The sequence below is a fragment of the Bifidobacterium sp. WCA-178-WT-4B genome (assembly GCF_009696495.1).
GTDB lineage: Bacteria > Actinomycetota > Actinomycetes > Actinomycetales > Bifidobacteriaceae > Bifidobacterium > Bifidobacterium infantis.
Genome location: NZ_VULV01000015.1, coordinates 1 through 57,488 on the forward strand (window position 1 = coordinate 1; position 57,488 = coordinate 57,488).

53 protein-coding genes, 4 tRNA genes and 2 pseudogenes (1 of these 59 running past the window's edge) are annotated in these 57,488 nt (G+C 60.0%); 49 read left to right on the forward strand and 10 right to left on the reverse strand.

Going from position 1 to position 57,488, the window contains the following annotated elements; all coding sequences use genetic code 11:
- The 6 genes from FYJ31_RS12930 to FYJ31_RS10110 form a co-directional block, all read left to right on the forward strand.
- Positions 1-185, forward strand: a 185-nt coding sequence (locus FYJ31_RS12930) for a hypothetical protein (protein WP_229774061.1), incomplete at its 5' end; no start/stop codon positions are given.
- A gap of 41 nt (positions 186-226) precedes the next feature.
- Positions 227-886 (forward strand): hypothetical protein, encoded by a 660-nt coding sequence (locus FYJ31_RS10090; RefSeq protein ID WP_065438661.1) that lies wholly within the window; start codon positions 227-229, stop codon positions 884-886.
- Between the two features lie 54 nt (positions 887-940).
- Positions 941-1,777, forward strand: coding sequence for an ATP-binding cassette domain-containing protein (locus FYJ31_RS10095; protein WP_154536602.1), 837 nt, complete (start codon positions 941-943; stop codon positions 1,775-1,777).
- 4 nt (positions 1,778-1,781) lie between these two features.
- On the forward strand, positions 1,782-2,726 hold the full coding sequence (locus FYJ31_RS10100) for an ATP-binding cassette domain-containing protein (RefSeq protein WP_229774060.1): 945 nt from the start codon (positions 1,782-1,784) through the stop codon (positions 2,724-2,726).
- Positions 2,727-2,900: 174 nt separating this feature from the next.
- Positions 2,901-3,170 (forward strand): 30S ribosomal protein S15, encoded by a 270-nt coding sequence (rpsO, locus tag FYJ31_RS10105; RefSeq protein WP_007053775.1) that lies wholly within the window; start codon positions 2,901-2,903, stop codon positions 3,168-3,170.
- A 274-nt stretch (positions 3,171-3,444) separates the two neighbouring features.
- The gene (locus tag FYJ31_RS10110) at positions 3,445-6,189 is read left to right on the forward strand and encodes a polyribonucleotide nucleotidyltransferase (protein ID WP_154536604.1); all 2,745 of its coding nucleotides are present in this window, start codon (positions 3,445-3,447) and stop codon (positions 6,187-6,189) included.
- A 628-nt stretch (positions 6,190-6,817) separates the two neighbouring features.
- Here FYJ31_RS10110 and FYJ31_RS10115 read toward each other — a convergent pair.
- Complete coding sequence (locus tag FYJ31_RS10115) at positions 6,818-8,212, reverse strand: NCS2 family permease (RefSeq protein WP_012578500.1); 1,395 nt, start codon at positions 8,210-8,212, stop codon at positions 6,818-6,820.
- A gap of 254 nt (positions 8,213-8,466) precedes the next feature.
- On the opposite strand from FYJ31_RS10115, the gene FYJ31_RS10120 reads away from it, so the two are divergent.
- The 6 genes from FYJ31_RS10120 to FYJ31_RS10145 all read left to right on the forward strand — a co-directional run bounded on the left by FYJ31_RS10120 (position 8,467) and on the right by FYJ31_RS10145 (position 15,922).
- Positions 8,467-9,222, forward strand: a complete 756-nt coding sequence (locus FYJ31_RS10120; RefSeq protein ID WP_195839494.1) for a hypothetical protein — start codon at positions 8,467-8,469, stop codon at positions 9,220-9,222.
- Positions 9,223-9,490: 268 nt separating this feature from the next.
- Positions 9,491-10,012 carry a 50S ribosomal protein L10 gene (gene rplJ, locus FYJ31_RS10125; protein ID WP_007053001.1) on the forward strand — a complete coding sequence of 174 codons (522 nt, stop codon included), beginning with the start codon at positions 9,491-9,493 and terminating at the stop codon, positions 10,010-10,012.
- Positions 10,013-10,120: 108 nt separating this feature from the next.
- Positions 10,121-10,501 (forward strand): 50S ribosomal protein L7/L12, encoded by a 381-nt coding sequence (gene rplL, locus FYJ31_RS10130; RefSeq protein WP_012578498.1) that lies wholly within the window; start codon positions 10,121-10,123, stop codon positions 10,499-10,501.
- Between the two features lie 251 nt (positions 10,502-10,752).
- Entirely contained in the window at positions 10,753-12,087 is a 1,335-nt protein-coding gene (locus FYJ31_RS10135) for an FHA domain-containing protein (RefSeq protein ID WP_326831205.1), read from the forward strand.
- A gap of 8 nt (positions 12,088-12,095) precedes the next feature.
- Complete coding sequence (locus FYJ31_RS10140) at positions 12,096-15,719, forward strand: helicase (RefSeq protein ID WP_154536607.1); 3,624 nt, start codon at positions 12,096-12,098, stop codon at positions 15,717-15,719.
- Between the two features lie 2 nt (positions 15,720-15,721).
- Positions 15,722-15,922: a hypothetical protein gene (locus tag FYJ31_RS10145; protein ID WP_012578495.1), complete on the forward strand. Its 201-nt coding sequence runs from the start codon at positions 15,722-15,724 to the stop codon at positions 15,920-15,922.
- A 94-nt stretch (positions 15,923-16,016) separates the two neighbouring features.
- Here FYJ31_RS10145 and FYJ31_RS10150 read toward each other — a convergent pair whose 3' ends face one another.
- The 3 genes from FYJ31_RS10150 to FYJ31_RS10160 all read right to left on the reverse strand — a co-directional run bounded on the left by FYJ31_RS10150 (position 16,017) and on the right by FYJ31_RS10160 (position 17,949).
- A complete protein-coding gene (locus tag FYJ31_RS10150) occupies positions 16,017-16,586 on the reverse strand; it encodes an SAF domain-containing protein (protein ID WP_168796150.1) in 570 nt (189 codons plus the stop codon).
- Positions 16,587-16,822: 236 nt separating this feature from the next.
- Positions 16,823-17,008, reverse strand: coding sequence for an FmdB family zinc ribbon protein (locus tag FYJ31_RS10155; protein WP_013141327.1), 186 nt, complete (start codon positions 17,006-17,008; stop codon positions 16,823-16,825).
- Between the two features lie 200 nt (positions 17,009-17,208).
- Positions 17,209-17,949 (reverse strand): 5-formyltetrahydrofolate cyclo-ligase, encoded by a 741-nt coding sequence (locus FYJ31_RS10160; protein ID WP_195839495.1) that lies wholly within the window; start codon positions 17,947-17,949, stop codon positions 17,209-17,211.
- Between the two features lie 65 nt (positions 17,950-18,014).
- On the opposite strand from FYJ31_RS10160, the gene FYJ31_RS10165 reads away from it, so the two are divergent.
- The 3 genes from FYJ31_RS10165 to groES all read left to right on the forward strand — a co-directional run bounded on the left by FYJ31_RS10165 (position 18,015) and on the right by groES (position 20,663).
- Positions 18,015-18,680, forward strand: coding sequence for a GNAT family N-acetyltransferase (locus tag FYJ31_RS10165; RefSeq protein ID WP_154536609.1), 666 nt, complete (start codon positions 18,015-18,017; stop codon positions 18,678-18,680).
- An 80-nt stretch (positions 18,681-18,760) separates the two neighbouring features.
- Entirely contained in the window at positions 18,761-20,197 is a 1,437-nt protein-coding gene (locus FYJ31_RS10170) for a hypothetical protein (protein ID WP_154536610.1), read from the forward strand.
- A gap of 172 nt (positions 20,198-20,369) precedes the next feature.
- A complete protein-coding gene (groES, locus tag FYJ31_RS10175; RefSeq protein WP_007053011.1) occupies positions 20,370-20,663 on the forward strand; it encodes a co-chaperone GroES in 294 nt (97 codons plus the stop codon).
- A 718-nt stretch (positions 20,664-21,381) separates the two neighbouring features.
- Here groES and FYJ31_RS13345 read toward each other — a convergent pair.
- Positions 21,382-21,723, reverse strand: coding sequence for a PLP-dependent transferase (locus FYJ31_RS13345; protein ID WP_229774056.1), 342 nt, complete (start codon positions 21,721-21,723; stop codon positions 21,382-21,384).
- Between the two features lie 467 nt (positions 21,724-22,190).
- Here FYJ31_RS13345 and FYJ31_RS10185 point away from each other — a divergent pair.
- The 8 genes from FYJ31_RS10185 to FYJ31_RS10220 all read left to right on the forward strand — a co-directional run bounded on the left by FYJ31_RS10185 (position 22,191) and on the right by FYJ31_RS10220 (position 27,509).
- Positions 22,191-22,272, forward strand: a tRNA-Tyr gene (locus FYJ31_RS10185).
- 1 nt (position 22,273) lies between these two features.
- A tRNA-Thr gene (locus tag FYJ31_RS10190) sits at positions 22,274-22,345 on the forward strand.
- Between the two features lie 4 nt (positions 22,346-22,349).
- Positions 22,350-22,423: transfer RNA gene (locus FYJ31_RS10195), tRNA-Met, on the forward strand.
- Positions 22,424-22,484: 61 nt separating this feature from the next.
- Complete coding sequence (gene rpmG / locus FYJ31_RS10200; RefSeq protein WP_007053013.1) at positions 22,485-22,652, forward strand: 50S ribosomal protein L33; 168 nt, start codon at positions 22,485-22,487, stop codon at positions 22,650-22,652.
- 210 nt (positions 22,653-22,862) lie between these two features.
- Complete coding sequence (locus FYJ31_RS10205) at positions 22,863-24,086, forward strand: UDP-N-acetylmuramate dehydrogenase (protein ID WP_154536611.1); 1,224 nt, start codon at positions 22,863-22,865, stop codon at positions 24,084-24,086.
- Between the two features lie 150 nt (positions 24,087-24,236).
- Positions 24,237-25,763 carry an amino acid permease gene (locus tag FYJ31_RS10210; RefSeq protein ID WP_012578488.1) on the forward strand — a complete coding sequence of 509 codons (1,527 nt, stop codon included), beginning with the start codon at positions 24,237-24,239 and terminating at the stop codon, positions 25,761-25,763.
- Between the two features lie 60 nt (positions 25,764-25,823).
- Positions 25,824-26,144, forward strand: a complete 321-nt coding sequence (fdxA, locus tag FYJ31_RS10215) for a ferredoxin (protein WP_012578487.1) — start codon at positions 25,824-25,826, stop codon at positions 26,142-26,144.
- Positions 26,145-26,258: 114 nt separating this feature from the next.
- Entirely contained in the window at positions 26,259-27,509 is a 1,251-nt protein-coding gene (locus FYJ31_RS10220; protein WP_154536612.1) for an aminotransferase class I/II-fold pyridoxal phosphate-dependent enzyme, read from the forward strand.
- Positions 27,510-27,535: 26 nt separating this feature from the next.
- Here FYJ31_RS10220 and dinB read toward each other — a convergent pair whose 3' ends face one another.
- The gene (gene dinB / locus FYJ31_RS10225) at positions 27,536-28,810 is read right to left on the reverse strand and encodes a DNA polymerase IV (RefSeq protein WP_174772916.1); all 1,275 of its coding nucleotides are present in this window, start codon (positions 28,808-28,810) and stop codon (positions 27,536-27,538) included.
- 228 nt (positions 28,811-29,038) lie between these two features.
- Between dinB and FYJ31_RS13115 the strand changes: the two genes are divergently transcribed.
- The 8 genes and pseudogenes from FYJ31_RS13115 (at position 29,039) to rpsI (ending at position 35,641) form a co-directional block, all read left to right on the forward strand.
- Positions 29,039-29,167, forward strand: coding sequence for a hypothetical protein (locus FYJ31_RS13115; protein WP_265074931.1), 129 nt, complete (start codon positions 29,039-29,041; stop codon positions 29,165-29,167).
- A gap of 71 nt (positions 29,168-29,238) precedes the next feature.
- A tRNA-Ser gene (locus FYJ31_RS10235) sits at positions 29,239-29,325 on the forward strand.
- Between the two features lie 152 nt (positions 29,326-29,477).
- Positions 29,478-30,494, forward strand: coding sequence for a D-2-hydroxyacid dehydrogenase family protein (locus FYJ31_RS10240; protein WP_032743502.1), 1,017 nt, complete (start codon positions 29,478-29,480; stop codon positions 30,492-30,494).
- A gap of 61 nt (positions 30,495-30,555) precedes the next feature.
- Entirely contained in the window at positions 30,556-31,197 is a 642-nt protein-coding gene (locus FYJ31_RS10245) for an IMPACT family protein (RefSeq protein ID WP_154536613.1), read from the forward strand.
- Between the two features lie 7 nt (positions 31,198-31,204).
- A complete protein-coding gene (locus tag FYJ31_RS10250) occupies positions 31,205-31,948 on the forward strand; it encodes an AbrB family transcriptional regulator (RefSeq protein WP_154536614.1) in 744 nt (247 codons plus the stop codon).
- Between the two features lie 167 nt (positions 31,949-32,115).
- Positions 32,116-34,280 (forward strand): annotated as a pseudogene (gene malQ / locus FYJ31_RS10255) (4-alpha-glucanotransferase).
- A gap of 397 nt (positions 34,281-34,677) precedes the next feature.
- Positions 34,678-35,127 carry a 50S ribosomal protein L13 gene (rplM, locus tag FYJ31_RS10260; protein WP_029679968.1) on the forward strand — a complete coding sequence of 150 codons (450 nt, stop codon included), beginning with the start codon at positions 34,678-34,680 and terminating at the stop codon, positions 35,125-35,127.
- A 22-nt stretch (positions 35,128-35,149) separates the two neighbouring features.
- Positions 35,150-35,641, forward strand: a complete 492-nt coding sequence (rpsI, locus tag FYJ31_RS10265; RefSeq protein ID WP_003829868.1) for a 30S ribosomal protein S9 — start codon at positions 35,150-35,152, stop codon at positions 35,639-35,641.
- 90 nt (positions 35,642-35,731) lie between these two features.
- Here the strand turns inward: rpsI and glgX are convergent, their stop codons facing one another.
- Positions 35,732-38,272: a glycogen debranching protein GlgX gene (glgX, locus tag FYJ31_RS10270; protein ID WP_154536616.1), complete on the reverse strand. Its 2,541-nt coding sequence runs from the start codon at positions 38,270-38,272 to the stop codon at positions 35,732-35,734.
- A 297-nt stretch (positions 38,273-38,569) separates the two neighbouring features.
- Here glgX and FYJ31_RS10275 point away from each other — a divergent pair, with 297 nt between their 5' ends.
- The 6 genes from FYJ31_RS10275 to FYJ31_RS10300 all read left to right on the forward strand — a co-directional run bounded on the left by FYJ31_RS10275 (position 38,570) and on the right by FYJ31_RS10300 (position 45,531).
- Positions 38,570-39,574: a zinc-dependent alcohol dehydrogenase family protein gene (locus FYJ31_RS10275; RefSeq protein WP_154536617.1), complete on the forward strand. Its 1,005-nt coding sequence runs from the start codon at positions 38,570-38,572 to the stop codon at positions 39,572-39,574.
- Between the two features lie 248 nt (positions 39,575-39,822).
- On the forward strand, positions 39,823-41,208 hold the full coding sequence (locus FYJ31_RS10280) for an MFS transporter (RefSeq protein WP_154536618.1): 1,386 nt from the start codon (positions 39,823-39,825) through the stop codon (positions 41,206-41,208).
- Positions 41,209-41,340: 132 nt separating this feature from the next.
- Positions 41,341-41,745 carry a VOC family protein gene (locus FYJ31_RS10285; RefSeq protein ID WP_014485325.1) on the forward strand — a complete coding sequence of 135 codons (405 nt, stop codon included), beginning with the start codon at positions 41,341-41,343 and terminating at the stop codon, positions 41,743-41,745.
- A 325-nt stretch (positions 41,746-42,070) separates the two neighbouring features.
- Positions 42,071-43,321, forward strand: coding sequence for an MFS transporter (locus FYJ31_RS10290; RefSeq protein WP_012472151.1), 1,251 nt, complete (start codon positions 42,071-42,073; stop codon positions 43,319-43,321).
- Between the two features lie 84 nt (positions 43,322-43,405).
- Positions 43,406-44,446 carry an NAD(P)-dependent alcohol dehydrogenase gene (locus tag FYJ31_RS10295; protein WP_010081604.1) on the forward strand — a complete coding sequence of 347 codons (1,041 nt, stop codon included), beginning with the start codon at positions 43,406-43,408 and terminating at the stop codon, positions 44,444-44,446.
- A gap of 194 nt (positions 44,447-44,640) precedes the next feature.
- On the forward strand, positions 44,641-45,531 hold the full coding sequence (locus FYJ31_RS10300; protein ID WP_154536619.1) for a helix-turn-helix domain-containing protein: 891 nt from the start codon (positions 44,641-44,643) through the stop codon (positions 45,529-45,531).
- A 312-nt stretch (positions 45,532-45,843) separates the two neighbouring features.
- Here FYJ31_RS10300 and FYJ31_RS10305 read toward each other — a convergent pair whose 3' ends face one another.
- Complete coding sequence (locus tag FYJ31_RS10305; protein ID WP_154536620.1) at positions 45,844-46,986, reverse strand: ROK family transcriptional regulator; 1,143 nt, start codon at positions 46,984-46,986, stop codon at positions 45,844-45,846.
- A gap of 513 nt (positions 46,987-47,499) precedes the next feature.
- Between FYJ31_RS10305 and adhE the strand changes: the two genes are divergently transcribed.
- Positions 47,500-50,229, forward strand: coding sequence for a bifunctional acetaldehyde-CoA/alcohol dehydrogenase (adhE, locus tag FYJ31_RS10310; RefSeq protein WP_174774052.1), 2,730 nt, complete (start codon positions 47,500-47,502; stop codon positions 50,227-50,229).
- Between the two features lie 326 nt (positions 50,230-50,555).
- Here the strand turns inward: adhE and FYJ31_RS10315 are convergent.
- Together FYJ31_RS10315 and budA are read right to left on the reverse strand one after the other, a co-directional pair.
- A pseudogene (locus FYJ31_RS10315) lies at positions 50,556-51,243 on the reverse strand (hypothetical protein).
- Positions 51,244-51,349: 106 nt separating this feature from the next.
- Entirely contained in the window at positions 51,350-52,117 is a 768-nt protein-coding gene (gene budA / locus FYJ31_RS10320; RefSeq protein WP_012578475.1) for an acetolactate decarboxylase, read from the reverse strand.
- 413 nt (positions 52,118-52,530) lie between these two features.
- Between budA and rpsJ the strand changes: the two genes are divergently transcribed.
- The 11 genes in view from rpsJ to rpsQ are tightly spaced (at most 36 nt apart) and all read left to right on the forward strand, a layout consistent with a single transcriptional unit that may run on beyond the window.
- On the forward strand, positions 52,531-52,839 hold the full coding sequence (gene rpsJ / locus FYJ31_RS10325; protein WP_003827292.1) for a 30S ribosomal protein S10: 309 nt from the start codon (positions 52,531-52,533) through the stop codon (positions 52,837-52,839).
- 16 nt (positions 52,840-52,855) lie between these two features.
- Positions 52,856-53,497, forward strand: coding sequence for a 50S ribosomal protein L3 (gene rplC / locus FYJ31_RS10330; RefSeq protein ID WP_007053031.1), 642 nt, complete (start codon positions 52,856-52,858; stop codon positions 53,495-53,497).
- 6 nt (positions 53,498-53,503) lie between these two features.
- Complete coding sequence (rplD, locus tag FYJ31_RS10335) at positions 53,504-54,160, forward strand: 50S ribosomal protein L4 (protein WP_007053032.1); 657 nt, start codon at positions 53,504-53,506, stop codon at positions 54,158-54,160.
- A gap of 5 nt (positions 54,161-54,165) precedes the next feature.
- Positions 54,166-54,462, forward strand: a complete 297-nt coding sequence (gene rplW / locus FYJ31_RS10340) for a 50S ribosomal protein L23 (protein ID WP_007053033.1) — start codon at positions 54,166-54,168, stop codon at positions 54,460-54,462.
- Between the two features lie 36 nt (positions 54,463-54,498).
- The gene (rplB, locus tag FYJ31_RS10345) at positions 54,499-55,329 is read left to right on the forward strand and encodes a 50S ribosomal protein L2 (RefSeq protein WP_007053034.1); all 831 of its coding nucleotides are present in this window, start codon (positions 54,499-54,501) and stop codon (positions 55,327-55,329) included.
- Positions 55,330-55,344: 15 nt separating this feature from the next.
- Positions 55,345-55,623 (forward strand): 30S ribosomal protein S19, encoded by a 279-nt coding sequence (gene rpsS / locus FYJ31_RS10350; protein ID WP_003814508.1) that lies wholly within the window; start codon positions 55,345-55,347, stop codon positions 55,621-55,623.
- Between the two features lie 16 nt (positions 55,624-55,639).
- Complete coding sequence (gene rplV, locus FYJ31_RS10355) at positions 55,640-55,999, forward strand: 50S ribosomal protein L22 (protein ID WP_007053035.1); 360 nt, start codon at positions 55,640-55,642, stop codon at positions 55,997-55,999.
- Between the two features lie 2 nt (positions 56,000-56,001).
- The gene (rpsC, locus tag FYJ31_RS10360) at positions 56,002-56,805 is read left to right on the forward strand and encodes a 30S ribosomal protein S3 (RefSeq protein WP_007053036.1); all 804 of its coding nucleotides are present in this window, start codon (positions 56,002-56,004) and stop codon (positions 56,803-56,805) included.
- 6 nt (positions 56,806-56,811) lie between these two features.
- A complete protein-coding gene (gene rplP, locus FYJ31_RS10365) occupies positions 56,812-57,231 on the forward strand; it encodes a 50S ribosomal protein L16 (RefSeq protein WP_007053037.1) in 420 nt (139 codons plus the stop codon).
- Positions 57,231-57,482 (forward strand): 50S ribosomal protein L29, encoded by a 252-nt coding sequence (gene rpmC, locus FYJ31_RS10370; RefSeq protein WP_003829891.1) that lies wholly within the window; start codon positions 57,231-57,233, stop codon positions 57,480-57,482. Before rplP ends, rpmC begins: the two co-directional genes overlap by 1 nt.
- 2 nt (positions 57,483-57,484) lie before the next feature.
- Positions 57,485-57,488, forward strand: the 5' end (the start) of a protein-coding gene (rpsQ, locus tag FYJ31_RS10375; protein WP_007055338.1) for a 30S ribosomal protein S17. 257 nt of this gene lie beyond the right edge of the window; only the first 4 of its 261 coding nucleotides appear in the window; the start codon lies at positions 57,485-57,487; its stop codon lies beyond the right edge, outside the window.

The window sequence follows — 57,488 nt, forward strand, 5'->3', positions numbered from 1 at the left end:
GCAATGACCTTCCTGATGGTCATGCCCTCCGTGAAATACAGGTCAACGGCCCTGCGCCGATCCTCCATCGAAAACATGCGGACTCCAATCCGGACGCCCAAGCGTCCAACTTTCCGTCCGCATCCCCCTTGTATACTGAAGAACGTACCGATTATACATTTCTGAAGAACGTATCAGTACGATGATTACCCATACCTGACACTTGTTATCGTTAAGGGGAAGTGGCATGAAGGCGATTCTGTTTCGTGACTGCAAGGCATGTTTCCAGTCATTCAAGAACTGGGGTATGGTTCTTATCATTATGGTCACGGCAATATTCGTGGAGATGGTTGCCAGTGGCGCAGGCATTCTAGACCCATTTACTTGGGCTGTCTTTTTTGGACCGTTTTTCATCTATTCGTCATGCTCGGTGATGGTCTCCATCCTGTATCAGGATTTCCGAGATGGACTGTTTGAGCTCTATATACAGTCTGGTCGTTCCTATTGGAGCTACTGCTGGTGTAAATGCCTGTTTCCTGTTATCCTGACAGTGATTTCCGTGCTTTTGAATCTGGCTTTTATGCGTGTTTTGTCATCAGGCTTTCAGATAACCGCTGGAGCAGATGATGCAATTGGTGCTCTTATCGTATCAGTCTTAGGAACAATCGTCTGTTCTTTGGGCGCAATGCCGATGGTTTATGTCTCCCGGAACAGCGATCCGACAATGGCACAACTGGTTTTGGTGTTGATTGCGGTCCTGCTCCAATTGGCATATATGCTTGTGATCGTCAACGTGATGCCGCTGTGCCTGTTCTCGGTTGGTTATGTCGTATTGGTAGTGGTCGCCATCGGTATTTCAACCAGAGTATTCTCTCGATATTTTATCAACACCAATATCGAGCTGTGACATCCGGACATGACGGATACGAACACAACCGAATCGACGACAAGGAAAGACAATATGACCGCCGACCACATCAACCACGCCGACCGCACCGACAACGGCGACCGCACCGACAACGGCGAACATGCCATCATCGCCGTCGAACACGTCACCTTCGGCTACAAGAAGAGACAGACCGTGTTGGAGGACATCGACTTCACCGTGCCGCAAGGCCAGTCGCTGGCGATCCTCGGATACAACGGCGTCGGCAAGACCACGCTGTTCAGACTCATCGTCGGACTGCTGCGCCCCCGTGAAGGGCGATGCGTGATCGATAGGCGTCGGGTGCCGTCGATGCGCGACGTGTTCCAGATGACCGAGAACGGCAATCTCGTCGGCACGATGACCGTGCGTGACAACATCCACTTCCGGCAACTGCTGTTCCGGTCCGGCAAGGGAATCGCGGACGGCGGCCATACCGTCGACTCGAAACGGCTGGAGGATGAGCCGCTCGTCCGTGCCTTCGAATTGGAGGGGCATCTCGACAAGAAGGTGGCGGAACTCTCGACCGGTCTGCGCAAACGGGTCGGCATCGTCGCCGGCATGCTGTTCGACCCGCATGTCATCATGCTCGACGAGCCAAGCAACGCCATCGATCCGATCACCCGCTCGCTGCTCGTCGATTACGTCAACCAGCTTCGCGCCGACGAGCGCACTTTGCTCACCGTCACCCATGACCTCGAATACTGTTGGAATGTGGCCGACCGGATCATCATCCTTGACGACAAACACCTCGTCAAGGATATGATGCTCGCCGAATTCGACGACTATGAGGCGTTCACCAAGGCGTCCACGCTCGGGCGTGACCGCACGCACGTCGACTTCGGCCTTCCCGCGCGCGGACGGCAAGCATGAGATCATGGCGTCGCCACCGTGTCCCGTTTATCGAACAAGGCGCATCGCTGACCCGGCGAACGGGCGCCATGCCTATACGCCCGGCGAACTCGCGGCCCACTGTTCTGGCGCGGTGCTGATTCCGCAACCGACAAACGACGGCTGCGCAACCATTCCCATACGGCCTCGCAGCGGAACCGTCTCCATCCTGACCGGGTTCCTCCGCCGGAACATGCCCGCCATCGGTCTGAGCCTGCTGTTCTCGCTCGTCGTCCAGGGACTGACATTGATCGTGCCCGCAGGCACCGGCTATATGGTCGACCAGGGGTCGCTCGCCGCCCAAAGCGGTTTCCCGCCGTTGGTCGCGACGATGCTGCTTGCCTCACTGCTGAAACTGCTCGCCGGACTCATCGAACCCGTCTGTGGCACGGTGACCATCAACGACGGCGGATGCCGGATTTACGACGCGGACAGCCGATGGAAGGCCGGCAGGCTGGCGTATGTGCATCAGGAATCCACGGTGTTCAACGAAACCTTGCGCGACAATATCACGCTGCACCGTCCGTGGCTGACGGATGACGACATCGTCAGGGCGTGCGAGGTTGCCGGCATCAACGAGGGGATGATGGATCCGGTCGTCGGCTTGGACGCCATGGTCAGTGAACGCGGCATGAACCTGTCCGGCGGCCAACGGCAGAAGGTCGCCATCGCGCGTGCGGTCGTCGGAAGACCGGACTTCCTACTTATGGACGAACCCACCAGTGCTCTGGACAACGATACCGAGCGACATGTCATGACGGCGTTGCTCGACTCCGACAATGCGTGCATCGTCGTGGCGCACAGACTCGCATCGATTCGGGATTTCGACCGCATCCATGTCATGGATCATGGGCAGATCGTCGAATCCGGTACGCATGACGAACTGCTGCAGGCCGGCGGATTGTATTCGCGGCTGTACCGGCAGGAGTGAGTGTCCCTTTAAACCCTTACCCTTTACACCTTATCCCTTACACCCTCGGCTCATGAGGCCCCAGTCCGGCCCCTGCCGTATAGTTTTCATTTGGCGTAATTTCGCCCGCGGATAGAGAGCGTTTCGAGCGAACCTGCACGAAACACCGCGCAACGACACAATAAGGAGGACGCCGTGGCACTGACGGCTGACGAGAAGACCCAGATTATCAACGAGTACGCGACGCACGAAGGTGACACCGGTTCCCCCGAGGTCCAGGTGGCTCTGCTGTCCAAGCGTATCGCCGACCTGACCGAGCACCTCAAGGAGCACAAGCACGACCACCACTCCCGTCGTGGTATGCAGCTGATGATCGGTGACCGTCGTCGCCTGCTTGACTACCTCAAGCGCGTTGACATCAACCGTTACCGTTCCCTCATCGAGCGTCTGGGTCTGCGTCGATAATTGAAGACTTCCGCCCGAGCACCTAGGATGGTGCCCGGGCGTTTACATATCGCCAGCCAACGGCAACAACGGCAAGAGGGTTAGAGGATAGGCCAGCAGGTAAGGCCGACAGGAGAACCCGAATGAAGGGGTTGACACGAGGAACGACGGCCAAGGGGCCAGTCGAAACAAGGTATGTGACGTCCGCTGAAGAGGACAGTTGCGGTTCAAGCGAGTCGCCAAACCGCAGCACAGTATGTAGGAATAATTAGAAAATTAAAGAAGGAGGAACCCTATGGAGGGTCCCGAAATCAAGGCCGTTGAGGCCGTAATCGACAATGGATCGTTTGGCAAGCGCACGCTGCGCTTCGAGACCGGCCGCCTCGCCCAGCAGGCCGATGGCGCTGTGGCCGCCTACCTCGACGACGATTCCATGATTCTGTCCACCACCACCGCCGGTTCCAGCCCGAAGGAGAACTACGACTTCTTCCCGCTGACCGTCGATGTCGAAGAGAAGATGTACGCTGCCGGCAAGATTCCAGGCTCGTTCTTCCGCCGTGAAGGCCGCCCGAGCTCCGAGGCCATCCTCGCCTGCCGCATCATCGACCGCCCGCTGCGCCCGCTGTTCCCGCACACCCTGCGCAACGAAGTGCAGGTCGTCGAGACCGTGCTCGCCGTGAACCCTGATGACGCTTACGATGTCATCGCCCTGAACGCCGCTTCCGCCTCCACCATGATCTCCGGCCTGCCTTTCGAGGGCCCGGTGTCCGGTGTGCGTCTGGCGCTGATCGACGGCCAGTGGGTCGCCTTCCCGCGTTGGAGCGAGCGTGAGCGCGCCGTGTTCGAGATCGTGGTCGCCGGCCGTGTGGTCGAGAACGGTGATGTCGCCATCGCCATGATCGAGGCGGGTGCCGGCAAGAACGCCTGGCACCTCATCTATGACGAGGGTCAGACCAAGCCCGATGAGGAGGTCGTGGCCGGTGGTCTTGAAGCCGCCAAGCCGTTCATCAAGGTGATCTGCGAGGCTCAGGACGAGCTCAAGAAGATCGCCGCCAAGGAGACCAAGGAATTCCAGCTCTTCCCGGAGTACACCGACGAGCTGTATGCCCGCATCGACGAGATTGCCCATCAGGATCTGGACGAGGCCCTCTCCATCGCCGAGAAGCTGCCGCGCCAGGACCGCATCCACGAGATCAAGGAGCACGTGCGCGAGGTGCTCGCGGACGAGTTCACCGATATGGACGATGCCGAGAAGGACAAGGAACTCGGCAACGCCTTCAAGGAACTGCAGCGCCAGATCGTGCGTCGCCGCATCCTGACCGAGGACTACCGCATCGACGGCCGTGGCCTGCGCGACATCCGCACCCTGTCCGCCGAGGTGGACATTGTGCCTCGCGTGCACGGTTCCGCCCTGTTCCAGCGTGGCGAGACCCAGATTCTGGGCGTCACCACCCTGAACATGCTCAAGATGGAGCAGCAGATCGACGCGCTGTCCGGTCCGCAGTCCAAGCGCTACATGCACAACTACGAGATGCCGCCGTACTCCACTGGTGAGACCGGCCGCGTCGGCTCCCCGAAGCGCCGCGAAATCGGCCACGGCGCCCTCGCTGAGAAGGCTCTTGTGCCGGTGCTGCCGAGCCGTGAAGAGTTCCCCTACGCCATCCGCCAGGTCTCCGAGGCCATCGGCTCCAACGGTTCCACTTCCATGGGTTCCGTCTGCGCCTCCACGCTGAGCCTTTTGGCTGCTGGCGTGCCGCTGAAGGCTCCGGTTGCCGGCATCGCCATGGGCCTTGTGTCCGGCGATGTTGATGGCCAGCACATCTTCAAGACCCTCACCGATATCCTGGGCGCCGAGGATGCCTTCGGCGACATGGACTTCAAGGTGGCGGGTACCTCTGAGTTCATCACTGCCCTGCAGCTCGACACCAAGCTCGACGGCATCCCCGCCGATATCCTGGCCGCCGCTCTGCAGCAGGCCAAGGAAGCTCGCGCCACGATTCTCGAGGTCATCAACGAGTGCATCGACGGCCCGGCTGAGATGAGCGAGTTCGCTCCGCGCATCATCACCACCACCGTCCCGGTCGAGAAGATCGGCGAGGTCATCGGCCCGAAGGGCAAGATGATCAACCAGATTCAGGAAGACACCGGTGCTGAGATCGCTATCGAGGATGACGGTACCGTCTTCATCTCCTCCGAGGGTGGCGAGGCCGCTAAGAAGGCCAAGTCCATCATCGATTCCATCGCCAACCCGCACGTGCCCGAGGCCGGCGAAACCTACAACGGCAAGGTCGTCAAGACCACGTCGTTCGGCGCTTTCGTGAACCTCACCCCCGGCACCGACGGCCTGCTGCACATCTCCCAGATCCGCAACCTGGCCAACGGCGAGCGTATTGACGCCGTCGAAGACGTGCTCAAGGAAGGCGACACCGTTGAGGTGATCGTTCAGGGTGTCGATGATCGCGGCAAGATCTCCCTGGCCATCCCTGGTTTCGAGGATCAGGAGAACAACGCCCGACCGAGCCGTGGCGATCGCGATGACCGCCGTGGCGGCCGTGGCCGTGGTGACCGTGACGATCGCCGTGGCGGCCGTGGCCGTCGCTCCGATCGCGATGACCGTGACTTCGACGATCGTGACGACCGTCCGCGTCGCCGTCGCTCCGATGACTTCGAGGATGATTACGACGACCGTCCGCGTCGCCGTCGCTCCGATGACCGTGACTTCGATCGCGATGATCGCGATGATGATCGTCCGCGTCGCCGTCGTTCTGCCGACCGTGACTTCGACGATCGCGATGACCGTGATGCTCGCGACTCCCGTGATGATGATCGTCCGCGTCGCCGTCGTTCTGCCGATCGCGATGACCGTGCCGATCGTGATGACCGCCGTGGCGGTTTCCGTGGCGGCCGTGGCCGTGGCTCGGACCGCAACCCGCGCTATGCCACCGACGACAACTACGACGACTACCGCGCTGACCGCGAAGAGCGCACTGAGCGCCCGCGTCGCCGCGTCCGTCGCGACTTTGATCCGTTCGAGGACTAAAGCCCTTTCACGGATCGGTCGCGGCATAGCCGCTCCCCCCCCCTCACCTACGGGAAGCCCGCAGGGCTTCCCGCTTAACGGTTCGGCATTCGAGGACTGATTGTTCTCTAGCTTCTCTCGGGTGAGAAGAGCTTAATCGCAAACCAAAAGGCTTCTATACCGTTTCATTCGGTATAGAAGCCTTTTGGTTTTTCGGCTTCTTCGCGCTACATATTTCGATGTTGAATAGGGCACTCGTGCTGCTGCCATGTACATTCAGTTGTCAGTTGACAACTATTCTCATGCATCAAGAATGGCGGAAAACAGCCATTAAGATGATTGGAGCCACGCTAAAAAGCGTTGACAACTGACAACAGTTTGTACACGGCACCGCATGGCACCTATCCTGTTGCTCACGACCGGATCTATTCTCTCGTCTGTTGTTATGCCCAACAGCAAAATCCGCTTGCCGTGCCGCGCCATGTCCGAGTCATGGCCAGCCGTTGATTGAATGGCGGATGATCATCGAAGGTACTCATGGGCGTTGATCACTGTGGCAACAACAAAGGCCGGGCCCTTGTGAGAGCCCGGCCTTTATGCCGTATGGCGGCGGATTAATCCTTAAAGGCTAATCCGTTGTCAATCAGCGTTACAGAATCGCCATGCACACGAAGTCCAGAATGAACAGCGCGGCCACAATCCAGATGATCGGGTGAACCTCCTTGGCCTTGCCCTTGCAGGTCTTCACGATGCAGTACATGATGAAGCCGCCGGCGATGCCGTAGGAGATGGAGTAGGAGAAGGCCATGAACACGGCGGCGAAGAACGCCGGAATGGCCTCGGCGATGTCGTCCCACCTGACTTCCTTCAGGGAGGCGGCCATCATGCATCCGACGATCACCAGCACGCCGGCGGTCGCGGCGGACGGCACGGCAGAGACGACCGGGGCCAGGAACGCGGACAGGGCGAAGCAGATCGCCACAACCACGGAGGTCAGGCCGGTGCGGCCGCCTGCGGCGATGCCAGCGGAAGACTCGACGTAGGTGGTGGTGTTCGAGGTGCCGCAGATAGCGCCAATGGAGGTGGCGATGGAGTCGGCGAACAGGGCCTTGTCCATCTTGGAGGAGAAGCCGTGGCCGTTCTCCAGAGCCTTCTCATCCTCGGCGGAGAAGATGCCGGTGCGGCGGCCGGTGCCGATGAAAGTGCCCAGGGTGTCGAACGTATCGGACATGGAGAAGGCGAAGATGGTCACGATGACCAGAGGCAGCTTAGAGACGTCGGAGAACAGCGCCGGGAAGCCCTCAGCGGAGAAGATCGCGCCGAAGGTCTGCGGCAGCTGGGAGAAGGTTTCGCTGATGGACTGCGAGTTGGACCAGGTGGTCACGCCGAACGGGATGCCAATCACGGTGGTGATGGCGATGGCCAGCAGCATGCCGCCCTTAACCTTCATCACGGTGAACACAATGGCCAGTACGAGGCCGATCAGGAAGACCCACAGCACCTTGTCGTTGAAGTCGGCCAGACCCGGGGTCGCCGCCACGGCGCCTCCCTTGGCCGCGGCTTTCGGGTCGCCGGGGGTGAACTTGATCAGTCCGACGTTCAGCATGCCCACGTAGGCCACGAACAGGCCGATGCCGCCGCCGATGGCGCGCTGCAGAGGCTCGGGGATGGCCAGGATGATCATCTTGCGGATTCTGGTGACGGTGATGAGGATATTGATCAGGCCGCACAGGAACACCATGCACATGGTCTGCTGCCAGGTGAAGCCGAGGCCGAAGCATACGGTGTAGGTGAAGAACGCGTTGAGACCCATGCCGGCGGCCTGGGCGTACGGCACGTTGGCGAACAGGCCCATGACCAGGGTGCCGATGATGGCGGCGATGATGGTGGCCAGGAACACGCCGCCCCACGGCATGCCCGTCTGCGACAGGATTTGCGGGTTGACGACGATGACGTAGGCCATCGCGAAGAACGTGGTCAGGCCGGCCAGAATCTCAGTCGAGACGGTCGTGCCGTTTTCCTTCAAATGGAAGAATTTCTCCATCTACTCTCTACTTCCTTGGGTTTATGCGGGGCTGCGCACCGCGCGCATAATGCTGCGGCTGGCCCCGGCGAGAATTGCGACTCGCCCTGATCGGCCTGCCCAACGCGCGTCAGGTGTTGCGCACCCAATCAGAACCGTGGCCGATTATAGCTTGTGAAGGTAACGTGAACGGGTCCGGGAGTAGACTGACTGCCAGAATAATTCGAAACAACTCAGGGGACACGCAGGGCACACCCGTGGAAGGAAGGCGCGCGATGAAACCGGCCGTCGAAGTCAGCATCACCTCTTGGAAGAAGAACGTCGTCAAACCTGGCCAGGAGTACGGCCGCGTACTGCTGATGCCCGGCACCGGCTACAACTGCGACCGCCCGCTGCTCTACTGGTCGGCCCAGGCTCTGGTCGAGGCCGGCTGGCGAATCGACCGCATGAACGTACGCAACGCTTCCGACGACCTGTCCACGGTGATTCCGGTCCTCAATCAGGCGATTGACGGCTGGGTGGCCGCCGCGCGCGAGTCCGGCGCGGGTAAAGCCGGTGATTCCGACACCCCGTCCGGCCCTCGCCTGTTGCTGATCGGCAAGTCGTTGACGACGATGACCTACCCACATGTGGCCTCACACTACGGTCTGCCGTTCGTGCTGCTGACCCCGGTGCTGCATCACGCCGACTTCGATCCATCCGCCCGGGTGATTCCGGTGCCGGCTGTCGGCGATGATATCGTCGCCGAATCCGAGGCCCCGAGCGTGGCCGAAGCAAGGGCGATCATCCGCGCAGAACTGGCCGGCCAGTCGCACGCCGCCAGCTCCCGATACTCCGGCCCGGCACCGCTGATCTGCGCCGGCACCGCCGATCCGTTCTACGATCGAGCCCGCGCCAACGCGCTCACCCCGCACGTGCACGAATGTCCGGATGCCAACCATTCGATCGAGGTGCCTGGCCACTGGCGTCGCTCGCTCGACTATCTGAAGGAAGTCACCGCGTCCGTAGCCCAGTACGCCGCCGCGCTGTAACGCCCCGCGACACGCCCGAATTCTGCAATGTCGCTGACCATCCGTAGTCTAATCATCTGTAAACCACAGACCGTTGGTTGAAGTGCGCGCGAGTGCATTTCCGAAGTTTGGTTCGCCAAGCCAGCGCAGGTTGAGAGATATAAGCCCGTCAAGGGCCGGCGAAGGTCGCTTCGCGAGATTGTATTGCTCTGCCTGTGTGCAGGGCTTTTTTGTTGCCCGGCCGAAAGTTCCGAACTCCAAGTCAACGGCCGACTTAGGAAGGAACGCCATGAAGAGGCCCGAAAAGGAAGCGGTAGTCGCTCAGCTTACGGAAGAATTCCGTAACGCTGACGCCGTCTACCTGACCGAGTACCGCGGGCTTACCGTTCCGCAGATTTCCGATCTGCGTGAAAAGCTAGGCCGCGATACTTCCTACACCGTGGCAAAGAACACGCTGGCACGCATCGCCGCCAAGGAAGCGGGCATTGAGGGTCTCGACGAGATTCTCTCCGGCCCGACCGCCATCACCTTCGTGAAGGGCGACTTCATCGAGGCTGCGAAGGTCATCCGTGACTTCGCCAAGGACAATAAGGCTCTTGTCATCAAGGGTGCCGCCGCTGACGGCACTGTCTACGATGCCGAGGGCGCCAAGAAGCTGGCAGACCTCAAGTCCCGCCCGCAGCTGCTTGCCGAATTCGCCGGCGACATCAAGGCATCGATGGCCAAGGCCGCGTACCTGTTCAACGCCCTGCCTACCAAGGCTGTGCGCACGATCGACGCCCTGCGCGAAAAGCAGGAGAAGGCTGCCTGATTTACGCCCTCACGGCATGAATCAGTCGCTTCGATAATTTAAACAATAAGGTTTATTAGGCAGCGGATCTACCACTTCGTCCGCCGCCAAGATTGAAAGGAAGCCATAATGGCTAAGTACACCAACGATGAGCTGCTGGAAGCCTTCGGCGAGATGACCCTGGTCGAGCTCTCCGAGTTTGTGAAGGCCTTCGAGGAGAAGTTCGACGTCGAGGCCGCCGCTCCGGTCGCCGCCGTCGCCGCTGTTGCCGGTGCCGCCGCTCCGGCCGAGGAAGAGAAGGATGAGTTCGACGTCATCCTCTCCGCCGTCGGCGACAAGAAGATCCAGGTCATCAAGGCTGTCCGCGCCATCACCTCCCTCGGCCTGGCCGAGGCCAAGGCTCTTGTCGACGGCGCTCCGAAGGCCGTCCTCGAGAAGGCCAAGAAGGAAGATGCCGAGAAGGCCAAGGCTCAGCTGGAAGAGGCTGGTGCCTCCGTCGAGCTCAAGTGATTTGTGCGGCATAAGCCGCAATCACAGCTTTTCGAGGAACCCCGCACCTGTGTTTCAGGCTGCGGGGTTTCCGCATACTGAGTAGACTAGTTGACGAGGGCGAGGCGGAGAACGCGATCCGGCGTGGAATCACAAAGCTGGCAATGAGCGAAAGTTGTCAATTCTGTGCCCAGTAATCCGCCAAAAGCCGGTAAAAGATGACACAATGGCACGTAGTGTGTTCAAATAGTGTGTCCAGGAAGGCGGTCACGGTGAGCGAGTGGACGGTGAAGATCAACGGTGTCGACCGGATCAGCGTCAAGCCGGGGGAGTGCGTGGAAATCGGCCGTAAGCCGTTACGCCCCCTTGCCGATGATGGCAACACCCGCCTTGACGTCGCCGATCAAACCAAATCGATGTCCAAACGGCACGCCATGTTCACGGTAAAAAGCAACGGTACGGCCTCGGTCCGCGATCTTGGATCGACCAATGGATCGTATGTGGTGCGGGAAAATGGCGATTTGTTGCGCTTGCCGGCCAATACCGAGTTCCTGTTGCCGGCGTCTCCCATGCGCATGCAGTTCGGTGATGTGCCTGCGGACTTCATTCGTATCGACGATCCAGTGGCAAAGCCGCTCGACCTCAAGGTGCCTGATTTGTTTGGCTATGCGGTTCACGAAGCACCGCAGGAGCCGGATGCGGCGGATATGTCCGTCGACGATATTCTTGATTTGCGGGCCGGCGAGCCGACCGCCATCTTCAGCGCGGATAATGTGCGACGCAAGGTTGACGAACTTGAACTTGGCTCACTGAATATCACGCAGCCCGTGACGAAAAACGATGAGCCGGCCATACCCCGTGACCTGTTCGCGGATGCGCTGGCCCAGCATGCCGAGCAGGAGACCGAACGCAAAACCCAGCAGGCCATGGACTCCGTGGTACTGCCGAAGCAGCAAACTGAGCCTGAGTCGTCGACCGTAGCGCCCGCGTCCAAGCACAGCAGAATCTCCGGTATTGTCCCGGTAGATGCCATCGCCCATGCTGTCGTTAAGCACTCTCCCAGCACAAGCGAGCCGGCAGTGGCATCGGCGGCGGTTGTTGAATCCGATGCAGCGGCTGGCGCAAGCAAGTCAGCCGAAAACGTTCAGTCTGAAAACACCCAGCCTGAGATCGCTCAGCCGGCAACCGCCCAGTCTGAAACCGACCAGCCGGCAGCTGACGTACCGGACGATCAGCAGCCGGCTGCCGAAACCGAAACCGCCCAGCAGTCGGTCTCCGAAGCGTCTGATATCTACTCCACGAGCGTACACACCCCAGTCTTCGAGCCCGGCTCGGTGTTCGAGCGTGTGGCCAAGGGCGAGCTGAAAGCACAGGAGCCGGCAGTCGAAGTCGATGGCCTGACCTCTGACGAGGCAAAAACCACGCAAGATTTCAATGTTCAGTTCGAAGTCGCCCGTCATCCTGAATTGCTGGCGTTCCTCGCCATGAATCCGTACCTGTACGATGACATGTATTCTTGGCTCGCCGCCCGTGGCGAGGCCGATATTGACGAAGCCCTGTCTCACAACAAGGGCTATCAGGAATACCGCGAAGCGGTTGGAAAGTGAGTCGAGAGATGACCCAGAGCCAGACTCAGAACCAGAATCTCACGGAAGGTCTGAATCGCATCCGTCGCTGGCGTGACCAATACCGCAGCATGCAGCCGCCATCGCCGCTCGAGGATGTGAATCAACTGGCCGCGAAGCTGGAGATGACCCATGCCCATCCCTCCGGCATCGCCCAGCTGTTCGCTTCCGGCCATGTCCGGTTGGATTCGTTGTTCCGTGACACGGGTGTGCTTAAGGCCGCCGAACGCCATATCGGGCGCGTACTGGATGACCAGGCCGCCAAGCGCAGGATTTCCGGCGTGGCGGAGTTGTCGCTCGTGGTCGGCGTGGCCACGTGGAAGGGCAACGCGCTGCCGGTACTGTTGTACCCGGTGAGCGTCACGATCGCGGATGATGGCTTGTCGACCACCATTCGATTCACCGGTCGCGTGACCCTGAACGCCGCGTTCGTCAATGCATTGCGCGAGCAGGGGGTGTTCCTGGATGAGGATTCCCTGTTTGACGGTGCCAGCTATGACAGTGGCACTCCCGAAACTTCCGCGATGTTCGCCCGTATTTCGTCCGAAGCATCGGAGCGTATTTCCGACTTCGCCATCGAGCGCCAGATTGTGCTCGGATGCTTCATGGACCCCTCGTCGCAGATGATCAGCGAAAGCCGACAGTTTATCGACCAGCTGGAGAACGGCCCCACCGGCAATGTGCTGTTGGACGCGCTTGCCGGCGACGAATCCGCCCGCACCGCGCTCAAAGACGCCAATATTCCGCAATACAGTCCTTTCGACGTAGACCCGCATGCCGAGTACGAAGTCGGCGATGTGGACAATACGGTGCGATATGCCGCGTCGCTTGCCGCCAACGGCCATAGCATCGTGGTCGACGGCACCTTCCCGAAGGGCACCGCGGAGCAGGCTGTGGCCATCGCATCGCGCTGCCTGATGAATGGTCGTTCCGTGCTGTACGTGCCCGGCGTGGCCGAGCAGAAGCGTCTGTTCATCCAGACGGCCTCCGCCAATGAGATGAAGGCGCAGGTACTGGATGTATCCGATGAACACGCCAACGCCGCGCTTGATAAGCAGCTGATTGCCGCAGTCGGATTCCAGCCCGGAGTCGCCACCCAGCGATTCGACCAGCTGGCCGACGAACTCGTGGGCGTGCGCTCGCGCTTGACCCGCTACTTGGGCGACCTGCACGGGGTCAACGATAAGTGGAATGTGTCCGCATACGAGACCATTCAGAATCTGGCCCGTATCTCCGTGCTCCCGACGCACCCTGCCACCCACGTTCGACTTGACGAGTCAAGTGCCCTGAGCATCGCCAACGATATTGACACATGGATCGGCAAGATGGAACGCGCCGGCGAGCTCGGCGAATACACCATCGGCCCGGAAGACACCGCATGGTACAAGGCGTCCATCACCACTGAAGAACAGGCAGTAACCGACTACCAGCGCGTGGACGATTTGCTGCGTCGCTTCCTGCCCGCCACCCGTGAGCAGGTGACACGCACCGTGCAGACCTGCGGATTCCCGGTTCCTCCCACCACCCGCGAGTGGGAGCGTCAGGTTACGGTTTTGAAGAATCTGCGACGAGTGCTTGACGTGTTCCAGCCGGAGATTTTCGAGCGAGACATCAGCTCCATGATCGAGGCCACCAAGCCGAAGAGCCAGCGCAAGGCCGAAGGCACGTCGATGGGATTCTGGGAGCGCCGCCGCCACATCAAGGAAGCCAAGGATCTGTTGCGCGTCGGCGCGCAGGTCGAGGACTTGCACGAAGCGTTGAAGGTAGTCGCCAAGCAAGGGGAGCAGTGGCATCAGTTCGTGCCTCACGGCGGTTGGCCGGTGCTGCCCAGCAAGCTCGACGAGATCATTTCCACCCAAGAGGCGCTGGTCAGCAATATGACCGCGCTGGATACCGTGCTTTCCACCACACCCGCTGGTGGCAATCTGGAAACCGCCGATTTCGAGAAGGTGGAAGCACGCCTGAAAGCACTGCTGGATGATCGCAAGGCACTGGACACCTTGCCGGAGCGTTGCCTGCTGGAGCAGGAATTCGCCTCTGCCGGACTGAACGAACTGGTCGCCGATCTCAACGCTCGCCGAGTGAGCGTGGAGCAGGTGCGCGGCGAAGTGCAGCTGGCCTGGTGGACCACCGTGTTTGAGGACATTGTGCGTTCGTCCGCCATCATCTCCAACCAGGATGGTGCCGCGCTGCAGACCGCATCCGACCGCTTCGCACAGGTCGATGTGGAGCACGTGCGCTCCATTGGACCGATGGTGTCGCAGGAATCCATGCGCCGCCTGTGCGACATGCTGTTCTCCCGCACTCAGGAAGCCAACCAGATGCACACCGTGCTGGCAGGACGCTCCAGTGTGTCGCTGAGCAGGATTCGCCGTGATCATCCGGAGATTCTGGCCGCGGCCAAGCCGATTCTGGTGGCCGCACCGGGTACGCTCGCCGCACTCACCGAGCCGGGTGTGCTGGCTGATGTGGCGATTCTCGATGCGTGCGCGCACATTCCCGCTATCGAGTTGCTGTCCATCATCGGCCGCGTGCAGCAGGTGGTGGTGATCGCCCACTGCGCGACGGTAACCAGCGAAAGCGTCAAGCAGCTGATCGACACGTTGCCTCATATCGAGGTGGATGCTGCCCCGTCTCGCCGTGCGCCGCGCCTGTCCGCATTCCTTGAATCCGAGGGATATGGTCCTGTTCGCTATGATGTGGCCACCGAGCCGGCTGCCGGTGAGGTGCGATTCCACCGTGTGGAAGCGAGCGGTGTGCCGGTTATGTCTTCTGGCCTGGTGGAATCCAGCCAGCCGGAGATTGATGAAGTGGTGCGTCTGATTACACAGCGTGCCGCCGGTTTTGCCGTGGTTCCTTCCAGCTATCGACTTGTGGTCGTGACGTTGACCGACGCATTCCGCACACGCTTGGGTGCCGAATTGAAATCGTTGGCAGGCAAATCCAAGGCGATGGGCCGATTCCTGCGCCATGTGCGGCTGGTTTCCTTGCGTGACGTGGCCGGAGGTCGTGCCACTGACGTGATTCTGACGATGTGCTATGCGAAAACCACGCATGGACGTCTGCTTCAGCAGTTCGGCCCGCTCGAAAGCACAGGCGGTCGCGGACTGTTGCTGGATGCCCTGGCATTGGCGGACCACAGCTTGGATATTGTGTCGGCCTTTGGTTCCGAAGATTTGGATGAAGAACGACTGCACCAGTCCGGTTCTCGGTTCCTGAAGACCATGTTGACGTGGGCCGAACAGCTTGACGACCGTCCGGTGCTTCCGTTGCGTGGTGCGGCAGGCGGCAACGTGCTGTTCGACGATATCGCCGACAGGTTGCGCGCGCGAGGACTGAACGCTGCTGTTGATTATGGATTCGACAAGGGCGTGAAGATTCCGCTCGTGGTGGGATTAAAGGACAAGCCGTTTGCCTTGGCCGTGCAGACCGATGACGCGAACTTTATGTCCGTGCAATCCACGCGCAGGCGTCATCGTTTGTCGGCACAGGATCTCATTTCCTTGGGCTGGAATGTGATGACCGTCTGGAGTGTCGCCGCCTTTGTGAACCCCGATAAGGAAGTCGACCGTATCGTCAGCCGTATCGGCGAGATCTACCGCGAGGTTGAATAATCATGGCGGAATACTCGGCTACACGGCGCACGCCGCGCAAGCACAAGCGCGTGGTGATGAAGGGCACTGAGCAGTTTGACGCTGACGGCGTCAAACTCGAGCCCGGAGACATGCAGACCAACCAACAACGGCAATCCGACGACGACAAACGCATCCTCGGCGAACTGCCGCCACACTGGGCTGTTTTCAACGAGCGCGAGTAGAAGTTGGGGCGCACTCTGTGCGCCCCAACTCTGTGTTTTCCGCAGCCCTACGGCTACGGAAAACACAGCATCGGCCGAAGGCCGATTCCGCTTCCTACCGCACAACGGCCATAATCGCTCCGGCCTGTTGCAGCTCCATAACCTTGGCCGCGGCCTCCGGTGGCATTGCGAACGACACCAGTCGGTCGTTGCCTCCCAATGCGCCAGTCGTATCCGGTTTGCCGACATTCATCACCGTGGCATTCTCGGCCAGCGTGCAATCGGCACCTTCGCAACCGACGGCGGAAACCAGTCTCACCCGATCGCCGGCCAATACATCGTCGACGCTACTGGCCAAGCGGACTTCAATCACCGTAGTGCCGGTCGGTGTTACGGGCGCATCTCTGGCCATATGCGTGGAAATGGGATCGGCTGCTTCGATATCGATTTGCGCCACCTTGCCCACCACATCCTCAATATTGCCCGCCCAAGACGGGCCTATCGCAGATACCGGCATAGCAGCCAACTGAACGTCGACGGCCAGAATAATGTCACCCCGTCGAATCGAACGAGCGGCCACCACCATCGGCTCGGTCTCTACCACGGCCAATACGGCTTCAAGCCCAAACAACACTGCGAGTCCCACGCACAACGCAGCAGTAAGTCGGCGCAAGGCATCCGCCATGCGCCGTCGCCGCAATGAACCGCGCGCAGGCGGCTTAATAAACGAAAAGGTCACCATGCAACCATGATGACCTGAAGTTTTTCGTAAGCGCAAGCTGAATCGACCTATGTGGTTCTAGCTTGCCAAGTTATCCACAACGCTTCAAACCCGTGCAACAGACAGTGCCCGTAGTGCCAATATCCGCGGCATACCGCCGTCGACACCATCTTTTACCGAGGAAAAACGGGGAGCCGACCTTACTTGCCGGATTTGTCGGTGCGGTAGAATCCGTGACCCTTGAACTCAATCGGCACGGCGGAATACACCTTGTGCACCTGCTCCTGCGAGCACTTGGGGCACACGGTAATCGGGTCGTCATTGAACGACTGCTGTTCGGTGAAGTCATAGCCGCAGTTCTTGCAACGGTAATGATAGGTAGGCAACGGATTCCTCCAACAAAGTCATATTTCTCGTGCATGGCGTGCAACACCATGCCGTGCAACCGTTCATATCCTAGTCGCCGCCCTGACACATTGGCGTTACGGTCTTACTGGCCGGCTTGCTGTTGCCACTCTGGTTCCATCGGCCAGTGTGCGTGGCCGGTTGGTCAGTCTGGCTTGCGCCGAGTATCTTGGCCGGCCGGTCAGCTCAACCGGCCCGATGAGCTAAGCCGCCGGTATCCCTCCGGCGTCAGCACTCCGTCGGCCGGCACATCATGTGGTTCGGCCGGCAAATCGGTGTCCAACACCTCCCACGGCCAGCACACCGCAATCAGGGGACATGCGGGCTTGCGGTGAGCCAAGGCCCGGTCATACCAGCCGGCACCACGCCCCAGACGATTGCCCTGCGGGTCCACTGCCAAAGCCGGAGCGATGACCAGATCGGCCTTCTCCAACGCTTCGGGCGGTAGAACTGCGCCAGTTGGCTCGTCCGGTCTGTGATGGACGGTGCTAGAGGATGGCTCATCGGGTCCGCGATGGACGGTGCTGGGAGAGCTGCAGCTACCGGCATTGTTCGCGCCACCCACTGCATCCATCGAGCGCAAGAATTCCAATGAATCCAGCACACTCCAGCCAATTTCCAACCCAGACCCCAACCGTGGCACCAACACGTGGCAGCCATGAGCCAGCAGCCATCGCAACAGTGGCCGGGTTTCGATTTCCGAACCCATCGACACATATGCCGCCACTGTGGGACCATCCTGAATCATGTGTGCTGGGAACCGTCGCACCAGCAATTCACCGGCCGCTCCGCATTCTTCCGCTGGAACGCGCTTGCGCCGAGACAGTATATGGTGGCGCAGCGTCGCTTTATCCGTCTTCTCTGTTTTCTCTGTGCCGCTGTAGTCGCTGCCGATATTCATGCCACTGCCCACTTCGCTCATACCGCACAGTCTAGTGTTTCCACCGTAAAACGAAAGTGGCCACGGTAGCGGTGCAAGACCTTCATATGGCTACAATAAAGGCCGTGTCAGTTTTCCAGTCGATTAAAGAGGCGTTCAAGCTGGACCACCAGATTCGCCCGCCACGTCTCACCCATCCCGGTTTTCCGATAGTCCTGCGCCCCTTGACCATGGATGATGAGGACGGCTGGAACGAAGTGCGCTGGCGCAACAACGACTGGCTGGCACCTTGGGAATCCGGTGACCCGATGCGTGGCGGCTCCATCACATTCAATCAATGGGTGCAGCGGCAGCGCCGTAACGAGCAGCATGGCGTCGGCGTGATCTTCGCCATCGAATACCAGATGCGTATCGTCGGCCAGATTTCGTTGGGAGCCATAGCGTATGGTGCCATGCGTACCGGCGTGGTTGGCTATTGGGTCGATCAACGGTACGCCGGCCACGGATTCGCGCCGATGGCACTGGCCATGCTTGCCGATTGGGCGCTCGGAGACCCATTCGGGCCCGCGTTGCATCGGTTGGAAATCGCCATTCTGCCGGATAATGCGCGTTCTTTGGCTGTGGTGCGTAAGGTCGGAGCCCATCATGAGGGACTGCGCGAGCGGTATATGTATGTAAATGGCCAGTGGCGCGATCACGTAACGTTTGCGCTGTTGGCTGAAGATATGAGGCAAGGGTTCGCCGCCAGACTCGCCGCCGCCAGTTCCAGATAAGCGTCGACCGGAAGAATTCCGCTCCGACACGCCCGGGCGGAAAGCCCCAGTTCGTCGGTACGTCTCCTATTCTTGACTCTATGGGTTATGAGTCACTGAGCACTGTCGTCGTGCTGGTGATTGTGGCGATTATTATCGTTGTATGGCTGCCCGTACGTACGGCCAACGGCATGAAACGTGTGGACGAGCATCGGCAGGATCGTTATTCGCCTTCTCTGCATATCGTTGATGCAGAGAACGGCAGACGATTCGGAGACATCAAGCCGTATAAGGCGAAAGGGGCAGCAATGCCAGCATCAACACCGTCAGCGAGGCTGACACCTGAGCACATCGCCCATGTGCGGGAACTGCGCCGCGCGGCCATCCGCCGCCGGCAGATTCTCGCCGTATGCCTGCTTGCCATAACCGTGCTGGTGTTTGCCGTATCGTTCCCCCTGCATTTCAGCCCGCTGCTTGCTCTTATTCCGTTCGTGCTGTTGTTGCTGCTGCTGGTGCTGGGAGCCAATGCCTCACGCCAGGCCCGGCAATGGGAGCGCAAGGTGGTCCGCTACGAGCGGACCCATAGCGGTACGGGCTGGTCCAAGAAACCGTCTGCCGAGTCCAAGGACAGCAAGCGCGTGAACAAGGCCGAACCGGTTGCGGCCATAACTGCGCCTGCCGAGCAGATTGAGGATGCTGTCACCGAGGTCATGGAACAACGGCAGATTCGCTGCGCATTACGCGATGCCGAGATTGAGCAGGCCAAGGCCAAGGCGTTGCGTCAGTCCGCCGCCGCATATCAGGCCGCGGGAGAGCACGCCAAACAGCCTGATAAGTCTGATACTGCACAGTCCGCCGCCGATACGCCTGCCGCCGAACCGTCTGCTATGGTCGATGAATCCGCTGACCGTAAGTCCGCTGCCGAAACCAGTGAATCTTCCGCCGCGCCCGATGCCTCCGCTCGCACGGATAAGTCGACTAAGTCGGATAAGTCCGTCGCCCCTCGAGTTGAACCATCGCTTACGGTGCGTGACGAGCGTGATGAGCGCGACGATGCCGCTGCCGACGCTACGTCGGAACTGGCCAGCGTACGCCCCGCCCGGGCACTGGATGTCTTCGATATGGCCACCTCGCAGGATCTCATTTCCTTCACTTTGGGTGGAGAGCATAACGCCGACAACGCTCCGGAGAGCTTGGAGATCAAGTCGACCCGTCAGGTGTCCAAGGCGGAACCTGTCGAACCCGCAGTGGCGGAGAAGTTGATTGACGAGGCCCGAGCCGTCAAGGCCGCGGACGATGCCAAGGCCGCCGATGCGGGCAAGGCTGTCGGCACCGGAAACGCTGTAGACACTGAGTCGGAGCAGCGCGATGATGCCGATACGAACGTCGCTACGGACGCCGGTGACGAGGCTGCAAACGCCGCCCAGCGAGCTGCATTCCACGAATCCGAGGAGCGTGCCGACGTCGAAGCGCCAGCGGCGACCACCGATTCGTTGGGCGCAGGCTTGGAGTCCATTCTTGCCCGCCGCGGCAACTGAGCGTTGCGATTCGCCGATTTTCTCTCACAGCGTTAGCACTCGAGTTGGCAGAGTGCTAATAATCGCGCTACGATGTGTCCTAGCGCAAAGGGACAACGCAAGTGATCGTCAGCCTCTTGAGGCGTTCTGGCGCGGCATTATCGAACTACAAGTAGATACGAGGTGACCCACAGTGTCGATTAAGCTCACACCGTTGGAAGACAAGATCATCGTCAAGCAGGCCGAGGCCCAGACCCAGACCGCTTCCGGTCTGTATATTCCGGACAACGCCAAGGAGAAGCCGCAGCAGGGTGAAGTCCTGGCCGTTGGCCCGGGCCGTCGTGACGACAAGGGCGAGCGCATCCCGATGGATGTCAAGGTCGGCGACAAGGTGCTGTACTCCAAGTACGGCGGCACCGAAGTCCACTACGAGGGTGAGGACTACCTCATCGTCGGCGCCCGCGACATTCTCGCCATCCTCGGCTGATTAGTCGCCTAGCGAACTTCAACAACCCCGACTGTTCCCACGGACAGTCGGGGTTTTCTCTTGCCAGGCGGAAAGGGGCTCCCCTCAGAGAGGGGAGCCGAAAACCGCTCCCACCAAACGCCCAGCCATGCCTGCTATGCATAAAGGTGCATGCGTGCAACGTAGTTGAGTTCGGCGTTGCACCGCATCTGCACTGGGGAACGGATTGGGGTCCCTATGGAAGAGGCTTAGTCGGCGATTTGGCCGAGCGGCTTAAGACATTTTGCACAAGACGGCAGTAGATCGACGGTATGTTGTTTTTTCCGTGTCGCAGGTTCGTGGTGTCGTCGCGCTGTGCCAATGGTTGTCTCTCTACCGACGCTGAGTGACGTGGCATGAGGCCAGCGTCGGCAGTGGGCCACGAAATGGCGATGTGCCGATGCTGAGCCGCGTTGGTGTCGTTATCGGGCCAGTTTTTGGACCATTACCAACGGCAAATCGGCGTTTTGTGTCGGCGACGGTCCAAAAACTGGCGGTCTGCCGACGATAAGTGCCGTCATCGTCGGCAGACCGCCAGGTATTGTCCTTGTGCCGACGTAGAAGCCCTGCCATCGTCGTCACCGAGCCATCTTGTGACTCGCTGACGGCGGCAGCAGGGCGGAAGAGGCCGAAATCATGCGCGCGGTGCGGTCTCACACCTCGAATCCGGCCTCCACCAGCGCGTGATCGATGTCGCGAATCAAATCGTCCGTATCCTCCAGACCCACGGCCAGACGGAAGAAGCCGCGGTGGAACTCAGACGGGTACACAGGTATTGGCGCTCGTCATCCTCGCCGAGGAACACGATCGGCGATTCGTCATGGCCGAGCGACACGGCCGACGTAATCACATTGAGCTTGGAAACGAACCGGTTGTGCCCGTCATGATCGGTGTCGAGGCCGAACGACAGCGCGCCGCCGAACCCGGAGTCCGGGCGGGCCAGCTGGCTGACCGCCACCTCGTGGTGCGGGTGCGATTCCAGACCGGGGTACTCCACGAAACGCACCACATCCAGCGGTTCGAGATGCTTGTCAATCGCCAAGGCCGAGGGGTCGTAGGGCACAGCGCGTAGGTGTTCGCCAGCGTGATGGGGCGACGGATCGCGCCGGTTTCGGCGTCGACCCCGTTACCGAGGTGAATGGCCAGCGTGCCGAATCCGAGCGGCTGGTCGTCGAATGATTGTCCGTGATGTACAAGATCAGAAGCCATGCACCCAGCATGCGCTGTTCCGCCGCAAACAGGCGACACCGCTCGAAAACCGCGCCATTGCAAGGTTCTGGAGCACCATATAAGAAAAATGATTGGGTGAAGTGCGGGGTGCAGCCTTGGTCGGGGCTGTTTGCAGGGCCGAAGCGGACCCTGAAAACACGCTGTGAGACACGCCGATAAAACCGCAGAATTCCGCGGTAAAACAAGGTTTTCGTAGGGGCTGATTTGCGTACCTGGAAAATTTGTGGTTATATAGCCAAGTTGCCTGTTGAGGTCAAACACCGCGGCGGGAAACAGACTGGCGGATTTCCCAAGCGGTCAAAGGGAGCTGACTGTAAATCAGCCGCTTCGTGCTTCAGTGGTTCGAATCCACTATCCGCCACGCCCCGATAGCTCAGTGGTAGAGCACTTCCTTGGTAAGGAAGAGGTCGTGAGTCCAATTCTCACTCGGGGCTCTCTGGCGGGGTAGCTCAGCTGGCTAGAGCGTACGACTCATAATCGTAAGGTCAAGAGTTCGAGCCTCTTCCTCGCTACAAATCGCGCCCGCTAACCGGTGGGCGCGCACTATACCTAAGAACACAGAGGTGAATGACAATGGCTAAGAGCGCCGACATCCGTCCGGGCATCACGCTGGCCTGCACCGAGTGCAAGGAGCGTAACTACATTACGACTAAGAACCGTCGTAACACGCCCGACCGTCTTGAGCTCAAGAAGTTCTGCCCGCGCTGCGGCAAGCAGACCGTGCACCGCGAGACTCGTTGATCGCAAGCATCACAGCTTTACACAACCCGGCCCATTCGGCCGGGTTTTTGCGTATTCGCTCCAGAGGCGAGTGGCAGGGTGCGGAATCAGTATCCGCATCGCATGAGAAACGGCAGAGATCCCGCGTCTGAACGAAGGTGGCGCGGGCGTTCTGCCGTTTCAGCCGATGATTGCCTCGATATCGCACCTGCGCCACTAAGATAGGAAGCCATGACAAGCTTTGCAGACATCACCACCATGGGCGTGGGCGGACCCATCGCCCATTTCATCGAGCCGACCACGCGCGTGGAGCTCATCGAAGCTGTGGAGGATGCCGATTCCAAAGGCCTGCCTCTTGTTGTCATCGGTGGCGGGTCCAACCTGCTTGTTTCCGATAAGCCTTTCGACGGCGTGGTGGTTCGAGACGCCCGACGCCTCATCACCGTGCCGGACGAAGCCGCGCCGGTAGAGGGCGAGGATCGCACCGTGCATGTCAATGCCGAGGCCGGTGCCAATTGGGATGATTTCGTGGCCTTCACCGTAGAGCTCGGGCTCGAGGGCGTCGAGGGACTGTCCGGCATTCCCGGCACAGTCGGCGCTTCCGTGGTGCAGAACATTGGCGCCTACGGGCAGGAAGTCGCCACTTCGGTCGAATCGGTGGAAGTCTGGGATCGAGACACCAAAACCACGCGCGACCTCACGCCAGCCGATCTTCGATTCGGCTATCGATACTCCGCACTGAAGGCCAGCATGTACGCCGGTCCCGGCCAGCCGGCCGACCGATTCTTCCCGACGCCACGTTACGTGGTGCTCTCCGTCACCTTTGCCCTGACCCACTCGGCCGAAGGCACGGTAGGTTACGGACAGCTCGCCAAAGCGCTCGGCGTCGAAGTGGGCGACCGTATGGCCACCGCCGACATCCGCAAAGCCGTGCTCGCAGTACGTGCCGCCAAAGGCATGCTTGAGGACCCCACTCGCTACGTCTTGCCCGACATGGCCACCGCCAAGCGCGAGGCCAATATCCTGACCGATCTGGAGCGTCTGGCCTCCCTCAATGAGGCCGCCGGCATTCCCGTTGGCGATGACGGCCTGCCTGCTCCCGACTACAATCGCCACAGCTGCGGCTCGTTCTTCATGAATCCGATTCTGACCGCCGACCAAGCGGCGGCCCTGCCCGAAGATGCGCCGAGGTTTGACTCGACTCTGCCCGACGGCACTCCCGGCACCAAGACGTCCGCTGCCTGGCTCATCGACCATGCCGGCTGCCATAAGGGATATAAGGTCGATGCGGACGCGCCGGCCAGTCTATCCACGCAGCACACGCTGGCCTTGACCAATCGTGGGGGAGCGGGCGCGGCCGATATCGCAGCTTTGGCGCGCGCGGTTCAGCAGGCAGTCAAGAGCGTGTTCGGAGTGGACTTGGTGCCCGAACCGGTCTGCGTCGGTGTGCTGTAATCGCGCTATTGATCGATGGAGTGGGGTATTGATCCCATATATTGCGGACTCTAAGTCTTATTAATATACAAGACACACGGGCTCTTCTATACTCGATTGTCGGTATTGTGCGCATTCGGTGCGCAAACAACAGAGAAAAAGAAGAGCACTATGCAACTGTTCCGTACGAAATCCGTCGAACAGACCATTGCCGAAACGGGTGAAGAGGGCCGCAAGCTCAAGCGCAACCTGACTTGGTGGGATCTGTCAATCATGGGCGTGGCCGTAGCCGTGGGTGCCGGCATCTTCTCGGTGGGCGCGCAGGCCGCCGCCTTCCACGCCGGCCCGGCCGTGATCATCAGCTTCCTGATCGCCGGCATCGTGTGCGGCGCAGCCGTGATGTGCTACGCCGAATTCGCTTCGATGATTCCGGTGGCCGGCTCCGCCTACACCTTCACCTACACCACGGTCGGCGAGATCATGGCCTGGATCGTCGGCTGGGATCTGATCCTGGAGATGCTGATGGCCGGCTCCGTGATTTCCAAGTATTGGGGCGTATACCTCAACGATTTCATGCGCCTGATGGGCTGGAACGCCAACACCAACCTGACGTTCGGCTCCTTCCATATCGATATCGCCCCGATTATCATCGTGGCGTTCTTTACCACGCTGCTCGTATTCGGCACCAAGATCGGCGCCCGCGTGGACGGTGCTATGACCGTGCTCAAGATCGCCATCGTGTTCTTTGTGGTGATCGTCGGCTTCTTCTACGTCAAGGCCTCCAACTTCACCCCGTTCATTCCGCCGAGCCAGCCGGCCTCCACCGTGGAAGGCTCCTCCGCCGTCACTGGTTTGATGACCCAGCCGCTGTGGCAGTTCGCCACCGGCATGACCCCATCCGTGTACGGCGTGCCCGGCATCCTCTCGGGCGCGGCACTCGTGTTCTTCGCGTTCATCGGCTTCGACGTGGTGGCCACCGCTTCCGAGGAGACCAAGAACCCGCACAAGAACGTGCCGCTCGGCATCGGTGTGGGCATGCTGCTCATCATCGTCATGTACATGCTCGTGGCCGTGGTGACCACCGGCATGGTCTCCTATGCCGATCTCGCCAAGCAAGACAGCCCCTCGCTGGCCACCGCCTTCGAACTGGTGGGCGCCGACTGGGCCGCCAAGATCATCAGCTTCGGCATCGTGCTGGGCCTGGCCACCGTGGTTATGGTGCTGTTGCTCGGCCTGACCCGTATCGTCTTCGCCATGAGCCGCGATGGTCTGCTGCCGCGCGGTCTGTCCAAGACCGGCAAGCATGGCACCCCGGCCGCTCTGCAGATCGTCGTCGGCGCGGTGGTGGCGCTCGTGGCCGCCTTCTTCGACATCGGCGTGCTCTCCGACATGGTCAACATCGGCACCCTGTCCGCCTTCACGCTGGTGGCCATCTCCATCCCGATTATGCGCAAGAAGCGCCCCGACCTGCCGCGTGCCTTCAAGATGCCCGGCAACCCGTGGATTCCGATCCTCATCGCCGTGGCCAACTTCTGGTTGATGCTCAACCTGTCCGTACTCACCTGGATTCGTTTCGTGGTGTGGCTCGTGGTCGGCGTCGCCATCTACTTCGGCTACGGCTACTGGCATGCGCGCCTCGGCAAGGGCGACCTGACCGAAACGCTGTCCGCCGAAACCGATAAGGCCGTTAACGGCTGAGAGCGAGGAGCGTCCCAACGGGCGCGTACCCTCGTACCAGTATCTGTTAAGGAGGATTCCATGCCATATGTGATCGCTCAGCCTTGCGTGGATGTCAAGGACAAGGCTTGCGTGGACGAGTGCCCCGTCGACTGCATCTACGAGGGTTCCCGCTCGCTGTACATCAACCCCAACGAGTGCGTCGACTGCGGTGCATGCGAACCGGTGTGCCCCACCGAGGCCATCTTCTATGAGGATGATCTGCCGGACGAGTGGGCTTGGTACAAGGATGCCGCTATCAACTTCTTCGCTGAAGTCGGCGATTTGGGCGGCGCTTCCGCCAATGGCCCAATCGGCAAAGACCCGGAACAGGTCGCCGCGCTGCCGCCGCAGAACCAGTAAGCTGATTTGCGGATAAGCGCTGCACACAGCGCATAGTTCGGATTGAACCCTCGGTCTATCACGGCCGAGGGTTCGTCGTATCTTAGGAACATACCGTCCAAGAAAGGGGTTCTCATGGGCTTCCACGCATATTCGTCGCCATACGACTGGTCTCGTATCGCCGGCTTCAAAACCACCGCCAAAACCGTGCCGGGTGGCATGATCGACCTGTCCGTAGGCTCACCCGTGGACCCGGTGCCGAGCAGTGTCCAGCAGGCGCTGGTTGCCGGCGCAGACGCCCCCAACGCCCATGGATACCCGGTCACCGCCGGCACCGCCGACCTTAAGGCCGCTATCGATACATGGTTCCGCGAACTGCGCGGGGTGGATCTGAAATCCATCAACGCTGCCGCCGTACCCACCGTGGGTTCCAAGGAGGCCGTGGCGCTGATGGCCAGCCTGCTGCACCTTGGCGAAGGCGATGTGGTCGTCCAACCGGCTGTCTCCTACCCGACTTACGAAATCGGTACCCAACTTGCCGGCGCCACCGTGGTCAAAGTCGATGATGTGACCGACGTCGATTCCTGGGTGAATATTCCGAACGTCAAGGCCATCTGGATCAACTCGCCGTGTAATCCCTCCGGCGAGGTCATCTCCGCTGACTGGCTGACCGACATCGTGGCTGCTGCCCGTCGCATCGGTGCCGTGGTGCTCTCCGACGAATGCTATGCGTTAATGGACTGGCGTTCGGTGCGCCGCAATACAGCCGCATCCTATGCGCCTGCCGCGTCTGCATCTGCCGCGTCTGCATCTGCTGCGTCTGTGTCTGCCGCACCGGTGGCCGAATCCAACGAGCCCGCCTCCGATACCGCATTCAGCCTCTCCGCCACGCCATGTGCCCTGAATCCACATGTGTGTGAAGGTTCGGCAGCTGGCATCCTGGTGCTCTACTCGCTGTCCAAGCAGTCCAACATGGCCGGCTACCGTACGGCTCTGATTGCCGGCGATTACCGGCTGGTCAAGGAAATGGCCGAATACCGCAAGCAGATCGGCCAGATTATCCCCGGCCCGGTGCAGGCCGCCATGGCCGCAGGTCTGAAGGACACAGCCGCTGTGCACGAGCAATGGGGGCGTTACCGTCGCCGCCTATCCGCGCTGGTTGACGCACTGAAGGCATATGGCTATTCGGCACAAATGCCCTTCGGCGCGCTGTACGTATGGGTCAAGGCCAAGTCCGGCGACTGCTGGGCCGATATGGCCGAGCTCGCCAAGATCGGCATCATCCCCAGCCCCGGCGAATTCTACGGCGCTCCCGCCTACCTGCGTTTCTCCGCCACCGCCACCGACGAGGCCATCCGCTCCGCCTGCGAACGTCTCACGGCGTAATGAGATCGCAAGTGGCGTTGAGCCGTTCACGCCCCAAACTGGGCGGCCTTGCTGCCAAATTTGCGGCGCACAGCGTCCAGTGCGGCCTCGGCATCATGCAAACGTGCCTGTGAGGTCTGGCCGCGGGCATTGTCGGCCTCTTCGAGCATGTCATCCAGTGAAGGCTGCACGGCCGTAGCCGCCGCCTCACTGAGCGAAGACGTGCTCATACCGGCCAAGCGAATAGTTTTGGGCAGGGGAGTGGCAGACTCCGCCGAGGCCGGTAGCCCCAGCATGACTTTCAGCTGCCGCACGCATTCCGGGTATAGCACGCCGGCCGTATCGGTCGGCCGCTCCATCGTAAAAGACCGGGTCTGATAGCTCAGGTCGGCGAACCGCAACTTCACCGTCAGCGTGCGCGCCACCAGCCCCTTGCGCCGCAGCGTGCTGGCTACTTCGTCGCAGGCCGAACGCAGTAGCCCACACACCACGCGCATATCGCGTGTATCCTCGGCCAAGGTTTCCTCGGACCCAATGGATTTCTCCTCGCGCACCGTGGTAATTTTGCGGGAATCCAACCCGTGCGAGGCCGCCCATAATCCACGTGCCGCAGCCGGGGAGCCAGTGGCACGAGTCAATGCAGCCTCATCCAGCTGAGCCAATTCAGCCACCGAATGCACGCCCCAAGCATTAAGCCGCTTCTCCAAAGACGGCCCGATGCCCGGAATGCCACGCAATGGCATCATCTGCACGAACTCAGCCGAGCGGGCCGCCGGAATCAGCAGCATGCCGTCCGGCTTGGCATTGGTCGAGGCCATTTTGGCCACCAGTTTGTTACAGGCGATACCCACTGAACACGTCACGTGGAAGCGCTCGGCCACCTGAGCGCGAATCCACGCGCCGATCGCGCTCGGCCGCCCCCACTCCAGCAGTGCGGCGGACACATCCATATAGCCCTCGTCCACCGAAACCTGCTCGAACCGGTCGGTGACGGTCAAAAACACCTCATGCATGATTCGGTGCGACATCATGCGGTAATACGCCATATCCACTGGCAGAAAAATGCCGTTCGGACACAACTGATGGGCGCGCGCGGCCGGCATCGCCGAATTGATGCCGTATCTCCGGGCTTCGTAGCTCGCGGCGGACACCACCGCGCGCGGCCCGGTGCCGATGATCACCGGCTTGCCTTTGAGCCCGGGGTTGCGCGCCACCTCCAATGAGGCATAGAAGGCATCCATGTCGATATGCAGCACGGTGCATCCGGTCTCGTCGTGACCCCAATCGCGTTTGGCGGCCTCAAGTCTCGGTGCGGTGCTCATACCACCATTGTAGGAATGCCGAACGAGGTCATGCTCACTATGTGGCGCGCATGGCGCGGCGCTCATTGTCATAATGCCGAATATCACCGGAATTCCAAGGGTTTGCGCACTGTGCGGCTGTTTCGCATGGTGGGTGCGATTCCACGGAATCGTCCACATTGCGTCACTGTCCGCAACGCCTTCCAAGCCACTGCGCGCTGTCCCTGCTCTCCGAGTAGCGTAAACCTCATGAAGAAGTCAGTGGTCGGTATCCTCAACCATGTTCCCGTGGTGCTTATCGTGATCGGTGTGGTGTTGGTGATTTGCGCGGTTATCGTTACGTTCTCCGGCGATGCCGCGCCCGCGGACGGCCAATAATGTGTCGTTCGGCACGTCGTATCCGCAGGACGTGGTACAGTAATTTGCTGTTGCGCATTATTGCGTAACGTGGAGTCATGCCTGAGTGGCCGATAGGGGCACCCTGCTAAGGTGTTAGTCGTGTAAACGGCTCGAGGGTTCGAATCCCTCTGACTCCGCGAGCAGAGCCGGAACCGCTGATTTCCAACGGTTTCCGGCTTTTTCGTGTTTGAGGGCGGTGTGTCGGCCGATGCGTCGGCCGCCGCGCCGATCGATGCGAGGTCCGGTGCGTTTCGTTCCAATCTCCCGCCGCCCTTCTAAGGTGGAGCGTATGACCGAGATCTACGAAACCCAGAGCGAACGCACCGATCTGCCCCTCGTCGTGATGCCGTCCGTGCTCGACGCGATGATCGAGCCCATCAAGGCCCAGTTCCCCGCGCTCCACGACGTTGCCCGCGTGCGTATGTTCGAGGAATTCACGTCCGACGAGGCGACCATAGCCGAGCGTCTGAAGGATGCCGACGCCCTGCTGGTGGGCGGCTACCACATTTCGGATGATCTGCTGCACGCCATCAGCGAGCAGGGGCACGTCAAGTGCATCGTGTTCTGCGGTACCGGCGTCGCCAGCTACATCAATCTCGATAAGGCGCGCGAGCTGAAGATCCGCGTCTGCAACGCCGAACATTATGGCGATCACGCCGTGGCCGAGCACACCTTCGCCCTTCTGTTCGAGCTCATCCGCCGCGTTGGCCAACTCGATAAGGACGTCAAGGCCGGCAACTGGGCGTGGGCCGGCGGCGATGGACTGCAACTCGCCGGCCGTCGCATGGGCATCATCGGACTGGGCGGCATCGGCGCCACCGTGGCCGGCATCGCCCGCGCCTTCGGCATGGAGGTCGCCGCATGGAATTCGCATGTGCCGCCCGAACATTTCGAACGCTCCGGCGCCACTCCGGTCGACGATCTCAACGAGCTCATCGAAACCAGCGACGTCATCTCCGTCCATCTGCCGCTGAACAACGCCACGTGCGGCATCGTCACCGCCGAGAACCTTGCGCATGTGAAGCCCGGCACCCTGTTCATCAATACCGCCCGCTCCGAAGTCATCGAATCCGGTGCGCTGCTTGCCCGACTGCAAAAGGGCGATGTTCCCGCCGCACTCGACGTGTTCGACCACGAGCCGCTGACTGCCGACGACGCCATCTGCCATGTGCCCGGCATCGTCCTGACCCCGCACGTCGGCTGGCGTACCGACGGCGCGTTCAAGGAGCTCACCCGCCAGATGATCGCCTGCCTGACCGCCTACTTCGCCGGCGAGGACTATAACGTCGTCGTCTCCGAACGCTGATAGCCCTGCCTGGCCTCGCGCTCAGTCGAATACCCAGCCAGTCGACCACCGGAACACGCTCATGCAGACGATTCTCAACACGCCCGACGGTCCCGCCCACGATTCGCTCGTCGAAAAAAAGTCCGAATTCATCGGCGACGCCGCCCATGTCGATACGCTCGACGAGGCGCTCGCGTTCGTGGCCGCGATCCGTGAGCAGCATCCGAAAGCCCGACACGTGGCGTATGCCGCCGTGTGCGGAGGCGCGGATGGGCGACTGTCCGAACGCATGAGCGATGACGGCGAGCCGTCCGGTACCGCCGGCAAGCCGATTCTCGACGTACTCAAGCAGTCCGGCACCACCGATTGCGTGGTTGCCGTCACCAGATATTTCGGTGGTATTCTACTGGGCTCCGGTGGTCTGGTCCGCGCGTACTCATCCGCCGCATCATTGGCGATGAAAGCCGCCCGCGCCGCCCGCATCATGACCGCCAAGCGATACCGGGTTCGCCTCGAATACCCGCAGTTGGCCCGATTCCAGCAGATTCTGGCGCAGCTCGGTGGCAGTCAGGAGGATGAATCGTATGCGGCGAACGTCGAGTTGACCGCGGTGGTGCCGCAGGATGATTGCGCGCGATTCGAGGAGCGTGTGCGGGAAGCGTTCAATGCCGCGGTGGTGCCGGATCCGATTGACGTGGTCAACATTCCGGTTCCGCTCGCGTGACGCCTGTATGACTAAGCTGGGCATCATGACCGACGAGAACACCACCAGCCAGCAGACTCAGCCCACCGAGGCCGCAACCGAGGCCGCAACTGAGACTGCAACCGACACGGACGCCCAGCAGCAGGACCAAGGCGCGCAGGCCGCAGCCGAGTCCGCCGCTCCGGTGGATTTCGAACCGCTGACCGCTACATACGAGCGTCTGCGTCATTCCACCGACCCGGCCGAACTGTCCGAATTCGCCCGTCGGCCGTTGCCTGACCGTGCCGATCAGGCGGCGTTCTCCCGCGCCACCGCACTTTTGGAGGCTGTGGCCGGCAACCCGCACACCCCGGTGGCCGATCGCGTGTTCCTCGCCGACACCATGCCGTTCCCGAACGTATTGGTCAAACTCTCCGAAGACCCCGAACCGTCCGTGCGTCAAGCCGTGGCCGCCAACGGGGATGACAAGAATTGGCTGGTCGGCCGCCTGACCAAGGACCCGGTGCCCGAGGTCCGGGATACGGCGTTGAAAAACAAGCGCACCAGCTGGAAGATGCGGCTTGAGGGCGCGCAGGACCCCACTGCGGATGCGGAGACATTGGATTTCTTGGGCGTACTTGGCACCGAATCCGAAGAGGGAGCACCGGCGGTGCTTTCCTCGATGGTCCGCCGTGCCGTGGCGCTGAATCCCAATACGTCCGAAGCGATGCTTGCCAAGTTGGCCAACGACCCCTCGGCCGAAGTGCGGCACGCCGTGGAAAGCCGCCGCTAAGCACACTGTTGCTGTGTTTTGCCGCGCAAATTTGGCCGGCAATCACCCCCTATCCACCATTGTGAGCGCTCACATCTCACTGTGTGAGGGCTAAAAGTACATAATTTGGCGGAATCACGGCATTTTGCTTACGGTGTGGCGCAATCAAACGGCGTTAGACTGGGGCTATGAGTGAGATTACCGAGAGTGAAGAGCGTCTGGCCCGTCCGTTGATTCGACTGGCCAAGTTGGTCGGTGTCGGCACGAGTTATGTGGGCATGAGCCATGACTACCACGAGATAGACGATGACGTCCTGATCGAGGTGCTGGCAGCGCTGGGCATCGACGCCTCCAGCGAGAACGCCCAACTCATCGCCATCCGACGCATTCTGAACGAGCGTTACTCCCGATTGGTGGCACCCACCGTGCTGCATATCGCCGGTAGCGAGGACCGGGTGCTGGTGAACACCGGCATTCTGGACGTGCCTTCGGCGAGCATCACGCTGGAGAATGGCGAGCCATATCAGGGCACCGTTGAAGTTGGTCCTGGAGATGGATCCCAGGCCTACGACTTGGATGGCACGTTCATTTCGAATGCGGCTGTGGTCATTCCCGCCGATCTGCCGATCGGTTACCATACGCTGCATGTCAAGGTCGCCGACCGTGTGCAAGACGCCACTTTGATCAGTGCGCCTGATCGCGTCGATCTGCTTGACCCGATGAAGGGCGGCAGTCTGTGGGGCTGGATGGCCCAGCTGTACTCGATTCGCTCATCCAACTCCTGGGGCGTGGGCGATTACGAGGATCTGAAGACCATGCTGGTGGATGCCAAGCAGAAGACCGGTGCCGACTTCGTGCTCATCAATCCGGTGCATGCCGCCGAGCCGGTGTCCCCGCTCACCCCGTCGCCGTATCTGCCGGTAAGCCGTCGCCTGATCAACTTCACGTACATCCGCCCCGAGGCGATCGTCGAATATGCCACGCTCAGCGAGGGCGACAAGAACGCCGTCGACGGGCTGCATGCCGACACCGAACCGCTGAACGGTGATTCCCAGCTCATCGACCGTGACGCCATGTGGCACAGCAAGATGCACGCCCTGTGGATTATCTTCAAGGCCGGCCGCACCGCCGAACGCCAAAGCGCGTTCGACCAATTCAAGGCGGACTACGGTTCCGACTTGGAGGCGTATGCCACGTGGTGCCTGTGCTACGACAAGTGGGGGCGCCCAACGGCGAGGAGAGCAACTGGGAGCGCAAGTTCAACCGCAACTCCCCGGAAATCGCCAATCTGCGCAAGCAGTACCCGGACACTTTGGACTTCTACCGCTGGCTGGAATGGATTGCCGCCGAGCAGCTGTCCTCCGCCCAGCAGACAGCCAAGGACGCCGGCATGCATATCGGCATCATGTCCGATATGGCCGTCGGCGTGCACCCCTCCGGCGCTGACGTGTGGTGGAATCCCGAGCGCTTCGCCAAGGGAGCCACGGTCGGCGCACCGCCGGACATGTTCAACCAGCAAGGCCAGAACTGGAGCCAGCCGCCGCTGAGCCCGATCAATCTGGAGGCCACCGGCTACGAGACCTACCGCAATATGGTGCATGGCATGTTCGCCCGTGCCGGTGCGGTGCGCATCGACCACATCCTTGGCCTGTTCCGCCTGTGGTGGATTCCCGAGAACCGTTCGGCTATGGATGGCGCTTACGTGTACTACGACTCAGACATCATGCTGGGCGTTCTGGCCATCGAGGCCTCTCGTGCCGGCGGCGTGGTCGTAGGTGAGGACCTCGGCGTGGTACCGGACCATGTGGCCGATTCCCTGTCGAGCCACGGTATTCTCGGTTGCGCCGTTGAATGGTTCGAGCAGCGCGACGGCGTGTTCCGCGCCCCCTCCCAGTGGCGTCCGTACGCATTGGCCTCCGTGAATACGCACGATCTGCCGCCGACCGCCGGTTACCTGGAATACGAGCACGTCAAGATTCGTGAGCGTCTGGGCTTGCTGACCGGCCCGGCCGAGGAATTCGAAGCCTCCGCAAAGACCGAGCAGGATGCGATGCTGGCCATGCTGGTCGAGCAGGGCTATCTTGATGCCGACTTCGCCGAACATCGTGAGGATCACGAGTCGGATATCGTCGACGCGCTGTACCGCGCACTGAAGGGTTCGCCGTGCAAGCTGCTCGCCGCCTCGATCACCGACGCGGTGGGGGAGAAGCGTGCGCAGAACCAGCCGGGCACCAACAACGAATACCCGAACTGGCGCATCCCGCTGGCCGACGCCAAGGGCAACGTGGTACCGCTCGAAACCCTCTTCGACACCCCCGGCGCCCAACGCTTCGCCCAGATCTTCAATTCCTGACCCGCTTTACCTCCCCCTGACGAGCCGAGTCGTTAAGCGGACAGTCCAGTGGACTGTCCGAAGACGAGGCCTGAACGAAGCGATAGCTGAGAGAAGACAGGGAATTGCCTCACCGTAGGTGAGTCAGTTAGCCGAAGTGGGTGGGAGAGAGACCATAAATAGGGGAAGAGAAGCCATAAACCCAATGGAGTGTCCCCAGTTGCCCTATGTCAAGACCGGCGATATACTAGTGGATTGTTGTGTTTCCCTAAGGGGTCCTTCAAAGCGCTATCCCACTCGCCATCGAGGACTTTCAGGGAGCCCACGGATAATGAGGTTCGATGCCTCTTGGATGCGGCCCTGACCAAGCCACGCCAAGCAGCTGAGACCCGGAACACAATATAGAAAAGGTAATCCAGTGAAAACTTTCACTCCGAAGCCAGCTGATCTGACTCATGACTGGTACGTCATCGACGCCACCGACGTGGTGCTCGGCCGTCTCGCCACCCAGGCTGCAATTCTGCTGCGCGGCAAGAACAAGCCGACCTACGCTCCGCACGCCGATTCCGGCAACCACGTGATCATCATCAATGCCGACAAGATTGCTCTGACTGGCAACAAGATGGGCAAGGAACTCTACTCGCACTCCGGCCGTCCCGGTGGTCTGCGTCGTGACTCCTACGCCGAGCTGCTCGAGAAGAACCCCGAGCGCATCATCAAGAACGCTGTCAAGGGCATGCTGCCGAAGAACCGTTTGGCCAAGGTGCAGCTCGACCGCCTGCGTGTCTTCCGTGGTGCCGAGCACCCGCACACCCCGCAGAAGCCCCAGGTCTTCGAGATCGCCCAGGTCTCGCAGCAGGCCAAGTGAAACCTGAGAGGAGATAAGAATCATGGCTGAAAACACCAACGACTCCCAGGTTGTCGAGACCGAAGAGGAGCTCACCAACTACACCACCGAGACCAACGCTGGCGCTGGCACCGGCACCTCCGCGATCGAGCCGGGCTACGGCACCGGTCGCCGCAAGGAGGCTGTCGCCCGTGTCCGTCTGGTTCCGGGTGACGGCAAGTGGACCATCAACGGCCGCACTCTGGAGGAGTACTTCCCCTCCAAGCTGCTGCAGCGTGAGGTCAACTCTCCGATTGTTCTGCTCAAGCTCGAAGGCAAGTTCGACGCTATCGTCCTCGTTGACGGCGGCGGCACCACCGGCCAGGCCGGCGCCATCCGCCTCGGCGTTGCCCGCGCTCTGAACGCCATCGATCGTGATGCCAACCGCGCCGCCCTGAAGAAGGCTGGCTTCCTGACCCGCGACGCTCGCGTCGTGGAGCGCAAGAAGGCTGGTCTGCACAAGGCACGTCGCGCCCCGCAGTTCTCCAAGCGTTAATTTCGCTTGTCCTGTACCGAGCATACAAAGGCTCTCCGTGGAATTCCACGGAGAGCCTTTGTGTTTATGTCGTGCCGTTTTGAGTGTGACTCACACCTGCTTCATCAGCGTGATGCTCAGCGCCGGCATGGTCCAGACATTGTCGTCGACGGGAGTGTCCGGCGTGTCATCCACAGGGGCATCAGGCATATCAGCTGATACCTCATCCCGAGGCACGGACGAGGTGCCGTTTGCGGCGTGATCCGTTACTGGCATCGCGAATTCGATGGCATCCGCTTCATTCTCAGTCGAGGATTCCGTACGCTGCATGGCTACTTCTTCGACCAGCTTGCGTACTGTCTCGCTGGCGTTCGGTATATGCTGCGTCCAGACGGCGGTGTCACCGTTCAAATCGCATTCCTCGACCTGAGTGCCATGCCCGGCTCGGCGGCCGTTGATTTCGGCCGAGCACCATTTAGGCGTCCAGTGAGTGTCTGGCGGCAAGCGGAATGCGCGGTCATCAGCGGTGCCGTTGACCACAATGCACACGTCCACCTCACTGTTGGACAGCAATCGCATGGTGAAGCTACGTACGCCCAAATCGAACCAGTCACGCTCCATCGGCGTGGTGCCGTCGGGCAGGAACCACTGCACGCGGCTTGAGGGCTTGAGCAGGCCGAGCTGGGTCAGTCGGGTGAAGAAATCCTCGTGGTGATACAGGTCCAGTGATTTACGCAGCGCCACCAGTCGAGACACGGTTTTCAAGCGGCGCATCTCGCGTGTCTTGTTGGTGGAATACATCCAATCCCACTTCAGCCACGTGATGTCGTTGTCTTGGCAGTAGGCGTTGTTGTTGCCGTCCTGTGTGTTGCGGAATTCGTCGCCGGCGAGCATCATCGGCGTACCCAGCGAGAGCAGCAGCATGCCGATCATGTTCATGGCCGCCTGTTCGCGTGCCATGATGACGTCTGGATCATCGGTGACGCCTTCGACGCCGAAATTGGCGGAATGGTTCACCGACGAGCCATCATTATTGTTCTCGCCGTTGGCTTCATTGTGCTTGGAGCGGTATCTGGTGAGGTCCGTCAGCGTGAAACCGTCGTGGCAGGACACGAAATTGATGGAGGCCGGAGCGCCACGCCCTGGTTCGGTGGCGAACAGATCGGCCGAGCCGCAGAGTCGTGTGGCCATCTCCTGCAAACTGATACGCCCGAAATCGGAGCCGCCGTCCACATCTTCAAGCCAGAAGGTGCGGGCCGTGTCGCGGAAGCGGTCATTCCATTCGGCGAACGGCACGGAGAATTGGCCGGTGCGCCAGCCGAGGTTGCCCAGATCCCACGGCTCCATAATGAGCTTCAGGTTGCCCAGCAGCAGATCGGAACGCAGGGCGTAGAGGAACGGGTGATGATGGGTGAATTCGCCTTCCAGACGGGCCAGCGAGACGCCAAGGTCGAAGCGGAAACCGTCTATGCCGATACGCTTGGCCCAGTATCGTAATGAGTCGATGGCAAAGGTGGCCACATGCGTGTTGGTGAAATCCAGCGTATTGCCGCAACCAGTGGTGTCTTCGAGTCGACCGGTATTGGATTTTTGATGGCGATAGTAGGCCAGGTCGTCGAGGCCGCGCCAGCAGACCGTCGGGCCTTCGACGCCGCCTTCGCATGTGTGGTTGTAGACCACGTCCATGATGACTTCGAAGCCGGCCTCGTGCAGTGCGCGCACCATGTCTATGACTTCTTGGCGCACGGCGGCCGCGCCCTTCTCCTGGGCGGCTTTAGTGGCGTAGGAGGGTTCGGGGGCGAAGTAGCTGAGAGTGGAGTAGCCCCAGTAGTTCTTGCGGCCGTGTTCTTGCAGGAAGAGCTCGTCCTGCTTGGCCATAATCGGCAGCAGTTCGATGGATGTGATGCCTAGACCCTGCAGATAGGCGAGCGTGGTGGGGTGGGCGAGTCCGGCGTATGTGCCGCGCAATGATTCGGGCAGCCACGGTGCGTTGGCGGTGAAGCCTTTGACGTGCATCTCATAGATGACGGTTTTGCGCCACGGCACATGCGGGTGCTGCGGATCGGCCTCGTGCTTGTGGATGTCGCGATCGTCGATGGCCACGGACACCGGCGCATGGCCGAGCGAGTCTACGGTGCTCATGGCACCGTATGCCGAGCCGATTACCTTGCGGTCCACGACATCGCATTCATAGGAGAAGGCGGCGGGGGTGAGCTCCATGGAGCCGTCGATGCCCTTGCCATACGGGTCAAGCAGGAATTTGTATGGATTGAAGCGCACGCCGTGTTTCGGGTCCCATGCGCCGTCCACGCGGTAGCCATAACGCATGCCGTCCCATGCTTTGGGCAGGTGCACGTACCACAGGCCGTAGTTCGGCCCGGTCATGCGGAACAGGGTCTCGCGCAGATACAAATGTTCGATAATGCGCGTGCATACCGGGAACTCATGAATCTGCTGGATAAAGGAGATATTCGGGTCCTCGAACAGGCGGATGGCGTCTTGGAAGAAAGCGCCGGGCTCATCAATGGGCTCCAGTACGCATAGCCAAACCTGATCGGCGGTTTCGGAACGAACAACGGCGTCAGCCCCACCGTCGTCAGTGAAGTACAGCCCTGGGCGAGTGGCGTAACGATGCAACGGTGGGTTTTTCATACCTCCATTGTAGACGTGTTGTCACTTTTGGTGGAAGCCCTTGATTTTCAAAGCAACACGCCGAATGAAAGTAGTTTTATAAAAAGGGTTTGCAAAACTGAGATAATGAAGTTATGCTGTATTCAACACCTCGCAAAGATAGCGGGATGACAAAGAACAATCAATGCACAACCAATCGCCGTGCGATCAGGCTTGACGGCCGGCCAACTAGCCAACCAATCAGCCACCCGGTTGACCGACCAGCCGCCCGACCTCGTCCATCGCATTGGCATGCTTTCACCGTAGAAAGGACCCATCATGAAGGCTCTCGTGCTCACCGGCGTCAAGGAATTCGAAATCCAGGACCTGCCCACTCCTGAAATCCAGCCCAACGAAGTACTGATCAACACCGCTTACGCCGGCGTGTGCGGCACCGATCATGACCTGTACGCCGGCCGTCCTGGATCGGCCGCCGCTGTGCCGCCGATCGTGCTCGGCCATGAGAACTCCGGCGTCGTGGCCGCCATTGGTTCCGAGGTCACCGGTGTTAAGGTGGGCGACCGTGTGGCCGTCGATCCGAACATCTACTGCGGCCAGTGCGAATACTGCCTGACCCAGCGTCCCGAACTGTGCGACCACCTCTCCGCCGTGGGCGTCACGCGCGACGGCGGCCTTGCCGAACAGTTCACCGCACCGGCTACCGTGGTCTACAAGCTGCCGGACAACGTCTCATTAAAGGATGCCGCCGCCATCGAACCCATCTCCTGCGCCGTGCACGGCGTGGACCTGCTGAAGCTGCGCCCCTACCAGAAGGCGCTGGTCATCGGTGACGGTTTCATGGGCCAGCTCTTCGCCCAGATCGTGCAGGCTTACGGCGTGCATCAGGTAGATCTGGCCGGCATTTTTGATGAGAAGCTCAAGCGCAACCAGGAACTTTTCGGCGTCGCGAACGTCTACAACACCACGCGTGAAGCCATTCCGGCCGAATCCTATGATGTGATCATCGAGGCCGTGGGGCTGCCTGCCACCCAGGCTCAGGCCGTTGCCGCCGCCAAGAAGGGCGCGCAGGTGCTCATGTTCGGCGTGGGCCCGCAGGAGGCGCACTTCGAGATGAACACCTACGATATCTATAAGAAGCAGCTGACCATTCAGGGCTCCTTCATCAACCCGCTCACCTTCAAAGACGCCATCAGCCTGCTCGAATCCGGCAAGATGAACGTCGCACCGCTCATCAGCCACGAACTGGGACTCGAAGAAGTCCAGGACTTCCTCGACGGCAAGATCCAGGGCGTCTCCAAGGCCGTCGTCAAGGTCTGCGAGTAGTTTCGGCACTTTGCAGGCTCCCCTCCCTGAGGGGAGCTGGCGGCGGAGCCGGCTGAGGGGAGGCATCCGGCGGCGTGTATTACCACCCTCCGGTGCTGCGCACCACCTCCTGCCAGCGGGAGGAAGAGGTTTCGTCTCACGGTTTTCGCCGCCAATATAGCTTGGCCGCCGGCTTTCCCTTTTTCTTCCGGCGGCCGCATTTTTCCCTGCACCACCTCTACTGACAACGATGTTAATGGAGTCAACCCATGATTCGCTTTTTTGAAAAATTCGGTATTCCCCGTGTGTTGCTGCTTGGCTTCCTCGCCGTTGCCATCTTCATGACGGGCGACGGATTCGAGCTCACCTTCCTCTCCAAATTCATGGTCGACCAAGGCTTCTCGTCCTCACAGGCCTCCCTGCTGGTCACTGTGTACGGCCTGTTCGCGGCCCTCGGCGGCTGGTGCGCCGGCGTGCTCGCCGAAATGTTCGGTGCCCGCCGCATCATGATGTTCGGTGCCTGCTGGTGGATCGGCATCCACCTGCTGTTTCTCGGGGTCGCCATCCCGAGTGGTCTGTATTCGCTGATTCTGGGCCTGTACGCCTTGCGCGGCATCGGCTACCCGCTGTTCATCTACAGCTTCGTGGTCCTGATGGCGCAATACATCAGCCCCGCCCGCCTGGCCTCCGCCACCGGCTTCTTCTGGACCTGCTTCTCTCTGGGCATTGGCGTGTTTGGCGCTTACCTGCCGAGCTTCATCATGCCGGTGTTCGGCGAATACAAGACCTTCTGGTTCGCACTGCCGTTCTCCATCGTCGGCACCGTCATGTGCTTCTTCTTCGTACCAAAGAACAAAATCGTCAAATCGCAAGGACTGAGCCGCAAGGAACAGCTCGCCGAGCTGGCCGAGGGTGCCACCATCCTGGTCACCAATCGCAAGGTGCTCATCTGCGCGATCATCCGCATCATCAATAACCTGCTGCTCTACGGGTTCCCGGTCATCATGCCGTTGTACCTGTGCACCACCCACAATGGCGGCATCAACATCTTCAAAACCGAGGAATGGATGCGTATCTGGGGCTTCGTGTTCGTGATCACGCTGATTTTCAACACGTTCTGGGGCTGGTTCATGGACCGCTTCGGCTGGGTATGGCCGATGCGCTGGTTCGGCTGCGCGGTGCTCGCGGTCGGCTCGGTGGCGTTCTACTACATTCCGCAGTGGTTCGGCGCGAATGCCATTATGATGATCGTCGCTTCGGTCATCGTCGGCATCGGCACCTGCGCGTTCTCGTCGCTGCCCACCATCATGACCCTGTACGCGGGCGGCAAGCAGGGTGCGGCGCTGTCCGCATACAACCTCGCCGCCGGTCTGACCACGTTCGCCGGCCCTGGCATCGCCACCATTCTGCTGCCGGTTGTGGGCTATGAAGGCGTGTGCTGGACGTACGCCGGACTGTATGTGCTCGCCTTCGTGCTTACCTTGTTCATCCGCCCGCAGCAGCCCGGCTTCGACGCCAAAGGCCGCCGCATCAAGGGCGCAAAGGTTGCATCCGCAGAGTCCTCCGAGTCCTCGGAACCTACCGACAGCGCATCCGTGCACGTTCAGCTGCCCGAAGTAACCGTGGCCGCCGAAATGGTTGCCACTGCGAACTGATCGCAACATCATGTTGCGTCAGCAAGAAAGTATCGATAATTGACTAGGAGTGCGGCATGGTTCTGCCGCGCCGCATACCTTGTCCGACTATCCTTAACCTTTATCCAACCACAATATTCAAAGGAGAATCACATGGCTAAGCCAATGACCGCGTTCACTACCGACCTCCAGCATTCCGGCATGATTGCCAAAGACCTGGATGAGACCATCAAGTTCTACCGCGAGGTTATGGGCTTTGAGCTCGCCGGACTGTTCATGAATGGCGAGAACCGTTGCGCCTTCCTGCGCTACGGCCACCTGACCATTGAAACCTGGGAAGGCGACCCCGCCCCGATGACCACCGGCGCCATCAACCACTGGGCTTTCGACACCCCGGACATCGAAGCCGCCTTCGAGAACGCCAAGGCGCTCGGCGTGGACTTCAAGGACACCGAGATCCAGTCCATCCCGAGTTTCTGGAAGCATGGCATCCGCTACTTCAACATCTACGGCCCCAACGGCGAGACCATCGAATTCTGCCAGATTGTGGAGGAGTAGTGGCTCCGATGCGCTCGATTCGCGCGCAATATGCGTGTCGATAGTGGCCGCAATATAATACTCAGCCTTTATTACGGGCTGGCCTGATAGCTAACATTCAACGACCGGTGCACATGCGCCGGTCGTTTTTTTTTAGTGCCTGATGATTGTGCTGGGTGACAACAATGAGCGGCACGCTGGGCATAACAACATCCATGCAAGAAAGTATCAATTCTTGACTGTTTTCGCGCCAAAACACTGCTATTTTCGCAGCGAAACTTGTATTAACGCTCCAAAGTTGGGCGGATGAAAACAACGAAGTTTGCATAGTAAAAGGAGACGGTCCATGGCACAAGGACTGGCGCGAAAACTACTGCCGGGATTCTTGGCGATCGCAGTGTTCATGACAGGCGATGGGTTTGAACTGACCTTTTTGTCCAAGTATGTCGTCGATCAGGGATTCAGCTCGTCGCAGGCATCACTGCTGTTTACGATGTACGGATTGGTCGCGGCGCTCGCCGGCTGGTCCTCGGGCGTGCTGGCCGAACTGTTCGGAGCCAAGCGCATCATGCTTATTGGCGCGGGTTCTTGGATCGTGCTGCATCTGGTATTCATCGGTGTGGCATTGCCTAGCCACAGTTATCCGCTGATGCTGGCGTCGTATATGTTGCGAGGCATGGGCTATCCGCTATTTATCTACAGCTTCGTAGTGTTGCTTGCGCAAACTGTGGATCCCGGCAAACTGGCATCGGCCATGGGCTGGTTCTGGACTTCCTATTCCTTTGGCATCGGTGTGTTTGGCGCCTATCTGCCGGCGTTCATCACGCCGGTGATTGGTGAATACTATTCACTGTGGGTGTCACTGCCGTTCTCGATTGTCGGCATGATTATCTGTCTGTGTTTTGTGCCGAAAACCCGTAACGCCAATCTTGACACGATGAGCTCTTCGGATAAGCTTCGTGAACTCTCTCGCGGCGTGACCATTCTCAAAGACAACCACCAGATTGCGCTTGCTGCCGTATTGCGTGTGATTTGCAATCTCACTTTGTACGGTTTTCCGGTCATTATGCCGCTGTATCTCGCCACGCATACAAACGGCGGCGGAGCTTGGTACCAGGTCACCGAATGGTCCACCATCTGGGGTCTGCTGTTCGTCGTCACCGTATTCGGCAATGTGTTCTGGGGCCGTATGGGCGATTGCTTCGGCTGGATGAGCCAGATGCGCTGGTGGGGCTGCTGGCTCTCCGCGCTCGGTACTCTCGCCATGTACTATGTGCCGCAGCTGTTTGGGCACAACCTGCCATTTATGTATGTGTGCGCCGTGGTGCTCGGCATGGGTATTTCCGCTTTCGTACCGATGGGCGCAGTATTCCCTGCTCTGGAACCTGAGCACAAGGGCGCTGCGGTTTCCGCACATAACCTCGCTTCAGGCCTGACCACATTCTGTGGTCCGTTCATCGCTACGGTACTGCTCAATACCGTAGGTTTTGCCGGAGTGTGCTGGGCATATGCCATTTGCTACATCTCTGGCTCGGTCATCTCATTCTGGATTCGCCCCGAACAGCCGGGCATCACCCGCAAAGTGGCGGCGAACTGAGCGGTGCTCGCTGACTGTTCTCGTCAAAAACCAACAATACAAGACCCTCAAAAAATAAATTCAACCAATATAAGGAGAAATACCATGAAAGCAGTTGTTCTCGAAGAGCAGGGCGTCATCAATGTGCGTGAGGTCCCGGACGTCAAGGATCCCGGCCCCGGTGAGCTGCGTATCGCACCCCACACCGTGGGCGTATGCGGTTCTGATTTGCATTACTACACGCACGGTCGTGTTGGCAAGTATGTTGTTGAGCAGCCAATGATTCTCGGCCATGAGGCAGCGGGCACCGTGTTGGAGGTCGGCCCCGGCGTCACTGATTTCAAGCCCGGTGACCGAGTCGCCCTCGAGCCAGGCATTCCGGATATGACTTCGCGGGCCAGCCGACTGGGCATGTACAACGTCGATCCGGCTGTGCGTTTCTTCGCTACTCCGCCGATTGACGGTTGCCTGTGTGAGGAGGTCATTCACCCGGCCGCATTCACCTACCATCTGCCTGATTCCATGAGCTTTGGCGAAGGTGCGTTGCTTGAGCCGACCGCCGTGGGCATGTGGGCTGCCACCAAGGCGCGCATCAAGCCCGGCGATGTGTGCGTGGTGACCGGCTCGGGCACAGTGGGTATGCTCACTGCCTCTGCTGCGCTCGCCGGTGGCGCTTCCAAGGTGCTTGTTTCGGATGTGTCTTCCATCAAGCTGGGTATTATCGGCCAGATTCCGGGCGTTATCCCCGTGGATTTGACGACGGAGGACTTGGTTGAACGTGTACGCGAAGAGACCGCTGGGTGGGGCGCTGATGTGGCATTCGAGTGTTCCGGCGCGCCGAAAGCTTATGAGACGTTCTGGAAGCTGATTGCCCCGGGCGGTTGCGCGGTGCTCGTCGGTATTCCGGTCAACCCGGTACCGATTGACGTGACCGAGCTGCAGGCCACCGAAGTGCGTATTGAGAACATCTTCCGTTACGCCAATGTGTACCAGAAAGCCATCGATTTGGTCGATAGCGGCCGACTTAACCTGAAGCCGTTCATCACTGACACGTTTGCCATGAAGGACGCCAAGGCTGCCTTCGACCGTATGGATGAGGGTCGTCCGGGCGATATCAAGTTGCAGATTACGGTCAATCGAGACTAATCCGTGACGTGTTGATGACGAGATGATTGCCCGATGAAATCCTGCGGCATATGTTGGCGTTTCCCTTTTTCCGCCTGCACTTATGTGCCATATCCGTAGGATTCCGCCGGGCAATCATCTCGCCGTAGTTGTTCCACCGGTAAAGTACGAAATATGGCGAGCTGTACTGCGCAACATTGACAAGGAGGTCTGCGATGGATGCGCGAAACTTGACTGCGATTCCTCATTCGGATGCGGGCTCGCTGGAAGTGATTGTGCCCGATGGGGATGCGGCCATACGTTGGTCAAGCCACGGGTATCCGAGCTCTCTGGCCAAATGGCATTATCATCCACAAATCGAAATTCATCTTATCCGTGAGGGAAGTGGACAACTCATGGCGGGGGATGGACTCATGCCATTCGTGCCGGGGCATGTGGCGATGATCGGATCCAATCTGCCTCATAATTGGTTGTCGGATATCATTCCTGGAGAACGACTCTCTCATCGTGATGTGTTATGCCATATACGTCCGCAGACTATGCGACTATTGACCGCCGCTTTTCCCGAGACTTCCGGTTTCGAGACGGTATTGCGCCGTTCGCAGCATGCACTTGTACTGTTCGGTGATTCGGCACGTGAGGCCGGCGAGCTATTAGTGGCCATGGGAGAACATAGTCCAGCTAGACGGGTTGCCGACCTTATTGCTATTCTGACGGTATTCGAGCAGGCACCAGCGCAGGAAAGCCAGACCGTGGTAACGCCGGAATACAATCCAGTGATTGCGGTTGGCGCGGAGGATGGGATCAACGCCGCCATCACCTATATTTCCACACATCTGGATGAGGTCAGCTTGCAAGGTGCCGCTGATGCGGCGGCGATGAGCGTATCCACCTTTTCTCGCTTCTTCAAGCGAGTTGCCGGCATCGGTTTTGTTGATTTTGTTCGACGGCTTCGAGTGGGGCGTGCTTGTCGTTTGCTGACTTGCACGAACATGCCCATTGCCAAGATTCAACAGTTGAGCGGATATACGAATGCCTCGAATTTCAATCGTCGGTTTCTGGAAGAAACCGGTACGACTCCATCTCAATATCGCCGAGAACATTGATTGCCGCCCCGGTCTGGGCGGTGTCACGGATCCGTGCAAGAAAGTACCATAAGTGGGTTTCTTGGTATCAGATAGGGCCAATGCTGCCGTTTAGGCTTGAAAGTACAACGAAGTGGTTAGATGCGCATAAAGTGCATCGGCTCCAAGGAGGCAGCAATGAATGATAATTCGGTATGGCCGGTAGTGACCGCGGTAATGGTCGTGCTTGCGGTGGCCGTATGCCTGGCCATGGCTGGTGACATCCGGTTTGCCGTGATTGGTGTTCTATGACTGTCTCCATGAGTCCCGAAACCGCTGCCGCCTAGGCGGAAATCAGCCGCGTTCCGCAGCACCGCAGATATCGTCGAGATAATTCTCGGCGAACCGCAACGCGGCACCGATGATGTTCTGATCTTCGGCGCAGTGGCTTTTGCGCAGATTGAAATGGTCGGTGCCGAACGGGCTGCGTGCGATGACGCGCGCCTTCAGATCCTCGATGTCACTGTCTTCAAGATGCTGGGCTGCTTCACCGCCGACAATCACGTCGCCCGCGATGATGGATCGCGCGTTGACGATGGCCTGCGCCACGTAATCCAGCCACTCGTCCATGCGCTCGCGATGATGCCGTTCACCCTGCTCAAGCACGCTGAAGAAGCCGGGAATACTTTCGTAATCCTCGGGCAAGGTCTCCGGCGAGCAGTAGGTGTCCATGCAACCGCGCTGGCCGCAGTAGCATTCGCGGCCGCCCGGCACCAGCGTCATGTGTTCGATGGCGCCGTTGCACTGGTTCGGGCCTTGATGCAGCTTGCCTCCCACGATCACCGCGCCGCCCGGGCGTCGCTCCAGATAGACGCACACCGCATCGGTGAGCGTGGAGTCGAACCAGAGTTCGGCCATGGCTGAGGCATCGGAATCGTGAATCATCATGCACGGGTAATGGACCGACTGGCTGATGGTTTCGAGCGTAAGCCCAGTGTTGCCCATAATGGTGCCGAAGGTGATGGTGGTGGCGTCGGGGGAGAGGATGCCTTGGATGGCGAACGAGACGCCGAGCACCTTGCCGTGCTTCTTTTCGACGTCGGCGGCGAAGTTGTTGATGATGCCGCCGATACGCTGGTAGTAGACGTTGGTGTTGCGGTAAGGCAGGGCATCGTTGCGCTTTTCGATGACGTTGCCGTACAGGTTAATCGCGCACAGGCGCAGTTCGTTGGACCGCATCACTACCCCGATGGCAGTGCGATGATCGGGATTGAACTCATAATTTTGCGCCTTGCGCCCGCCGGTGGAATCCTGCAGTTCGCCTTTGCGGATGAGTCCGTCATCTTCTAGGGCGCGCAGATTTTGGGTGATGGTGGGCAGGCTGAGGCCGAGTTCGCGTTCCAGTTCCTGCTTGGTGACATGGCTATGGCCATACAGATACTGGGTCATGGCACTGCGGTTGTGCGCTTTCACTGCGGTCGATGGCATTGCCCTCATATTTACCCCTTTGTGCGATGAGATATATGCAAGTATATTTTATGAAAGTGGCTTTCATGTGCCTCGACGCGGAGGTTATGAGGCAACGATCGTATATTTGTAGGCGATTCTGGGTACTTTTTAAATCAATTTTCTAGAAATGTGGAGAAGATGAGTGCTTTTGAGAATTTGCTTTAAAAAAGTTCTCGGATTGTGTTGTTTGCGGGCATGTGATATTTGGTAAAAAGTGAACAAAAAGTACCAAATCGCCGAATAGAGTGAGGATTTGTTTGATATTTCGCACAACTCTTAACAAAAATTGTTCAATATCGCACGTGAAACGCCGTCGATTTTGTGCGTATGCATCGCGTCGGACCGTTCGGTATATTGTGACTCAGGTCACATATGCAATGTGACAACGCATCACCGGTCATTTTCGGTTACTGAGGCGGTATCCCGCTGGTGCAACTGAGGTGACGAGGCGATGGGCCAGAACTTTGCCATATACCCCAAGAAGATCGAGGAGGACCCCAAGTGGCAGAAGCAAAGAAGAAAGTCGAAGCTGCCAATCCGACCCCAGAAGAGAAGCAGGCCGCAGCTGAGGCCGAGGTTGACGCGCTGGTTGCCCGCGCCAAGAAGGCTCTCGACGAATTCGAGAACCTCGACCAGAAGCAAGTTGATCGTATCGTCGCCAAGGCCTCCATCGCAGCTCTGAACAAGCACCTCGTTCTCGCCAAGATGGCCGTCGACGAGACCGGCCGTGGTCTCGTGGAAGACAAGGCCACCAAGAACATCTTCGCCTGTGAGCACGTCACCAACTACCTGGCCGGCCAGAAGACCGTCGGCATCATCCGCGAAGACGACGTGATGGGCATCGATGAGGTCGCCGAGCCCGTCGGCGTGGTCGCCGGTGTCACCCCGGTTACCAACCCGACCTCCACCACCATCTTCAAGTCCCTCATCGCCCTGAAGACACGCTGCCCGATCGTCTTCGGCTTCCACCCCGGCGCGCAGAAGTGCTCCGTCGAGGCCGCCAAGATCGTGCGCGACGCCGCCATCGAGGCCGGTGCTCCCGAGAACTGTATCCAGTGGATCGAGCACCCGTCCATCCAGGCCACCGGCGCGCTGATGCAGCACCCGGGCGTGGCCACGATCCTCGCCACCGGTGGTCCGGGCATGGTCAAGGCCGCTTACTCCTCCGGCAAGCCCGCCCTCGGCGTGGGTGCCGGCAACGCCCCGGCCTATGTTGATTCCGATGTGGACATCGTGCGTGCCGCCAACGATCTGGTGCTCTCCAAGCACTTCGATTACGGCATGATCTGCGCCACCGAGCAGGCCATCATCGTCCACAAGGACGTCTACGACCAGCTCATCAAGGAGCTCAAGGTCCGTAAGGCCTACTTCGTCAACGCCGAAGAGAAGGCCAAGCTGGAGCAGTACATGTTCGGCTGCACCGCCGGTTCCGGCGTCAAGCCCGTGCTGAACTCCGTGGTGCCGGGCAAGTCCCCGCAGTTCATCGCCAAGGCCGCTGGCTTCGAGATTCCGGCCGACGCCACCATTCTGGCCGCCGAGTGCAAGGAAGTCTCCGACGACGAGCCGCTGACCCACGAGAAGCTCGCTCCGGTGCAGGCCGTGCTCAAGGCCGACAACAAGGAGCAGGCCTTCGAGATGTGCGAGAAGATGCTCAAGCTGGGTGCCGGCCACACCGCCGCCATCCACACCAACAACCAGGAGCTCGTGCGTGAGTACGGCGTCCGTATGCACGCCTGCCGCATCATCTGGAACCAGCCTTCCTCTCTCGGCGGCATCGGTGATATCTACAACGCCATCGCCCCGTCCCTGACCCTGGGCTGCGGCTCCTACGGCGGCAACTCGGTTTCCGGCAACGTGCAGGCCGTGAATCTCGTCAACATCAAGCGCATTGCTCGGAGGAACAACAACATGCAGTGGTTCAAGATCCCGGCCAAGACCTACTTCGAGCCGAACGCCATCAAGTACCTGCGCGACATGTACGGCATCGAGAAGGCCGTCATCGTGTGCGATAAGGTCATGGAGCAGCTCGGCATCGTCGATAAGGTCATCGACCAGCTGCGCGCCCGCTCCAACCGTGTGACCTTCCGCATCATCGACTACGTCGAGCCGGAGCCCTCTGTCGAGACCGTCGAAAAGGGTGCTGAGATGATGCGCGAGGAGTTCGAGCCGGACACGATCATCGCGGTTGGCGGCGGCTCCCCGATGGATGCCTCCAAGATCATGTGGCTGCTCTACGAGCACCCGGAAATCGCCTTCTCCGACGTGCGCGAGAAGTTCTTCGATATCCGTAAGCGCGCCTTCAAGATCCCGCCGCTGGGCAAGAAGGCCAAGCTGGTGTGCATCCCGACCTCCTCCGGCACCGGTTCCGAGGTCACCCCGTTCGCCGTGATCACCGATCACAAGACCGGCTACAAGTACCCGATCACCGACTACGCGCTGACACCGTCCGTGGCCATCGTGGACCCGGTGCTGGCTCGCACCCAGCCGCGCAAGCTGGCCTCCGACGCCGGCTTCGACGCCCTGACCCACTCGATGGAAGCCTACGTGTCCGTGTACGCGAACGACTTCACCGACGGCATGGCCCTGCACGCGGCCAAGCTCATCTGGGACAACCTGGCTGAGTCCGTCAACGGCGAGCCTGGTCTGGCCAAGACCGACGCTCAGGAGAAGATGCACAACGCCGCCACCATGGCCGGCATGGCATTCGGCTCCGCGTTCCTCGGCATGTGCCACGGCATGGCCCACACCATCGGTGCCCTGTGCCACATCGCCCACGGCCGTACCAACTCCATCCTGCTGCCGTACGTGATTCGCTACAACGGCCAGATTCCTGAGGAGCCCACCTCTTGGCCGAAGTACAACAAGTACATCGCCCCGGAGCGCTACCAGGACATCGCCCGCAACCTCGGCATCGACACCGGCAAGACCCCGGCCGAAGCCGTGGAGAACCTGGCGAAGGCCGTCGAGGACTACCGCGACAACAGGCTCGGCATGAACAAGAGCTTCCAGGATTGCGGTGTGGATGAGGACTACTTCTGGTCCGTGCTCGATCAGATCGGCATGCGCGCCTACGAGGACCAGTGCACCCCGGCCAACCCGCGCATCCCGCTGATCAACGACATGAAGGACATCGCCGTCGGTGCCTACTACGGCGTCTCCCAGGCGGAAGGCCACAAGCTGCGCATCGAGCGCGAGGGTGAGGCCGCCATTGAGGAAGCCTCTGAGCGCTGATTGCAGGCGGTTTGTGGTTGCTGGCACCATCAAGCCACCAACCGCGGTGTTGCAGCTTAGTGGCTGCATAGCGGACACAAGGAGCCCGACCCCATTACAGGGGCCGGGCTCCTTTGCATATGTGGCGCTCCCTCAGCCGGCAGGTGCCTCCATGGGGCGGTAACCTACTCATGGGGCGGTAACTTGCCCATGGGGCGGTGAAAACCCCATGGGGCGGTGTACGAAAACGGCTCTATTCTGCGGAAGGTAAAATTTTACCGTCCGCCCCATGGGCCAATTACCGCCCCATGAGGGAATTACCGCCCCATGGAATCGCTGAAGCGTCGCTAAATCGCCGCAATAATGCAGCCAAAAGCAATAAAGCTGGCAAACGCCTCGGTAATGCCGGTCACCACGGGCTTCAAGATTGTGCGCCGTGTAACCACCGGCAACGCAACGGCGCGGGCCAACAGCAGCACAGTCATCGCAATCAGATACGGGCTGCGTCCAGCCGGCACGGCGGCTAGCAGCAATAGCGCCACATGCCATACCCACGAAGCCGCCACCCCGCGTTCCCGGATCATGGTTTTGACGACCAGAACCGACCCATACTGCGTCAGCGCAAACAGCACAGTGGCAATCAGCCTGTTCACGGGCAATGAACCTGCGGGCCACCAGGTGTGAAGGTCGAATATCTGGCTCAAATCCGGCATATTCCGAATCGCGGCGCGTGTGGCGGTGACATCAGCGGCTGCGCACGAGGCATGTGCTGCGTTGATGGGCATAACACATGCCGTCTCAACAGCGCTGCCAAACGACGCGATCACCGTGGCCATGGCCGACACGGCATTGCCCCACAGCGAGCGCTCCTTCCTCAGCCGCAGCGGGTAGCATAACCATTACCCATGCGCCAGGTTGGTTGTCGAACCAATCGCGTTTAAGGGTCTTGCGGCGGGAAGCCATATCTGTCATGATATCGCAGCGAATGGTTCTCAATAAGAAAGATGTGAGACCTGCATTGCGACAATCGAACATGGGAAGTGCGAGAAGCCTGTGTTTCAGCCATTATGCAACATGTGCGATTGTTTGGAAATGTTCATTTGGCTCACATTGTGTACCGTGACGGCGATATTATGCGAGACTAATCTCGTTGAGTATCGCCCTCGGCGCTGGAAATGGCCTCGGCTATCGGATCTTGGCTGAAGTCGTGGTTGCGATAATCAGGGTCGTCCACCGGCAGATGCTGCACCAAGGTATCGAACACCTGACTGTAGATTTTGCCGCGCTCGAGCACCGCATCGAGCACATGGCCGCCGAACGTCTTGTCGTCGGACAGGAAGTGCTCGTGGAATCCGGCCACAGCCGCGCCGTGAAACATCACGGGGGAGAAGTACCCGAGCATGGTGCCCTTGACGTCGTGGCGCAGGAACACGGCCTGCCGGTCGGCCACCTCTACCAGCGTGGGGTAGGGTGCCTGCTGCTTGATGACCGCGCGTGTCTTGATGAAGCTGAACGTGCCGCGCACAATTACCGAAAAGAACGTGTTCGCGCGGCCGTTCGCCTTGACGATCTTATCGTTGAGCTCTTCTAGGCCGATATCATGACGCTCGCACTGGTACTGGAAGGCCGCGCGATGGCTATTGGCGAATGGCATGGTGAAGTCGTCCGGCACGCGTTCGGCCACACCGGATTGGCCTATCTTGTATGCCACGCCATCCAGGATGATGAGCTCGCCGTCCAAGCCCTCGCCGGTGCCGATGCCGGTGTCGCCATGCTTGAGCAATTCGCCGATGGTGGTGGTGCCTTCCAGCAGCCCCGGCACGAGTAAGGCCAGAGTGCCGTGCTGATATAACACGTTGGCGCCGTGCTCACGAATAGGTTTGATGTTCTTTGCCAGTGATTGTGTCACGAGCCTTAAGAGTAATTCGTGTTACCATCCAACTCAATTAATCAATCCATATTCGCCAACGTGAGCTATACCACTATATATAGGTAAGTCTCAGAAGGATGTTGGTAGGCGACACGCGGAGCGGCTATGCCGCGAGGTAATACGAACGGCATGAGCGCGACACGCGCGAATTCCTCCGCACTGTCCCACCTCAATGCTTGAATAAACAAGTTGCCTGATTTGGGCTCGCAAATTGGAATTAAAAAAGCGAGCGCGGGCCGGGAGCCACTTCAAGTGAAGTGACAGCCGGAAACCGCGCACTGATGTCGGATGACCGCCAGAGGACGTATGTCCAAGGGAGGCCATGCGCGCCGGTGCCCTAGAAGCAGGTTGGTAAACAGTACAACGAACATCGCTAGAAAGGGCGGACGGCAATGGCGGGACAGAAAATCCGCATCAGGCTTAAGTCCTATGACCACGAGGTCATCGACCAATCGGCGAAGAAGATCGTCGAAACGGTGACGAACGCGGGCGCAACTGTTGTTGGCCCCGTTCCGCTGCCGACCGAGAAGAACGTCTTCTGTGTTATCCGTTCTCCTCACAAGTACAAGGATTCTCGCGAGCACTTCGAGATGCGCACTCACAAGCGCCTCATCGACATCGTGGACCCGACCCCCAAGGCCGTGGACTCCCTGATGCACATCGATCTGCCTGCGGACGTCAACATCGAAATCAAGCTGTAAGGGAGGAGGAAGCATTATGTCTAATCGCAAGGCTCTGCTGGGCAAGAAGCTCGGCATGTCCCAGGTGTGGGACGAGAACGGCTTCTTCGTGCCCGTCACTCTTGTCGACGTGTCCACCAACGTGGTGACCGCTGTGAAGACCGAGGAATCTGACGGCTACAAGGCTGTCCAGCTCGGCTACGGCGCCATCGATCCCACCAAGGTGACCAAGCCGCTGGCTGGCCACTTTGCCAAGGCCGGTGTCACCCCGCGTCGCCACCTCGTCGAGGTGCGCACCGACGACGTCGATCAGTTCGAGGCCGGCCAGGAACTGGCTGCTGACCTGTTCGAAGAGGGTGCTGAGGTCGACGTGACCGGCACCACCAAGGGTAAGGGCTTCGCCGGTACCATCAAGCGTTGGGGCTTCAAGTCCTACCGCCGTACTCACGGTTCTCACAAGAACGAGCGCCGTCCCGGTTCTGTGGGCGCATGCGCCACTCCGAGCCGTATTCTCAAGGGCAAGCGTATGGCCGGCCGCATGGGTCATGTGACCGCCACTACCCAGAACCTGACCGTCGTCTCCGCTGATGTCGAGAACGGCATCCTCGCCATCAAGGGCGCCATTCCTGGCCCCAAGGGCGGCATCGTTCTCGTCCGCTCGGCTGTGAAGGGAGCCTGATAAACCATGGCAAACGTTACTCTGAACGTCACCGACGCCAAGGGCCAGGCCACCGGCACCGTTGAAGCTCCTGAGGCTCTCTTCGGCGTTTCCGCCGAGGATGTCCAGGCTCACATCCCGCTGATCCACCAGGTTGTCACCGCTCAGCTCGCTGCTGCTCGTCAGGGCACCCACGCCACCAAGACTCGTGGCATGGTTTCCGGCGGCGGCAAGAAGCCGTGGAAGCAGAAGGGCACCGGTCGTGCTCGTCAGGGCTCCATCCGTGCACCGCAGTGGTACCACGGCGGCACCGTGTTCGGCCCGCAGCCGCGTGACTACTCTCAGCGCACCCCCAAGAAGATGAAGGCCGCAGCTCTGCGCTACGCCCTGTCCGATCGCGCCAACGCCGGTCGCGTTGCCGTGGTGGAGTTCGGTATCACCGAGCCGTCCACCAAGGCCGCTGTCGCCGCTCTGGCCCCGATCACCGCGGACAAGTTCACCACGGTCGTCTTCACTCGCGACAACATCAACGAGTGGCTCTCCGTGCGCAACATCCCGACCGTTCACCCGATTTTCGTCGATCAGCTCAACACGTACGACGTGATTACCTCGCAGTACGTGGTCTTCACCAAGGAAGCCTTCGAGGCTTTCGTGGCTGCCAAGACCGAGCCGAAGGAGGCCTGATTTAGATGGTCGCTATTCACAAGCCCGCTCACGACGTGATTCTTAAGCCCGTCGTCTCCGAGAAGAGCTACGCCGCTTCCGACCGTGGCCAGTACACCTTCGTGGTGGCTCCGGATGCGAACAAGGTGCAGATCAAGCAGGCAATCGAAGAGATCTTCAAGGTCAAGGTGACGAACGTCAACACCCTCAACCGCGCTGGCAAGAAGCAGCGCACTCGCACCGGTTTCGGCCAGCGCGCTTCCCAGAAGCGTGCGATCGTGACCGTCGCCGAGGGCCAGACGATCGACATCTTTGGTAACTGAAGGTTAGCCGAGAAAAGTTAAAGGAAGAACTACATTATGGCTATCCGCGTTTATAAGCCGACGACCGCAGGCCGCCGCAACGCGTCCGTCTCGGATTTCTCCGAGCTGACTCGTTCTACGCCTGAGAAGTCGCTGGTTCGCAAGAAGTCCAAGACCGGCGGTCGTAACTCTTACGGCCGTATCACCTCCCGTCATCGCGGCGGCGGCCACAAGCGTCAGTACCGTCTCATCGATTTCAAGCGTTGGGACAAGGACGGCGTGCCCGCCAAGGTTGCCGAGATCGAGTACGATCCGAACCGCTCCGCCCGTATCGCCCTCCTGCACTTCGCAGATGGCGAGAAGCGCTACATCATCGCGCCGAAGGGCATCAAGCAGGGCGACGTCATCGAGACCGGTGCTCAGGCTGATATCAAGCCGGGCAACAACCTGCCGCTGAAGAACATCCCGACCGGTACCGTGGTTCATGCCATCGAGCTCCGCCCGCTGGGCGGCGCTAAGATCGCTCGTTCCGCTGGTGCTGCCGTTCAGCTCGTCGCCAAGGATGGCGCCTACGCTCAGCTGCGTATGCCGTCCGGCGAAATCCGCAACGTCGACGCGCGCTGCCGCGCTACCGTCGGCGAGGTCGGCAACGAGGACCACGCCAACATTCAGCTCGGCAAGGCTGGCCGCGCCCGCTGGATCGGCCGCCGTCCGATCACCCGTGGTGAGTCCATGAACCCGGTCGACCACCCGCACGGCGGTCGTACCCGCGGTGGTAAGCCGCCGGTCTCCCCGTGGGGCAAGGGCGAGGTTCGTACTCGTCGTCCGAAGAAGGCTTCGAACAAGATGATTGTTCGTCGCCGTCCGTCCGGCAAGAACCGCAAGTAAGGGAGTATCGAGAAGATGACTCGTAGCATCAAGAAGGGCCCCTTCGTCGACGCCCACTTGCAGAAGAAAGTCGACGAGCAGAACGAGAAGGGCACCAAGAACGTCATCAAGACGTGGTCCCGTCGTTCGATGATCACCCCTGATTTCATCGGACACACCTTCGCCGTTCATGATGGTCGCAAGCATGTCCCGGTGTTCGTCACCGAGGCCATGGTTGGTCACAAGCTGGGTGAGTTCGCCCCCACGAAGACCTTCAAGGGTCACGTGAAGGACGACAAGAAGGCCCGTCGCTAAGGATAAGGAATAGAACATGGAAGCTAAAGCAATCGCTCGTCACGTCCGCGTGACGCCGCGCAAGGCTCGCCGCATGGTCGACCTCATCCGCGGCAAGAAGGCGACCGAAGCCGTCACCATTTTGAAGTTCGCCCCTCAGGCTGCGGCCCTGCCGGTCCGCAAGACCCTGGAGAGCGCCATCGCCAACGCTCGTGTGAAGGCCGACAAGGCCGGCGAGCCGTTCCGCGAGAACGACCTGTACATCAAGGAGACCTACGTTGACGAAGGTGTGACCCTCAAGCGCTTCCGCGCTCGTGCCCAGGGCCGCGCTGCTCGCATCAACAAGCGCACCTCCCACATCACGGTCGTCGTGGCTAACAAGGAAGGAGCCCGCTAAAGATGGGTCAGAAGATCAATCCGTTTGGCTACCGTCTGGGCATCACTGAGAACCACCGCTCCAAGTGGTTCTCCGACTCCAACAAGGCCGGCGAACGCTACCGCGACTTCGTGCTTGAGGATGATCAGATCCGCAAGGAGATGAGCAAGGACCTCGAGCGCGCTGGCGTGTCCCGCATCGTCATCGAGCGCACCCGCGACCGCGTTCGCGTCGACATTCACACCGCCCGTCCGGGCATCGTGATCGGTCGTCGTGGCGCCGAGGCTGAGCGCGTCCGCGCCAAGCTCGAGAAGCTGACCGGCAAGCAGGTCCAGCTCAACATCTTCGAAGTCAAGAACGCCGCGCTGGACGCCCAGCTCGTCGCTCAGGGCATCGCTGAGCAGCTGACCAACCGCGTCACCTTCCGTCGTGCCATGCGTAAGGCCCAGCAGGACGCCATGCGCGCCGGTGCCAAGGGTATCCGCATCAAGCTCTCCGGCCGCCTCGGCGGTGCGGAAATGAGCCGTTCCGAGTTCTACCGTGAGGGCCGCGTTCCGCTGCAGACCCTCCGCGCCCTCATCGATTACGGCTTCTTCGAGGCCAAGACCACGTACGGCCGTATCGGCGTCAAGGTCTGGATCTACAAGGGCGACATGACCGAATCCGAGTTCGAAGAGCAGCAGGCTCAGCAGAACAACCGTCCGGGCCGTCGTGGTGGCGATCGCCGCCCGCGCCGTGGCAACCGTTCCGCCGCCCCGCAGGCCGCCGAAGCCCCCAAGGCTGAGGCTCCCGCCGAGGCCGCTCCGGCTGCAGAAACGAAGGAGTGAGCAAGAATGCTTATCCCCAAGAGGACTAAGTACCGCAAGCAGCACCGCCCTGTGCGTTCTGGCATGTCCAAGGGCGGCAACGAGATCAACTTCGGTGATTTCGCCATCCAGTCCCTCGCCCCGGCCTACGTGACCAACCGTCAGATCGAAGCCGCGCGTATCGCCATGACCCGCTACATCAAGCGTGGTGGCCGCGTGTGGATCACGATCTTCCCGGATCGTCCGCTGACCAAGCACCCGCTCGGTGCCCGAATGGGTTCCGGTAAGGGTGCCCCGGAGTTCTGGATTGCGAACGTGCGCCCTGGTCGCGTGATGTTCGAAATCGGTGGTGTGTCCGAGGACATCGCTAAGGAAGCCCTCCGCCGCGCTATCGACAAGCTCCCGATGAAGTGCCGCATTATCGCACGTGAAGGTGGTGATATCTGATGGCAGTCGGTACCGCTGATTACTCCATCAAGAATCTCAACGAGAAGACCAACGCGGAAATCGAAGGCTTCTTGAAGAAGTCCAAGGAAGAGCTGTTCAACCTGCGCTTCCAGCACGCCACCGGTCAGCTCGAGAACACCGCCCGTCTCAAGGCCGTCAAGAGCGACATCGCCCGCATGTACACCGTGCTTCGCGAGCGTGAGCTTGGCATCAGCCAGGAGCCGGCCGCCACCGAATCCAAGGAGAAGTGATTATGG

Excerpts from the sequence above, each read along its gene's own strand:
- FYJ31_RS10220 (WP_154536612.1), top strand. The coding sequence starts at position 26,259 with ATGGGCTTCCACGCATATTCGTCGCCATACGACTGGTCTCGTATCGCC.
- FYJ31_RS10115 (WP_012578500.1), bottom strand. The coding sequence starts at position 8,212 with ATGGAGAAATTCTTCCATTTGAAGGAAAACGGCACGACCGTCTCGACT.
- rplV (WP_007053035.1), top strand. The coding sequence starts at position 55,640 with ATGGAAGCTAAAGCAATCGCTCGTCACGTCCGCGTGACGCCGCGCAAG.
- FYJ31_RS13115 (WP_265074931.1), top strand. The coding sequence starts at position 29,039 with ATGAAGAAGTCAGTGGTCGGTATCCTCAACCATGTTCCCGTGGTGCTT.
- dinB (WP_174772916.1), bottom strand. The coding sequence starts at position 28,810 with ATGAGCACCGCACCGAGACTTGAGGCCGCCAAACGCGATTGGGGTCAC.
- rpsI (WP_003829868.1), top strand. The coding sequence starts at position 35,150 with ATGGCTGAAAACACCAACGACTCCCAGGTTGTCGAGACCGAAGAGGAG.
- rplJ (WP_007053001.1), top strand. The coding sequence starts at position 9,491 with ATGAAGAGGCCCGAAAAGGAAGCGGTAGTCGCTCAGCTTACGGAAGAA.
- FYJ31_RS10140 (WP_154536607.1), top strand. The coding sequence starts at position 12,096 with ATGACCCAGAGCCAGACTCAGAACCAGAATCTCACGGAAGGTCTGAAT.
- FYJ31_RS10165 (WP_154536609.1), top strand. The coding sequence starts at position 18,015 with ATGGCTACAATAAAGGCCGTGTCAGTTTTCCAGTCGATTAAAGAGGCG.
- rplD (WP_007053032.1), top strand. The coding sequence starts at position 53,504 with ATGGCAAACGTTACTCTGAACGTCACCGACGCCAAGGGCCAGGCCACC.
- rpsC (WP_007053036.1), top strand. The coding sequence starts at position 56,002 with ATGGGTCAGAAGATCAATCCGTTTGGCTACCGTCTGGGCATCACTGAG.
- FYJ31_RS10170 (WP_154536610.1), top strand. The coding sequence starts at position 18,761 with ATGGGTTATGAGTCACTGAGCACTGTCGTCGTGCTGGTGATTGTGGCG.
- FYJ31_RS10210 (WP_012578488.1), top strand. The coding sequence starts at position 24,237 with ATGCAACTGTTCCGTACGAAATCCGTCGAACAGACCATTGCCGAAACG.
- FYJ31_RS10095 (WP_154536602.1), top strand. The coding sequence starts at position 941 with ATGACCGCCGACCACATCAACCACGCCGACCGCACCGACAACGGCGAC.
- FYJ31_RS10290 (WP_012472151.1), top strand. The coding sequence starts at position 42,071 with ATGGCACAAGGACTGGCGCGAAAACTACTGCCGGGATTCTTGGCGATC.
- rplC (WP_007053031.1), top strand. The coding sequence starts at position 52,856 with ATGTCTAATCGCAAGGCTCTGCTGGGCAAGAAGCTCGGCATGTCCCAG.
- FYJ31_RS10090 (WP_065438661.1), top strand. The coding sequence starts at position 227 with ATGAAGGCGATTCTGTTTCGTGACTGCAAGGCATGTTTCCAGTCATTC.
- rplP (WP_007053037.1), top strand. The coding sequence starts at position 56,812 with ATGCTTATCCCCAAGAGGACTAAGTACCGCAAGCAGCACCGCCCTGTG.
- FYJ31_RS10245 (WP_154536613.1), top strand. The coding sequence starts at position 30,556 with ATGCAGACGATTCTCAACACGCCCGACGGTCCCGCCCACGATTCGCTC.
- FYJ31_RS10160 (WP_195839495.1), bottom strand. The coding sequence starts at position 17,949 with ATGAGCGAAGTGGGCAGTGGCATGAATATCGGCAGCGACTACAGCGGC.
- rpsS (WP_003814508.1), top strand. The coding sequence starts at position 55,345 with ATGACTCGTAGCATCAAGAAGGGCCCCTTCGTCGACGCCCACTTGCAG.
- rplB (WP_007053034.1), top strand. The coding sequence starts at position 54,499 with ATGGCTATCCGCGTTTATAAGCCGACGACCGCAGGCCGCCGCAACGCG.
- rpsJ (WP_003827292.1), top strand. The coding sequence starts at position 52,531 with ATGGCGGGACAGAAAATCCGCATCAGGCTTAAGTCCTATGACCACGAG.
- rplW (WP_007053033.1), top strand. The coding sequence starts at position 54,166 with ATGGTCGCTATTCACAAGCCCGCTCACGACGTGATTCTTAAGCCCGTC.
- rplL (WP_012578498.1), top strand. The coding sequence starts at position 10,121 with ATGGCTAAGTACACCAACGATGAGCTGCTGGAAGCCTTCGGCGAGATG.
- rpmC (WP_003829891.1), top strand. The coding sequence starts at position 57,231 with ATGGCAGTCGGTACCGCTGATTACTCCATCAAGAATCTCAACGAGAAG.
- FYJ31_RS10240 (WP_032743502.1), top strand. The coding sequence starts at position 29,478 with ATGACCGAGATCTACGAAACCCAGAGCGAACGCACCGATCTGCCCCTC.
- FYJ31_RS10280 (WP_154536618.1), top strand. The coding sequence starts at position 39,823 with ATGATTCGCTTTTTTGAAAAATTCGGTATTCCCCGTGTGTTGCTGCTT.
- fdxA (WP_012578487.1), top strand. The coding sequence starts at position 25,824 with ATGCCATATGTGATCGCTCAGCCTTGCGTGGATGTCAAGGACAAGGCT.
- FYJ31_RS10145 (WP_012578495.1), top strand. The coding sequence starts at position 15,722 with ATGGCGGAATACTCGGCTACACGGCGCACGCCGCGCAAGCACAAGCGC.
- FYJ31_RS10305 (WP_154536620.1), bottom strand. The coding sequence starts at position 46,986 with ATGAGGGCAATGCCATCGACCGCAGTGAAAGCGCACAACCGCAGTGCC.
- rpmG (WP_007053013.1), top strand. The coding sequence starts at position 22,485 with ATGGCTAAGAGCGCCGACATCCGTCCGGGCATCACGCTGGCCTGCACC.
- FYJ31_RS10110 (WP_154536604.1), top strand. The coding sequence starts at position 3,445 with ATGGAGGGTCCCGAAATCAAGGCCGTTGAGGCCGTAATCGACAATGGA.
- FYJ31_RS10250 (WP_154536614.1), top strand. The coding sequence starts at position 31,205 with ATGACTAAGCTGGGCATCATGACCGACGAGAACACCACCAGCCAGCAG.
- FYJ31_RS10100 (WP_229774060.1), top strand. The coding sequence starts at position 1,782 with ATGGCGTCGCCACCGTGTCCCGTTTATCGAACAAGGCGCATCGCTGAC.
- FYJ31_RS10285 (WP_014485325.1), top strand. The coding sequence starts at position 41,341 with ATGGCTAAGCCAATGACCGCGTTCACTACCGACCTCCAGCATTCCGGC.
- FYJ31_RS10275 (WP_154536617.1), top strand. The coding sequence starts at position 38,570 with ATGAAGGCTCTCGTGCTCACCGGCGTCAAGGAATTCGAAATCCAGGAC.
- FYJ31_RS10295 (WP_010081604.1), top strand. The coding sequence starts at position 43,406 with ATGAAAGCAGTTGTTCTCGAAGAGCAGGGCGTCATCAATGTGCGTGAG.
- glgX (WP_154536616.1), bottom strand. The coding sequence starts at position 38,272 with ATGAAAAACCCACCGTTGCATCGTTACGCCACTCGCCCAGGGCTGTAC.
- FYJ31_RS10120 (WP_195839494.1), top strand. The coding sequence starts at position 8,467 with ATGAAACCGGCCGTCGAAGTCAGCATCACCTCTTGGAAGAAGAACGTC.
- FYJ31_RS10300 (WP_154536619.1), top strand. The coding sequence starts at position 44,641 with ATGGATGCGCGAAACTTGACTGCGATTCCTCATTCGGATGCGGGCTCG.
- FYJ31_RS10150 (WP_168796150.1), bottom strand. The coding sequence starts at position 16,586 with ATGGCGGATGCCTTGCGCCGACTTACTGCTGCGTTGTGCGTGGGACTC.
- FYJ31_RS10205 (WP_154536611.1), top strand. The coding sequence starts at position 22,863 with ATGACAAGCTTTGCAGACATCACCACCATGGGCGTGGGCGGACCCATC.